This is a genomic window from Paenisporosarcina sp. (genome assembly GCF_057785155.1).
In genome coordinates, this window is record NZ_JBYNRN010000012.1 from 288,357 (window position 1) to 346,027 (window position 57,671).

Annotated in this window: 60 protein-coding genes (2 of these 60 cut by a window edge); 49 read left to right on the forward strand and 11 right to left on the reverse strand. The window is 36.5% G+C overall.

Annotation, left to right across the window (positions count from 1 at the left end):
- From AC3EA5_RS04665 to AC3EA5_RS04680, 4 genes are all read left to right on the forward strand, one after another.
- A protein-coding gene (locus AC3EA5_RS04665) for a class I SAM-dependent DNA methyltransferase (protein ID WP_488607272.1) crosses the window boundary here: on the forward strand, positions 1–353 show its end. 385 nt of this gene lie to the left of the window's left edge; 353 of the gene's 738 nt are visible here — the last part of the coding sequence; its start codon lies off the left edge, out of view; the stop codon is at positions 351–353.
- Between the two features lie 242 nt (positions 354–595).
- Positions 596–1,087, forward strand: a complete 492-nt coding sequence (locus tag AC3EA5_RS04670; protein ID WP_488607273.1) for a helix-hairpin-helix domain-containing protein — start codon at positions 596–598, stop codon at positions 1,085–1,087.
- Positions 1,088–1,158: 71 nt separating this feature from the next.
- On the forward strand, positions 1,159–1,722 hold the full coding sequence (locus AC3EA5_RS04675) for a ComE operon protein 2 (protein ID WP_488607274.1): 564 nt from the start codon (positions 1,159–1,161) through the stop codon (positions 1,720–1,722).
- Positions 1,723–1,745: 23 nt separating this feature from the next.
- Complete coding sequence (locus tag AC3EA5_RS04680) at positions 1,746–4,013, forward strand: DNA internalization-related competence protein ComEC/Rec2 (RefSeq protein ID WP_488607275.1); 2,268 nt, start codon at positions 1,746–1,748, stop codon at positions 4,011–4,013.
- 86 nt (positions 4,014–4,099) lie between these two features.
- On the opposite strand, the gene AC3EA5_RS04685 is transcribed toward AC3EA5_RS04680, so the two are convergent.
- Entirely contained in the window at positions 4,100–4,234 is a 135-nt protein-coding gene (locus AC3EA5_RS04685; protein WP_394187682.1) for a YqzM family protein, read from the reverse strand.
- 166 nt (positions 4,235–4,400) lie between these two features.
- Here AC3EA5_RS04685 and holA point away from each other — a divergent pair, with 166 nt between their 5' ends.
- The gene (gene holA / locus AC3EA5_RS04690) at positions 4,401–5,411 is read left to right on the forward strand and encodes a DNA polymerase III subunit delta (protein WP_488607276.1); all 1,011 of its coding nucleotides are present in this window, start codon (positions 4,401–4,403) and stop codon (positions 5,409–5,411) included.
- Positions 5,412–5,488: 77 nt separating this feature from the next.
- Here holA and rpsT read toward each other — a convergent pair whose 3' ends face one another.
- The gene (gene rpsT, locus AC3EA5_RS04695) at positions 5,489–5,737 is read right to left on the reverse strand and encodes a 30S ribosomal protein S20 (protein WP_488607277.1); all 249 of its coding nucleotides are present in this window, start codon (positions 5,735–5,737) and stop codon (positions 5,489–5,491) included.
- Positions 5,738–6,004: 267 nt separating this feature from the next.
- Between rpsT and gpr the strand changes: the two genes are divergently transcribed.
- The 24 genes from gpr (at position 6,005) to recO (ending at position 29,854) form a co-directional block, all read left to right on the forward strand.
- A complete protein-coding gene (gpr, locus tag AC3EA5_RS04700) occupies positions 6,005–7,054 on the forward strand; it encodes a GPR endopeptidase (protein WP_488607278.1) in 1,050 nt (349 codons plus the stop codon).
- A 33-nt stretch (positions 7,055–7,087) separates the two neighbouring features.
- Complete coding sequence (gene spoIIP, locus AC3EA5_RS04705; protein ID WP_488607279.1) at positions 7,088–7,903, forward strand: stage II sporulation protein P; 816 nt, start codon at positions 7,088–7,090, stop codon at positions 7,901–7,903.
- Positions 7,904–7,965: 62 nt separating this feature from the next.
- On the forward strand, positions 7,966–9,789 hold the full coding sequence (gene lepA / locus AC3EA5_RS04710; RefSeq protein ID WP_394187687.1) for a translation elongation factor 4: 1,824 nt from the start codon (positions 7,966–7,968) through the stop codon (positions 9,787–9,789).
- A gap of 253 nt (positions 9,790–10,042) precedes the next feature.
- Entirely contained in the window at positions 10,043–11,182 is a 1,140-nt protein-coding gene (gene hemW, locus AC3EA5_RS04715; RefSeq protein WP_488607280.1) for a radical SAM family heme chaperone HemW, read from the forward strand.
- A 93-nt stretch (positions 11,183–11,275) separates the two neighbouring features.
- Positions 11,276–12,310 (forward strand): heat-inducible transcriptional repressor HrcA, encoded by a 1,035-nt coding sequence (gene hrcA, locus AC3EA5_RS04720; RefSeq protein ID WP_488607281.1) that lies wholly within the window; start codon positions 11,276–11,278, stop codon positions 12,308–12,310.
- A gap of 17 nt (positions 12,311–12,327) precedes the next feature.
- Complete coding sequence (gene grpE, locus AC3EA5_RS04725) at positions 12,328–12,894, forward strand: nucleotide exchange factor GrpE (protein WP_488607282.1); 567 nt, start codon at positions 12,328–12,330, stop codon at positions 12,892–12,894.
- A 36-nt stretch (positions 12,895–12,930) separates the two neighbouring features.
- On the forward strand, positions 12,931–14,772 hold the full coding sequence (gene dnaK / locus AC3EA5_RS04730; RefSeq protein ID WP_394187691.1) for a molecular chaperone DnaK: 1,842 nt from the start codon (positions 12,931–12,933) through the stop codon (positions 14,770–14,772).
- 180 nt (positions 14,773–14,952) lie between these two features.
- Positions 14,953–16,062 (forward strand): molecular chaperone DnaJ, encoded by a 1,110-nt coding sequence (gene dnaJ, locus AC3EA5_RS04735; RefSeq protein WP_488607283.1) that lies wholly within the window; start codon positions 14,953–14,955, stop codon positions 16,060–16,062.
- 13 nt (positions 16,063–16,075) lie between these two features.
- A complete protein-coding gene (gene prmA, locus AC3EA5_RS04740) occupies positions 16,076–17,023 on the forward strand; it encodes a 50S ribosomal protein L11 methyltransferase (protein WP_394187693.1) in 948 nt (315 codons plus the stop codon).
- Positions 17,024–17,029: 6 nt separating this feature from the next.
- Positions 17,030–17,767 carry a 16S rRNA (uracil(1498)-N(3))-methyltransferase gene (locus AC3EA5_RS04745; RefSeq protein ID WP_488607284.1) on the forward strand — a complete coding sequence of 246 codons (738 nt, stop codon included), beginning with the start codon at positions 17,030–17,032 and terminating at the stop codon, positions 17,765–17,767.
- Between the two features lie 323 nt (positions 17,768–18,090).
- Positions 18,091–18,762, forward strand: coding sequence for a deoxyribose-phosphate aldolase (deoC, locus tag AC3EA5_RS04750; RefSeq protein ID WP_488607285.1), 672 nt, complete (start codon positions 18,091–18,093; stop codon positions 18,760–18,762).
- Positions 18,763–18,864: 102 nt separating this feature from the next.
- Positions 18,865–19,038 carry a 30S ribosomal protein S21 gene (gene rpsU, locus AC3EA5_RS04755; protein ID WP_016426884.1) on the forward strand — a complete coding sequence of 58 codons (174 nt, stop codon included), beginning with the start codon at positions 18,865–18,867 and terminating at the stop codon, positions 19,036–19,038.
- 316 nt (positions 19,039–19,354) lie between these two features.
- Complete coding sequence (locus tag AC3EA5_RS04760) at positions 19,355–20,683, forward strand: NfeD family protein (protein WP_488607286.1); 1,329 nt, start codon at positions 19,355–19,357, stop codon at positions 20,681–20,683.
- The gene (gene floA, locus AC3EA5_RS04765; protein ID WP_488607287.1) at positions 20,680–21,690 is read left to right on the forward strand and encodes a flotillin-like protein FloA; all 1,011 of its coding nucleotides are present in this window, start codon (positions 20,680–20,682) and stop codon (positions 21,688–21,690) included. The genes AC3EA5_RS04760 and floA overlap by 4 nt, the downstream gene beginning before the upstream one ends.
- Positions 21,691–21,725: 35 nt before the next feature.
- Positions 21,726–22,172 carry a hypothetical protein gene (locus tag AC3EA5_RS04770; RefSeq protein ID WP_488607288.1) on the forward strand — a complete coding sequence of 149 codons (447 nt, stop codon included), beginning with the start codon at positions 21,726–21,728 and terminating at the stop codon, positions 22,170–22,172.
- 50 nt (positions 22,173–22,222) lie between these two features.
- A complete protein-coding gene (locus tag AC3EA5_RS04775) occupies positions 22,223–22,468 on the forward strand; it encodes a hypothetical protein (protein WP_488607289.1) in 246 nt (81 codons plus the stop codon).
- Positions 22,461–23,588: a sporulation protein YqfD gene (locus AC3EA5_RS04780; RefSeq protein ID WP_488607290.1), complete on the forward strand. Its 1,128-nt coding sequence runs from the start codon at positions 22,461–22,463 to the stop codon at positions 23,586–23,588. Before AC3EA5_RS04775 ends, AC3EA5_RS04780 begins: the two co-directional genes overlap by 8 nt.
- A gap of 2 nt (positions 23,589–23,590) precedes the next feature.
- Positions 23,591–24,553, forward strand: a complete 963-nt coding sequence (locus AC3EA5_RS04785; RefSeq protein WP_394187701.1) for a PhoH family protein — start codon at positions 23,591–23,593, stop codon at positions 24,551–24,553.
- 209 nt (positions 24,554–24,762) lie between these two features.
- Positions 24,763–26,868 carry an HD family phosphohydrolase gene (locus tag AC3EA5_RS04790; protein ID WP_488607291.1) on the forward strand — a complete coding sequence of 702 codons (2,106 nt, stop codon included), beginning with the start codon at positions 24,763–24,765 and terminating at the stop codon, positions 26,866–26,868.
- 11 nt (positions 26,869–26,879) lie between these two features.
- On the forward strand, positions 26,880–27,368 hold the full coding sequence (gene ybeY / locus AC3EA5_RS04795) for an rRNA maturation RNase YbeY (RefSeq protein WP_488607292.1): 489 nt from the start codon (positions 26,880–26,882) through the stop codon (positions 27,366–27,368).
- Positions 27,355–27,720: a diacylglycerol kinase family protein gene (locus AC3EA5_RS04800; protein WP_488607293.1), complete on the forward strand. Its 366-nt coding sequence runs from the start codon at positions 27,355–27,357 to the stop codon at positions 27,718–27,720. Before ybeY ends, AC3EA5_RS04800 begins: the two co-directional genes overlap by 14 nt.
- 12 nt (positions 27,721–27,732) lie before the next feature.
- A complete protein-coding gene (locus AC3EA5_RS04805) occupies positions 27,733–28,143 on the forward strand; it encodes a cytidine deaminase (protein ID WP_488607294.1) in 411 nt (136 codons plus the stop codon).
- The gene (era, locus tag AC3EA5_RS04810; protein WP_488607295.1) at positions 28,127–29,041 is read left to right on the forward strand and encodes a GTPase Era; all 915 of its coding nucleotides are present in this window, start codon (positions 28,127–28,129) and stop codon (positions 29,039–29,041) included. The genes AC3EA5_RS04805 and era overlap by 17 nt, the downstream gene beginning before the upstream one ends.
- Before the next feature lie 18 nt (positions 29,042–29,059).
- Positions 29,060–29,854 (forward strand): DNA repair protein RecO, encoded by a 795-nt coding sequence (gene recO, locus AC3EA5_RS04815; protein WP_488607296.1) that lies wholly within the window; start codon positions 29,060–29,062, stop codon positions 29,852–29,854.
- Positions 29,855–29,877: 23 nt separating this feature from the next.
- Here the strand turns inward: recO and AC3EA5_RS04820 are convergent, their stop codons facing one another.
- Complete coding sequence (locus AC3EA5_RS04820; protein ID WP_394187708.1) at positions 29,878–31,260, reverse strand: glycine--tRNA ligase; 1,383 nt, start codon at positions 31,258–31,260, stop codon at positions 29,878–29,880.
- Positions 31,261–31,598: 338 nt separating this feature from the next.
- On the opposite strand from AC3EA5_RS04820, the gene ccpN reads away from it, so the two are divergent.
- The 9 genes from ccpN to AC3EA5_RS04865 all read left to right on the forward strand — a co-directional run bounded on the left by ccpN (position 31,599) and on the right by AC3EA5_RS04865 (position 40,681).
- Positions 31,599–32,237 (forward strand): transcriptional regulator CcpN, encoded by a 639-nt coding sequence (gene ccpN, locus AC3EA5_RS04825; protein WP_394187709.1) that lies wholly within the window; start codon positions 31,599–31,601, stop codon positions 32,235–32,237.
- Positions 32,238–32,250: 13 nt separating this feature from the next.
- Positions 32,251–33,054 (forward strand): pyruvate, water dikinase regulatory protein, encoded by an 804-nt coding sequence (locus AC3EA5_RS04830; protein ID WP_488607297.1) that lies wholly within the window; start codon positions 32,251–32,253, stop codon positions 33,052–33,054.
- Positions 33,055–33,268: 214 nt separating this feature from the next.
- On the forward strand, positions 33,269–35,080 hold the full coding sequence (gene dnaG / locus AC3EA5_RS04835) for a DNA primase (protein ID WP_488607298.1): 1,812 nt from the start codon (positions 33,269–33,271) through the stop codon (positions 35,078–35,080).
- Positions 35,081–35,109: 29 nt separating this feature from the next.
- On the forward strand, positions 35,110–36,240 hold the full coding sequence (rpoD, locus tag AC3EA5_RS04840; RefSeq protein ID WP_394187712.1) for an RNA polymerase sigma factor RpoD: 1,131 nt from the start codon (positions 35,110–35,112) through the stop codon (positions 36,238–36,240).
- A gap of 153 nt (positions 36,241–36,393) precedes the next feature.
- A complete protein-coding gene (locus AC3EA5_RS04845; RefSeq protein WP_488607299.1) occupies positions 36,394–36,888 on the forward strand; it encodes a hypothetical protein in 495 nt (164 codons plus the stop codon).
- Between the two features lie 106 nt (positions 36,889–36,994).
- The gene (locus AC3EA5_RS04850; RefSeq protein WP_394187713.1) at positions 36,995–38,134 is read left to right on the forward strand and encodes an acyl-CoA dehydrogenase family protein; all 1,140 of its coding nucleotides are present in this window, start codon (positions 36,995–36,997) and stop codon (positions 38,132–38,134) included.
- A 142-nt stretch (positions 38,135–38,276) separates the two neighbouring features.
- Positions 38,277–38,645 (forward strand): cytochrome c550, encoded by a 369-nt coding sequence (gene cccA, locus AC3EA5_RS04855; protein ID WP_488607300.1) that lies wholly within the window; start codon positions 38,277–38,279, stop codon positions 38,643–38,645.
- A gap of 222 nt (positions 38,646–38,867) precedes the next feature.
- On the forward strand, positions 38,868–39,566 hold the full coding sequence (locus AC3EA5_RS04860; RefSeq protein ID WP_488607301.1) for a tRNA (adenine(22)-N(1))-methyltransferase: 699 nt from the start codon (positions 38,868–38,870) through the stop codon (positions 39,564–39,566).
- Positions 39,563–40,681, forward strand: coding sequence for a Nif3-like dinuclear metal center hexameric protein (locus tag AC3EA5_RS04865; protein WP_488607302.1), 1,119 nt, complete (start codon positions 39,563–39,565; stop codon positions 40,679–40,681). Before AC3EA5_RS04860 ends, AC3EA5_RS04865 begins: the two co-directional genes overlap by 4 nt.
- Before the next feature lie 683 nt (positions 40,682–41,364).
- On the opposite strand, the gene AC3EA5_RS04870 is transcribed toward AC3EA5_RS04865, so the two are convergent.
- Positions 41,365–42,342 (reverse strand): 4-hydroxy-3-methylbut-2-enyl diphosphate reductase, encoded by a 978-nt coding sequence (locus tag AC3EA5_RS04870; RefSeq protein ID WP_488607303.1) that lies wholly within the window; start codon positions 42,340–42,342, stop codon positions 41,365–41,367.
- A gap of 67 nt (positions 42,343–42,409) precedes the next feature.
- Positions 42,410–42,829, reverse strand: a complete 420-nt coding sequence (gene vrrA, locus AC3EA5_RS04875) for a VrrA/YqfQ family protein (protein WP_488607304.1) — start codon at positions 42,827–42,829, stop codon at positions 42,410–42,412.
- 119 nt (positions 42,830–42,948) lie between these two features.
- Between vrrA and AC3EA5_RS04880 the strand changes: the two genes are divergently transcribed.
- Together AC3EA5_RS04880 and AC3EA5_RS04885 are read left to right on the forward strand one after the other, a co-directional pair.
- Complete coding sequence (locus AC3EA5_RS04880) at positions 42,949–44,253, forward strand: DEAD/DEAH box helicase (protein ID WP_394187719.1); 1,305 nt, start codon at positions 42,949–42,951, stop codon at positions 44,251–44,253.
- Between the two features lie 14 nt (positions 44,254–44,267).
- Positions 44,268–45,155 carry a deoxyribonuclease IV gene (locus AC3EA5_RS04885; protein WP_488607305.1) on the forward strand — a complete coding sequence of 296 codons (888 nt, stop codon included), beginning with the start codon at positions 44,268–44,270 and terminating at the stop codon, positions 45,153–45,155.
- 65 nt (positions 45,156–45,220) lie between these two features.
- Here the strand turns inward: AC3EA5_RS04885 and AC3EA5_RS04890 are convergent, their stop codons facing one another.
- Complete coding sequence (locus AC3EA5_RS04890; protein WP_488607306.1) at positions 45,221–45,460, reverse strand: hypothetical protein; 240 nt, start codon at positions 45,458–45,460, stop codon at positions 45,221–45,223.
- Between the two features lie 103 nt (positions 45,461–45,563).
- Between AC3EA5_RS04890 and AC3EA5_RS04895 the strand changes: the two genes are divergently transcribed.
- Genes AC3EA5_RS04895 through AC3EA5_RS04905 form a run of 3 tightly spaced genes read left to right on the forward strand, consistent with a single transcriptional unit; the run spans position 45,564 to position 47,612 of the window.
- Positions 45,564–46,343, forward strand: coding sequence for a metal ABC transporter ATP-binding protein (locus AC3EA5_RS04895; RefSeq protein WP_394187722.1), 780 nt, complete (start codon positions 45,564–45,566; stop codon positions 46,341–46,343).
- Complete coding sequence (locus tag AC3EA5_RS04900) at positions 46,336–47,202, forward strand: metal ABC transporter permease (protein WP_488607307.1); 867 nt, start codon at positions 46,336–46,338, stop codon at positions 47,200–47,202. The genes AC3EA5_RS04895 and AC3EA5_RS04900 overlap by 8 nt, the downstream gene beginning before the upstream one ends.
- Positions 47,199–47,612, forward strand: a complete 414-nt coding sequence (locus AC3EA5_RS04905) for a Fur family transcriptional regulator (RefSeq protein ID WP_488607308.1) — start codon at positions 47,199–47,201, stop codon at positions 47,610–47,612. The genes AC3EA5_RS04900 and AC3EA5_RS04905 overlap by 4 nt, the downstream gene beginning before the upstream one ends.
- 407 nt (positions 47,613–48,019) lie before the next feature.
- Here the strand turns inward: AC3EA5_RS04905 and AC3EA5_RS04910 are convergent, their stop codons facing one another.
- The 5 genes from AC3EA5_RS04910 to AC3EA5_RS04930 form a co-directional block, all read right to left on the reverse strand.
- On the reverse strand, positions 48,020–48,223 hold the full coding sequence (locus AC3EA5_RS04910; protein ID WP_488607309.1) for a hypothetical protein: 204 nt from the start codon (positions 48,221–48,223) through the stop codon (positions 48,020–48,022).
- A gap of 57 nt (positions 48,224–48,280) precedes the next feature.
- Positions 48,281–48,859 carry a hypothetical protein gene (locus AC3EA5_RS04915; protein ID WP_488607310.1) on the reverse strand — a complete coding sequence of 193 codons (579 nt, stop codon included), beginning with the start codon at positions 48,857–48,859 and terminating at the stop codon, positions 48,281–48,283.
- A gap of 14 nt (positions 48,860–48,873) precedes the next feature.
- Positions 48,874–49,980 carry a flavodoxin-dependent (E)-4-hydroxy-3-methylbut-2-enyl-diphosphate synthase gene (gene ispG, locus AC3EA5_RS04920; protein WP_488607311.1) on the reverse strand — a complete coding sequence of 369 codons (1,107 nt, stop codon included), beginning with the start codon at positions 49,978–49,980 and terminating at the stop codon, positions 48,874–48,876.
- Positions 49,981–50,067: 87 nt separating this feature from the next.
- Complete coding sequence (locus AC3EA5_RS04925; protein ID WP_488607312.1) at positions 50,068–50,406, reverse strand: hypothetical protein; 339 nt, start codon at positions 50,404–50,406, stop codon at positions 50,068–50,070.
- A 50-nt stretch (positions 50,407–50,456) separates the two neighbouring features.
- Entirely contained in the window at positions 50,457–50,960 is a 504-nt protein-coding gene (locus tag AC3EA5_RS04930; RefSeq protein WP_488607313.1) for a DUF1189 family protein, read from the reverse strand.
- A 191-nt stretch (positions 50,961–51,151) separates the two neighbouring features.
- Between AC3EA5_RS04930 and AC3EA5_RS04935 the strand changes: the two genes are divergently transcribed.
- The 6 genes from AC3EA5_RS04935 to pstC all read left to right on the forward strand — a co-directional run.
- Positions 51,152–52,783 carry a Na/Pi cotransporter family protein gene (locus AC3EA5_RS04935; RefSeq protein WP_488607314.1) on the forward strand — a complete coding sequence of 544 codons (1,632 nt, stop codon included), beginning with the start codon at positions 51,152–51,154 and terminating at the stop codon, positions 52,781–52,783.
- 104 nt (positions 52,784–52,887) lie between these two features.
- Positions 52,888–53,367 carry a DUF456 domain-containing protein gene (locus tag AC3EA5_RS04940; protein WP_488607315.1) on the forward strand — a complete coding sequence of 160 codons (480 nt, stop codon included), beginning with the start codon at positions 52,888–52,890 and terminating at the stop codon, positions 53,365–53,367.
- Between the two features lie 121 nt (positions 53,368–53,488).
- On the forward strand, positions 53,489–54,097 hold the full coding sequence (locus AC3EA5_RS04945; protein ID WP_488607316.1) for a superoxide dismutase: 609 nt from the start codon (positions 53,489–53,491) through the stop codon (positions 54,095–54,097).
- Positions 54,098–54,211: 114 nt separating this feature from the next.
- Complete coding sequence (locus AC3EA5_RS04950; protein WP_488607317.1) at positions 54,212–56,425, forward strand: peptidoglycan D,D-transpeptidase FtsI family protein; 2,214 nt, start codon at positions 54,212–54,214, stop codon at positions 56,423–56,425.
- 146 nt (positions 56,426–56,571) lie between these two features.
- Positions 56,572–57,519 (forward strand): PstS family phosphate ABC transporter substrate-binding protein, encoded by a 948-nt coding sequence (locus AC3EA5_RS04955; protein WP_488607318.1) that lies wholly within the window; start codon positions 56,572–56,574, stop codon positions 57,517–57,519.
- 76 nt (positions 57,520–57,595) lie between these two features.
- Positions 57,596–57,671 carry the start of a phosphate ABC transporter permease subunit PstC gene (gene pstC / locus AC3EA5_RS04960; RefSeq protein WP_488607319.1) on the forward strand. Its footprint extends 872 nt past the window's final position, so 76 of the gene's 948 nt are visible here — the first part of the coding sequence; it begins with the start codon at positions 57,596–57,598; its stop codon lies off the right edge, out of view.

Consider the following 57,671-nt stretch of genomic DNA (forward strand, 5'->3'; position numbering starts at 1 on the left):
GTTTAAAAAAAGGAGGACATTTATTCTTTGATGTCCATTCTTTATTTAAAATGGATGAACTGTTTTTAGATGGTCCTTTTACTTATGAAAATGAAAATCAAGCGTATATTTGGCATACAGAAGCGGGTGAATACCCTCATTCGGTTCATCATGATTTAACATTTTTCGTGAAAACAGAAAGTGGTTTGTATGAAAGATTCGAAGAGCACCATGTCCAGCGTACATACTCCGTACAGCAATATGTTACTTGGTTAAAAGAACAAGGTTTTACTTCTATTCATATAGGAGCCGATTGGTCAAATCAATCACCAACAGAAACAAGCGAAAGAATTTTCTTTCACGCAATTAAATAAATCTTTCCCAATTCAAGCAATTCGTATATAGTGAGATTAGCTCTATATGAATTGCTGAATGAAGGAAAGGACATCCCATTCTGATCCCTTCATGGATTTTAAAACACAAGAACAAAGGATTATTTCTGTTAATCAGTGTAATCTTTTGGATACTTATTGCTAGTCCCTTTTCTAAAAATCCGGAATCCCCCTTATCCGGTCAGGTTGAACCCATTCAACCATTAACACAATCCCAAACCCTAATGAAACAAACTGATGAAAATGTAGTATCACAGGATTCGTCTCTTCAATTAACTTCTACTGTTGTAGTAGATGTAAAAGGTCAAGTTGCCTTGCCTGGAGTTTATACGTTATCAGCGAATAAGCGAGTTCTAGATGCAATTACATTAGCAGGTGGCTTATTGCCTACTGCAGATGAGCGTATGCTCAATTTAGCTGCCAAACTAGTAGATGAAATGGTCATTTATGTACCTACTGAAGGTGAACAAACACCTTTTACAGTACCGATTGCACAAGTTCCAGGTGCTACTTCTGATTCAGATTTAATTAACATTAATACTTCTGATGAAAATGAGCTCATGACATTATCAGGTATTGGCCCATCTAAAGCAAAAGCTATTATTATCTATCGACAAGAAAATGGATTGTTTCAATCCATTGAACAGTTAAAAGAAGTATCTGGAATTGGTGATCAAACATTTGAGACCATAAAAGATTTTATTTCGATAAACTAATTTCAGAAGTGATTGACCTTTGAAACGTCTTCAAATTAAACTAGAGTTAGAAGTATTCAGGAGGCGTTCATATGGAGCGAATAACTTGGGATCAATTTTTCATGGCACAAAGCCACTTATTAGCACTAAGAAGTACATGTACAAGATTAGCGGTTGGCGCAACCATCGTTCGAGATAACCGAATAATGGCAGCAGGATACAATGGTTCTATTTCTGGTGGAGATCATTGTATTGATCAAGGATGCTATGTGATTGATCACCACTGTGTACGTACAATACATGCAGAAATGAATGCTTTGTTACAATGCTCGAAATATGGTATTTCGACAAATGGGGCAGATATGTATGTCACACACTTCCCGTGTTTACCTTGTACAAAATCGATCATTCAATCTGGTATTCGCCGATTATATTATGCAAATGACTATAAAAATCATCACTATGCGATTAAGTTATTAGAACAAGCTAATATTGAAGTTGTCCATGTACCTTTTGACGATCGTAAAATCGATTTTTTAAGTGATCAAAAAGTGTCTTTATATATGGAACTTCTTGAAAAATTGCGTGTATCTGGTGCAAGTCCAGAAGAATTGGCTCCTTTTGAATTGAAGGTGAAAGAATTATTTGGCATGTAGTTTTCAAAAAAAATATCATATATTTGGCTTTTGGAGCCTTTATATCGACTTCTGCAATCGTTATTTCAACCAACCTATTAGCCCTTCATCTGATGCTAATAAGTTGGTTTATTTTTAAGAAAAGGTCATATATTTTTCTTAGTTTGTATGTATTACTTAGTGTCTCATTCTACTTTAATGCGTTAAATAAAACGGACATAACGAAAAGCGAATCTTTAACGGAATCTAACTTTACTTGGACAAGCACCTACTCCATCAATGGCAGAAACTTGAAAGGGTATGCGAAGACAGATGCAGGAGAGAAATGGTATATTTCATATCGGTTCAGCTCAGAAGCAGAAAAGATTAGTTTTAGTAAACAATCTCTCGTAGGATCAACATTTCGTTTTATCGGAAAGGAAATAGATGTTCCAAATCCACCGCACGAATATGCATTTAGTATGGAAACCTATTTAAAGAGTCACGGCGCTATAGGAATGTTTGAGGTAACCCAATGGTCCAACTACTCGAAACCTAAAGGAGTATTGGGGTTAATCACTTCTCGACGATTTCAAGCAGAACAATTTATAGATAAATCGTTTCCAAGGAGCCTAGCGCCAGAAGCGAAAGCACTTTTAATTGGATTAAGAGATGATGTCACGCGTGAAGAGGAGAGAGCTTATCAAAAACTAGGGATAACACACTTGTTTGCCATTTCAGGTTTACATATCGTGTTTTTATCGTTTGTTTTTTACGAATTGCTCATTCGTCTACATTTACGTAAGCAAAGTGTTTTACTTATATTAATCATCGGCTTACCTATCTATGGAATTATAGCGGGTGGGGCACCGTCGGTTTGGCGAGCAGTCTCTGTATCGGAACTCGTATTACTATTAACTTTTGCTAAGAAGAAAATTTCTGCAGATGATGCGCTTGGATTAAGCTTGTTGGGATTTTTATTTTTTCAACCTGGCGTATTGCTACAAGTTGGGTTTCAATTGTCATATGCAGCAGCGATGGCATTAGTTTTTTCGTCAAAAATCTTAGCTCGACCGTATTCAATCTTACAGAAATCTTTTTTAATAACTTTTCTATGTCAAATTGGAGTGTTTCCAATCCTTCTTTACCATTTCTATGAAGTTTCCATTTCCTCTTTCATCATGAATCTACTATTTGTCCCTCTCTTTTCATTTATTATTTTGCCAATCAATGTTCTGCTCATACTTCTCACTGCAATTGTTCCTTCAATCGCAAATATTCTCTTTTTTGTATATGAACCTTTAAGGATGACCATTTCAAAAATCATTCTGTTTTGTAGTGACATACCTTATCAACTATGGAACCCTGGAAAACCTTCAATACTTCTCTTAACTGTAGCTTTAGTAGGAGTGTTTAGGTCATTTATACTATTGGAACAAAACAGGCATTTAGTTAAGTTGTTTGTATCTCTTGGTATTCCAATTTTGTTAATTGAAGTGAGTCCTATGTTCAACTCGAGTATGGAAATCAGTTTTTTAGATGTCGGACAAGGCGATTCGACGGTCATACAAATGCCTCATGAAAGAGGAGTCATCTTAATTGATTCAGGTGGTTTATTAAGGTTTGAACAAGAAAGTTGGATGAATACCACTTCTCCATTTGAGATTGGACGAAATATCGTTGTCCCGTTTTTAAAAGGGAAAGGGATATCTAAAATAGATACTTTCGTATGGACGCATGCTGATAGTGATCATATTGAAGGTGCTGAGGAAATTATAGAGGAAATGCGCATTAAGGAGATTCATGTTACACCAGGTGTATCGAAAGAAGCAGCGTTAAGTGATGCATTAAATGCTGCTAAACAGAACAAAATTCTTATCAAAGAACAAATAGCGGGACGGAAATGGACTCTTGGAGGTACGAACTTAAACTATTTATCACCACACGATACACAATATGAAGGAAATAATGATTCGCTAGTGTTATTTCTTGAACATAAAGGATTTCGTGCATTATTTACTGGTGATTTAGAAAAAGAAGGGGAAGAAGAAGTATTAAAGTATTACGAAATAGGATTGGAAAATATTCATTTGTTAAAAGCGGGGCACCATGGCAGTAAAACGTCAAGTTCCCAAAATTTCATCGAAGTTTTAAGTCCCAAACTTACTGTATTTTCAGCGGGGAAAAATAATCGATATGGACATCCACATAAAGAGGTGCAACTGCGTTTTAATGAGTTATCCTTAACAACTTTATCAACTGCAGAAAATGGAACGATTAGCGTTTATATTGAGGATGGAAAGATGAGGTCGGAAACAACTGTGCTTAAGTAAAAGTAGAAAAAGAGATCTGTCTATACGACAAATCTCTTTTCAACACATATTCTTATCACTAAAAATCACTGTGCTTAGATAATCACTTATTTTGTAATGAAGTCAATTACAGTCGCAATGGTGAAAATCGTTGCAAAGAAAACAAATGATACAACAAATCCAACACCTGAATCCGTTACATCATTACGTCGGGTTTGGACATTCTTTTCAAATTCGTTCATTGCTACCCCTCCTAATTCAAATTAATTATAAGCGATTCTCGATAAAAAATCTATAAACAAGCAGATTTTTTCCGCGTTTTCAACTTTATGACACATTTTGTTCAAAGACAGCAGAGGAAAGATTTCATGTATAATAACATAAGAAGCGATAAATGGGAGGTTCTTTATGTTTTCAGCTGTCTGGAAGAAGATATCACAAGGTAATTATAGTTCCGTTTATGTTTTAGTAGGATTAGAACATTACTTCTTTGATGAAACGATTCGTCGGATGAAACAATCGTTAAATCAAAAAGAAGAAACAGATGTAATCGTGTTCGATCTTGATGAAGTACCTGTTCAATACGTAATAGAAGAAGCTGACACACTTCCATTTTTTTCTGAACGAAAATTAATCATTGCAAAAAATGCTTCTTTTTTAAAAGCGACAGAAAAAGGGAAAGAAAAAATAGAGCATGATTTGAAAGCTTTAGAAAAATGGATGAATCATCAATCAGAAACGGCTATCGTCATTTTTATAGCACCATATGAAAAGATGGATGAACGTAAGAAAATATCTAAATTGATGAAAGAAAAAGCTGTTTTTTTAGAAGCAAAGTCTCTTGAAGGAAATGATTTAAGAGTATGGATTCAATCTACCGTTCAACATGAAGGGAAAACAATAGGGGAAGAAGCGATTCAATTATTAATTGAAGTGATTGGACATGATTTAGTGCAACTTCAATCCGAAATAAAGAAAATGACCATTTATTTAGGAGAAGAAACCGAAATCTCGACTTCAATAATTGAAATATTGTTGTCGAAAACACTGGAACAGGATGCCTTTCAACTATTAAATGCTTATTTGCGTGGTGACACAAGTACTGCTCTAAGCGTATACCATGACTTACTAAGACAAAAAGAGGAACCGATTAAACTAACAGGTTTATTAGCTTCCCAAATACGACTTATGTCGAATGTAACGTATTTAAGAAAAAAAGGGTACCACGCACAAGCCATTGCCAAGCAGCTGAAAGTTAACCCGTACCGGGTAAAGTTGATTGTCGAAAGTAGAAACCCCATTGATGAAAGACGCCTACTCCATGTCATGTATCGATTGGCTGATGCGGATTTGAAACTAAAAACGAGTAGTGGTAACCGTGATCGGATTTTAGAGTATTTATTAATGAGTAAAATTTAACCTTTTCTTTATAATTTAATTCACCTATGAACGAAAAAAAGACCGGATTCGAAAATCGAATCTGGTCTTTTGTATGATTACGCTTTTTTCATTAACTGAGCTTTTTTACGAGCTGCTGTGTTTTTATGAAGTAATCCTTTAGAAGCTGCTTTATCAACTTGCTTGATAGCAGATAATATAAGGTCTTTTGCGTTTTCTTCGTTATTAAGAGAAGCCGTTTCAGCTTTCTTAACTGCTGTACGCATTGTCGATTTGTTGTGAGCGTTTTGTACGTTTGCAGAAGCATTCGTTTTCACACGTTTAATCGCAGATTTAATGTTTGGCATATCTTTCACCTCCTAAAAAGTCATTCTGTTCAAAACACATGCTTGATAACTTACTTAACATGCAATTGTTTTAAAAAGAATTCGAGATACAGAGTTTCTCGTGTATCAGCTTTTGCGCTAATATTAGGCGCTGTTTGCTTTACGTATTAGATTTTAATTCTCAATACAACAAGCATTATTTTAGCAAACCAAAACTTAAATTGCAATAGATTCACGCAAAGAATATTTACTTGACACCTTGGGCAAACTTTTTTTGAGGTGATAATTATGAATCCACAAAGTTTATTAAGAACAGATTTGATTGATGAAGCCACAGAAGTTGTTCAACATCGAACGAAAAAAGAGAAAGACACTTTATATGAAACCCCTGGAATCGAGATGAATGAAGAACGAAAAGGCAGAGTTCATATCACGGAAGTTAAAACTGATCCAGAAGGAGCTGCCAGTATTGGAAAGAAAGCTGGAACGTATATTACTTTGTCTGTTCCAACACTTTCAGCAGAAGATGCGGAAGGCTTTAAAGAACTAGAACAACAATTTGTTGCATCTTTGCAAGATATCCATGAGGAATTAAATCTCACGGCTGATTCGAAAATACTCATCATTGGTCTTGGTAATCGAACAATTACACCTGATGCAATCGGTCCTTTCGCCATTGATCGCTTCCATGAGGACATGTTTACTTTGCCTTTTGAGCATGGACAGGTCGTAGTATATGCTCCGGGGGTTACAGGACAAACCGGGCTGGAGACGAGCGAATTTGTTAGAGCGATGGCTGAACATGTAAAACCGAATTTAATCATCGTAATTGACGCATTAGCCGCAAGAAATCAAGACCGTTTGTGTAAAACAATTCAATTAACAAATACGGGTATTCACCCCGGTTCAGGTGTAGGGAATGCTCGAAGTGAAATTTCGTTTGAATCACTGGGTATTCCTGTTACTGCAATAGGCGTACCGATGGTAGTGGACGCACCAGTCCTAGTAGTCGACGCGATTGAAACCGTATTTAAAGTAATTTCTAGTCAAATCGGAGCTGCAAACAACCCTTCATCAGCACTTTCAATTGGCTCTTGGTTAAGAAGTACGGATGTCCCAATTGATGTTGAAGCAATCAAGCCAATATTTGGCGAATGGAGTGGATGGTCTTCAGAAGAGATTCGAGCATTATTACAAGAAGTATTACCTCCACAGCATCAACAACTATTTGTGACTCCTAAAGAGTCCGACTCGTGGGTAGTTAAACATGCAGAACTTATTCAAGTTAGTGTATCAAAATGGCTTCAAGGGAAAGTTTTTAGTTCTATCACTCCTTAATCCTACGTAATCTGTAGGAAGGAGGGGTGATTAATGCGAAAAACAGTTCAAAAAGCTATAAGTTTTTATCTTTTTTTATTTTTACTGCCCATAATATTTGTTAAAATCCCAATTCTCGCATTTGAACCTATAGTAAATGAACAAGTAGAAACGCGGCCAGTTGCTTATGCAGCAAATGTAACAAAAGAAGTTCCACTTAATGAAGAGAATTCTCCATTAAAAGCTTTATTAGTTTTTACACATTCACACGAAGCTTTTCATCCCATCATTAAGAAAGAAATTGGTGTGATAGCCAACTATCATTCATCAAGTAATATCACCAATATTAGTGATTTAGTGACGAAGCACTTCTTATTAAATAATGTAGAAGTGGATGTTTTACCATTTGACAATATGACGGAAATGAAAAAAACGAATCATCAATTTCACGAAGCGTATTCTGCTATACGTCCAGTTTTACAAAAACAATTAGGGACTAAATCATATGATCTTGTTCTTGACGTACATCGAGATTCTGCCAAACATCAAGTAACTACGATTACATCAAATAATGAAAGCTATGCTCGTATTGCTTTGGTTGTCGGAACAGAGCATCCGAGCTATAAAATGAATGAATCCTATGCACAACTAATATCACAAGAGATGAATCGTCTTATTCCGAATATTTCAAGAGGCGTCATAACGAAATCAAAGGATAGTGGGAATGGTATTTATAATCAAGATCTTTCCCCACATTCTATTTTGATTGAACTAGGTGGTATTGAAAATACGGAAGAAGAGATTAACAGAACGATTGCAGTCATTGCAAAAGCGATTTCTATCGCGTTTGAAAATACGAAAGCAACCTAACATTGAAGAAATGTGTGTTCACTGCTATAATTTGAAATAGTTTAATTAGGAGTGGACATCACATGAATCGAGAAGAACGTAATAAACGTCAACAGAACATTAGAAACTTTTCAATTATTGCCCATATCGATCACGGTAAATCTACATTGGCCGATCGAATTTTAGAGCAAACAAAAGCATTGACTTCAAGAGAAATGAAAGCACAACTTCTCGATTCAATGGATTTAGAACGTGAACGTGGAATCACAATTAAATTGAATGCGGTTCAATTAACTTATCGTGCAAAAGATGGCGAAGATTATACTTTTCATTTAATTGATACACCAGGACATGTCGATTTCACATATGAAGTGTCGAGAAGTTTAGCAGCATGTGAAGGTGCCATTTTAGTTGTAGATGCTGCGCAAGGGATCGAAGCACAAACTCTAGCGAATGTTTATTTAGCATTGGATAACGAGTTAGAAATCTTGCCTGTTATCAACAAAATTGATTTACCTGCAGCTGATCCAGAGCGAGTGCGCGGGGAAATCGAAGAAGTTATTGGTTTGGACGCGTCTGAAGCAGTTCTAGCTTCTGCTAAAGCAGGAATCGGTATCGAAGAAATTTTAGAGCAAATTGTTGAGAAAGTCCCTGCTCCAATTGGAGACCCAGAGGCTCCATTAAAAGCTTTAATTTTCGACTCTTTATATGATCCATACCGTGGAGTTATTGCATATGTCCGCGTAATGGAAGGTACTGTTCGTCCGGGAGATAAAATCCGAATGATGGCTACTGGGAAAGAATTCGATGTTATTGAAGCGGGTGTATTCACGCCAAAAGCCACTCTACGTGAGGAATTAACTGTAGGGGATGTAGGATTTATAACGGCGGCTATTAAAAATGTGGGAGACACTCGAGTAGGGGATACAATTACAAGTGTTAGCAACCCTGCTTCAGAGTCTTTACCAGGTTACAGAAGATTAAACCCTATGGTTTATTGTGGATTGTATCCAATTGATACATCTAAATATAATGATTTACGTGATGCATTAGAGAAGCTTGAACTTAATGATGCCGCTCTTCAATTTGAGCCTGAATCATCACAAGCATTAGGATTTGGTTATCGCTGTGGATTCTTAGGTCTTCTTCATATGGAGATTATTCAAGAACGCTTGGAACGAGAATTTAATATCGACCTGATCACAACAGCACCAAGTGTTATTTACGACGTGCATATGACAGATGGACAAATTAAAAAAGTTGATAATCCTTCCATGATGCCTGATCCTCAAAAAATCGACCGCATTGAAGAGCCTTATGTAAAAGCAACCATTATGGTGCCAAATGATTTTGTTGGTGTTGTCATGGAGCTTTGCCAAAAGAAACGCGGGAATTTCATGACCATGGATTACATTGATAAAACTCGTGTAAGTATTATTTATGAAGTGCCACTTTCTGAAGTGGTTTACGATTTCTTCGACCAATTAAAGTCTGGTACAAAAGGATATGCTTCTTTCGACTATGAGTTAATTGGTTACAAACCATCTAAGCTTGTGAAAATGGATATTCTCCTGAATGCTGAACAAGTTGATGCATTAAGCTTTATTGTTCATAATGATTTTGCTTATGAGCGTGGAAAGATTATTGTTGAGAAATTAAAGAAATTAATTCCTCGACAACAATTCGAAGTACCAATCCAAGCAGCGATTGGTCAAAAGATTGTCGCTCGATCAACAATTAGTGCGATACGTAAAAATGTATTAGCTAAATGTTATGGTGGAGATATATCACGTAAACGTAAATTATTGGACAAGCAAAAAGAAGGTAAAAAACGTATGAAACAAGTCGGGTCAGTCGAAGTTCCTCAAGAAGCTTTTATGGCTGTATTGAAAATGGACGAAGATTGATTTCATATTAGAAAAACAAAGCTTGCACCAAAAATGGTGCAAGCTATGATTTTGTTATACTGTTTTCCAAAACTTTTACTTTATTATTTAGATCAAAGAAAAAGAGGCTGCTATTTAGCCTCTTTTTTGTGTAAGAAAGCTCAATTTAAAGAACGATGATGAAAAACTCGGACAAACTCTCTTTTGCGTACAATGTCCCAGTACTTAATTGAAATTGATAAATAAAACAATCAAAAAGAAAGGAGTGGATTTTGTGATTAAAGGTATTTATATACATATTCCTTTTTGCCATCAAATCTGTCACTACTGTGATTTTAATAAAGTCTTTTTTAGAAACCAACCAGTTGATGCTTATATTGAAGCATTAGGTCTAGAAATGAAAATGTTTGTTGAAAAATACCAACAATTATTACATGTAAAAACGATATTTCTCGGTGGGGGAACCCCAACTGCATTAAGTCCCGCACAATTACAGAGACTTTTTGATTTAATTCAACAATATATTCCACTCGACCATCTTCAAGAATTCACTTCAGAAGCTAACCCAGACGAACTGACATTCGAGAAATTAGTTGTTATGAAAAGGAACGGTATCAATCGATTAAGTATAGGTGTTCAAAGCTTTGACTCTGACATTTTGCAACGCTTAGGAAGAACCCATACGACTGACCATGTTTATAAGACACTTGAAATGGCGAAAGATATCGGATTTGAGAACATTAGTATTGATTTAATGTATGGTTTGCCTGGGCAAACGATGGATCAATGGAAAGATACACTACAAAAAGCTTTGGATTTGAATTTACCACACTACTCTGCGTACTCGCTTATCGTTGAACCGAAAACAGTTTTTTATAATTTAATGACAAAAGGTAAGTTGATGTTACCAGGTGAAGACTTAGAAGCTGATATGTATGACTGGTTAATGAATCAGATGGCATCTAAAGGAATTCATCAATATGAAATCAGTAATTTTGCTAAGCCAGGTTATCACTCTCAACATAATAATTTGTATTGGGAAAATGTGAACTATGCGGGATTTGGAGCTGGAGCACATGGGTATGTAGAAACAATCAGATATGCAAATATCGGTCCTATTAGAAAATATATAGATACAGTTAGTGAAGGTTCATTCCCAATTCAGTCTTCTCATGAAGTAACACCAACTGAACGAATGGAAGAAGAAATGTTTTTAGGGTTGAGAAAAGTAGACGGAATCAATCGGTTCCATTTCAATGAAAAGTTTGGGGTAACACTTGACGAAGTGTATGGCGAAGTCATCTCTAAACATATTTCTAATGGCACAATGATAAGTACAGAAGAGTCTGTCACTATTTCAAAACAAGGTCGATTTATTGGAAATGAAATTTTTCAAACTTTTTTAGAAAAATAACGTGTCGTATTCGTTGACTTTCCTCTTTGAATTTGATAATTTATGTATGAGTATTAGCACTCTCAAGAGATGAGTGCTAACAGAGGTGATATTATGTTAACGAACCGACAATTGCTTATACTTCAAGTAACAGTTGATGACTTTATTCACACAGCTCAGCCAGTGGGGTCACGACAACTTTCTAAAAAAGAGGAAGTACCGTATAGTCCTGCAACAATCCGAAATGAAATGGCTGACCTTGAAGAGTTAGGTTATTTGGAAAAAACGCATACTTCGTCAGGTCGAATTCCTTCAGAAAAAGGGTATCGATTCTATGTTGATCATTTACTAACGCCTCAACTTGCATCATCCGATGATATGTTGCAAATACAATCTGTATTTAAAGAACGAATGGTTGAAACGGAACAAGTTATTCAAAAAACGGCTATGATCTTATCCGAATTAACAAGTTACACATCGATATTGCTAGGACCTGATGTTCGTAAGCATCGCGTGAAGCGATTTTCGATTGTGCCTTTAACAAATGATTCGGCGGTTGCCATAATCATTACAGATTCAGGCCACGTAGAAAATCGACTTTTCCAATTGCCAAAAGGTTTAACAGCGTCAGATATCGAAAAAATGGTGAACATTTTAAATGAACAACTTATTGGTGTTCATTTACATGAATTACATCATGCGCTTGAAAAAGAAACATCCGCACTGTTAAAACAACATATCGGTCGATATGGCGAGCTTATGTCTTCATTTGGAGCTGCAATTTTGAGTCCTCAAGAAGAAAAAGTGTTTTACGGCGGCAAATCCAAACTGCTCCATCATCCTGAGTTTAGTGATTTACAAAAGGCTCGTGGCCTTATTACGATGATGGACCAAGTAAATCAAATTTCAACTTTGTTTTCACCGAATCAAGCGGGTATTCATATTCGTATTGGTTCTGAAAATAACCTTTTGGAAATGGAAGACTGTAGTGTCATTACAGCATCCTATACCATTGGAGAAGAACAAATGGGTTCCATTGCAATAATTGGACCAACTAGAATGGACTATCGACGGGTTGTTACTCTGTTAGATGTTATGAGTAGCGATTTGTCTCGTGAACTTACTCGAATACTGAGAGGTTCAGGATAATGAAGGAGGAACAAAACTTGTCACAATCAGAAGAAAAAGAAGTAGTGAACAACTTAGAAGAAGAGTCTGTTGAAGACAAAGAAGTTGTTAATCAAGATGAAACTCAATCAAATGACGAAATGACAAACGAAGCACCTTCTGAATTAGAATTGCTTCAAAAGCAGTTAGATGAAGAAACTAACCGACATTTACGTCTACGTGCAGACTATGAGAACTTTAAACGTCGTGCACAGCTAGATCGTGAATCTGCGGAGAAGTATAAATCGCAAGGAATTCTTTCTAACTTATTGCCCGTTTTAGATAATTTCGAACGTGCTATGCAAGTAGAGACTGTATCAGAAGAATCACAGTCACTGCGTAAAGGGTTAGAAATGGTTTATAAAACACTTGTGGAAGCCACTGAGCGAGAAGGTTTGCAAGTGATTGATGCTGAAGGTGTATCTTTTGATCCTAATTTGCATCAAGCAGTGATGACGGAGACGGATGATTCTAAAGAATCTGGTGTCGTGTTACAAGAGCTACAAAAAGGGTACAAGTACAAAGATCGTGTGCTTCGACCTTCCATGGTTAAAGTAAACGAATAAAATTAATATTTTCATATATCTAGGAGGAAATTATAAATGAGTAAAATAATTGGTATTGATTTAGGAACAACAAATTCATGTGTAGCAGTATTAGAAGGCGGAGAGCCAAAAGTTATTCCAAATCCAGAAGGCAATCGTACAACTCCATCAGTTGTAGCTTTCAAAAACGGAGAGCGTCAAGTTGGAGAAGTAGCAAAACGTCAATCAATAACAAACCCGAACACAATTCAATCTGTTAAGCGTCATATGGGTACTGATTTTAAAGTGAAAGCTGAAGATAAAGAATATACACCTCAAGAAGTATCAGCAATGATTCTTCAATATATTAAAGGTTATGCTGAAGATTATTTAGGTGAAAAAGTAACAAAAGCAGTAATCACAGTTCCTGCTTACTTTAATGATGCTGAGCGTCAAGCAACTAAAGATGCGGGTAAAATCGCAGGTTTAGAAGTAGAACGTATTATCAATGAACCAACAGCTGCAGCATTAGCATACGGTTTAGACAAAATGGATCAAGACCAAACAATTTTAGTATATGACCTTGGTGGCGGTACATTTGACGTTTCAATCTTAGAACTTGGCGATGGCGTATTTGAAGTTAAGTCTACTGCTGGAGATAACCGCCTAGGTGGAGATGACTTTGATCAATTATTAATGGATTACTTTGTTACTGAATTCAAAAAAGACAACGGAATCGACTTGTCTAAAGATAAAATGGCTATGCAACGTTTGAAAGATGCAGCTGAAAAAGCGAAAAAAGATTTATCAGGTGTTACTTCAACACAAGTATCTTTACCATTCATCACAGCTGGAGAAGCTGGTCCTTTACATTTAGAAATCACATTAAGCCGTACAAAATTTGATGAATTAACTGCTTCTCTTGTAGAGCGTACAATGGTTCCTACTCGTCAAGCATTAAAAGATGCAGATCTTTCTCCATCTCAAATCGATAAAGTTATTTTGGTTGGTGGTTCTACTCGTATTCCAGCAGTACAAGAAGCTATCAAAAAAGAAACTGGCAAAGAACCACATCGTGGTGTTAATCCAGATGAAGTAGTAGCAATGGGAGCAGCAGTTCAAGGTGGGGTATTAACTGGTGATGTTAAAGATGTAGTCCTTCTTGACGTAACACCACTTTCACTTGGAATTGAAACGATGGGTAGCGTATTTACGAAGTTAATTGAACGTAATACGACGATTCCTACATCGAAATCTCAAACATTCTCTACAGCAGCAGATAACCAACCAGCAGTTGATATTCACGTACTTCAAGGTGAACGTCCGATGGCAACAGATAATAAAACATTGGGTCGTTTCCAATTAGCGGATATTCCACCAGCACCACGTGGTGTTCCACAAATTGAAGTAACATTTGATATTGATAAAAATGGTATCGTTACAGTTAAAGCAAAAGACTTGGGTACGCAAAAAGAACAAAATATTACGATTCAATCTAACACTGCATTAACTGATGAGGAAATCGAACGCATGGTTAAAGAAGCAGAAGCAAACGCTGAAGCTGATAAAGTGCGTAAAGAAGAAGCTGAATTGAAAAATGAAGCGGATCAAATGGTATTCATGACAGAAAAAACGTTAAAAGATCTTGAAGGAAAAGTATCTGAAGAAGAAGTTAAACAAGCTGAAGAAGCAAAAGAAGAGTTGAAAACAGCTCTTGAAGCAGGGAATTTAGAAGATGTACGCACGAAAAAAGATAAATTGAACGAAATTGTTCAAGCTCTTACAATGAAAATGTACGAACAAGCAGCAGCAGATGCTCAAGCAGCTGAAGGTGCTGAAGGTTCAACAGCAGACGATGGTGTTGTAGACGCTGAGTTTGAAGAAGTAAATGAAGAAGACAAAGAAAACAAAGACAAGTAAGACAACCGAAAAGTCAAAGTCTGGAACTCCAGCTTTGGCTTTTTCAATGTCTTTGGCATTGAAGTAGTCTACATGCTACAATTAACCTTATCCCGCAATTATAAGGGTGTTTTTTCGTGGAGAAAATTACATCTTGATTGCAATATGAACGATTAATTTTAGGCTAACGGAGAGTGGAAAATGAATAAACGAGATTACTATGAAGTCCTTGGTTTAACAAAAGGTGCTTCTAAAGAAGAAATTAAAAAAGCTTATCGAAAATTATCAAAACAATATCATCCCGATATTAATAAAGATGACAATGCCGTGGATAAATTCAAGGAAATTTCGGAAGCCTATGAAGTATTGAGTGATGATCAGAAAAAAGCGCAATATGATCAATTCGGACATGCAAATCCAAACCAAGGTTTTGGTGGAGGAGCAGATGGATTTGGATTTGAAGATATTTTCAGTTCATTCTTTGGCGGCGGTTCTCGACGTAGAGATCCAAATGCACCACGAAAAGGTGAAGATCTTCAATACTCCATGACGATTGACTTTGAAGAAGCTGTTTTTGGTAAAGAAACAGAAATTGAGATTCCTAAAGATGAAACTTGTGACACATGTCATGGTAATGGAGCAAAACCGGGTACGACACCTGAAACTTGTTCACATTGTCAAGGAACTGGCCAATTAAACGTAACTCAAGATACGCCATTCGGTCGCATGGTGAATCGAAGAGCTTGTCATCACTGCCAAGGAACTGGGAAATTGATTAAAGACAAGTGTTCAACCTGTCATGGTCAAGGAACAGTTACGAAGCGTAAAAAAATTAAAGTATCAATTCCAGCAGGTGTAGATGATGGACAGCAATTGCGTGTAACCGGTCAAGGTGAACCTGGTAAGAACGGTGGTCCAGCTGGTGATTTATATATTGTGTTCAGAGTTCGTGCACATGAACGTTTTGAGAGAGAGGGAGACGATATTTATTTCGAACTTCGATTAACATTCCCTCAAGCATCTCTCGGTGACGAAATCGAGGTACCGACTGTTCATGGGAAAGTGAAATTAAAAATCCCTGCAGGCACACAGTCTGGAACTAAATTCCGATTAAAAGGAAAAGGTGTTAAGAATGTACATGGGTATGGCATGGGTGATCAGCACGTCATTGTAAAGGTCATGACACCTTCAAAATTAACAGAAAAGCAAAAACAATTATTACGTGATTTTGCTGAAATTAGTGGGGATATTCCTGAAGAACAAAGTAGTTCATTATTCGACAAAATTAAACGTACAATAAAAGGCGATTAAGGAGTTGACGCAGGTGAAATGGTCGGAGCTTTCGATTCATACAACAAACGAAGCTGTTGAAGCGATATCAAATATTCTTCATGAAGCAGGCGCAAGTGGAGTGGTAATTGAGGATTCAGAAGAATTAAGTCGTGATCGTGAAGATATTTTTGGTGAAATATATGAGCTTAATCCGAATGACTTCCCTAAAGAAGGAGTTATTGTAAAAGCTTACTTACCTTTAAACAGCTTTTTAGGTGAAACTGTTGAAGAAATAAAGCTCGCGATTGATAACCTTGTTAACTTTGATATCAATTTAGGTCATAATGTCGTGACTATAAGTGAAGTCAATGAAGAAGACTGGGCGACAGCATGGAAAAAATATTATCACCCAGTCAAAATTTCAGAACGCTTTACCATCGTTCCTACTTGGGAAACATATGAACCTGTATCGACGGATGAATTGATCATTGAACTTGATCCAGGTATGGCTTTTGGAACCGGTACACATCCTACAACCGTTATGTGTCTACAAGCTTTGGAGAAAACGGTTAAACCAGGAGACACCGTTATTGATATCGGTACGGGTTCAGGTGTATTGGCAATTGGTTCTGCCTTACTTGAAGCAAAGCATGTTCATGCCCTTGACTTAGATGAAGTGGCTGTAAGATCTGCAAAAATTAACGTGAAATTAAATAAAGTCCAAGGTACAACGGAAGTTGTTCATGGAAACTTATTAGATACCGTTAAGGAACCAGCAGATGTCGTCGTTGCTAATATCTTGGCAGAAATAATTATGTCATTTACTCATGATGCATTTAAGGTGGTAAAAGACGGCGGAATGTATATTACATCCGGAATTATCGGAGCTAAGAAAGAGGATGTAAAACAGTCACTTATTGAAGCTGGATTCATTATTGATGAAGTAATGATGATGGAAGACTGGGTAACAATACTTTCGAAGAAACCGGCAAAGGAATAAAAGAGGATGCAACGGTATTTTAGTTCACTTCCATTTATTAATAACCGATTACTTATTTCAGGTGATGATGCTAAACATATTCAAAAAGTTATGCGGATGCAAGAAGGTAATTCAATCATCATCGTTACGGAAGAGGTTGCATATAAGGCTGTCATTATCGGCTTTGAAGGACAAGATGTTCGAGTTGAAATGATTGAAGGTCCTTTAAAGAGTAATGAGTTACCGAAAAAAATCACGATTTGTTGTGGTTTACCAAAAGGTGAAAAACTCGATTTAATTACACAAAAAGGCACAGAACTTGGTATGGATGAGTTAGTTCTTTTTGATGCAGAACGATCAATTGTAAAATGGGATTCTTCAAAAGGTCTGAAAAAGCAGCAGAGATTGCAAAAGATCGCGAAAGAAGCTGCAGAGCAATCACACCGAAATAAAATCCCTCAAATTAGTGAAATGTTATCATTTAAGCAACTACTCAGTATGTCGTCAAAATACGATTGTCTTTATGTAGCTGATGAAGAAGAGGCAAAACTGACCGATAGAAAAAGACTGGTTGATCAGTTAAAAGAAGCGTTGAATTTTGATTCAATACTTGTCGTCTTCGGTCCAGAGGGTGGCTTGTCTAGAAAAGAAATTTCTGAATTACATGAGAAGGGGTTCCATTCCATTTCTCTTGGTCCTCGGATTTTAAGAGCTGAAACGGCTCCTTTATATGTTCTTTCAGCAATTTCGTATGAATTGGAATAGCAAAGGTTTTCATTAATTTTTACTATATGATTTAAATACCTTTCTACGATAGGGAAAGATATGCATGTAGACGAATATAAAGTGTTGATTTTCATTGCGACGGAAGCTTTCCGGGGGGCATGGCTTTAGCCGCTTCCCTCGCGAGCTCGGTCCAGGGTCTAAAGCTCCTGCTTTTCCCCTCGGAGTCGCCGTCTCCAATCCAATCAACGGTAATCCTTGTAAAAAATACATGTATGTTCCTAATCGAATTAACACTTTTACTTTTATTACAACTGCATGTTAAAATGAAGAGGTACGGACAACTTCCGAAAGGGTGAAACTAATTGACTAAAAATATCGCGTCAATGATCGATCATACATTATTAAAACAAGATGCTACAAAACAACAAATAGAAAAACTATGTGCAGAAGCGAAAGAATATGTATTTGCTTCAGTATGTGTTAATCCAACATGGGTAAAGATTTCTGCTGAACTATTAACTGGAACTCCAGTAAAAGTATGTACAGTTATTGGTTTCCCACTAGGTGCATCAACTCCTGAAACAAAAGCGTTTGAAACAAAGGATGCTATTCAAAATGGTGCTGGAGAAATAGATATGGTCCTAAATGTAGGAGCATTAAAATCTGAAGATCTTGCACTAGTAAAGCGTGATATTGAAGCTGTTGTAGAAGCGGCAAAAGGTAAAGCAATTGTAAAAGTAATTTTAGAAACTTGCTTACTAACAAAAGAAGAAATAAAAGTAGCGAGTCAACTTTCTAAAGATGCTGGTGCGGATTTCGTTAAGACGTCTACTGGTTTTTCTACAGGTGGGGCAACAGTAGAAGACGTGACATTAATGCGTGAAGTTGTTGGACCTGACCTTGGCGTTAAAGCTTCTGGAGCAGTTAGAAGCCTTGAAGACGTTGAAAAAATGATTGAAGCAGGAGCTACTCGTATTGGAGCTAGTTCAGGTGTACAGATCATGCAAGGTTTAACTTCAAATTCTGACTATTAATTAGATATACCGTATTGACCTAATTAAGAGTTTACGATATAATTCTAGAGTACATGACACTAGGTCGTGTATTGATGTGTGTTCGGAGGGAGGGAAAGAGAGATGTCAAAAACTGTCGTTCGCAAAAACGAATCGCTTGAAGATGCTCTTCGTCGCTTCAAACGTACTGTTTCTAAAAGTGGTACAATTCAAGAGGTAAGAAAACGCGAGTTTTATGAAAAACCAAGTGTAAAACGTAAAAAGAAATCAGAAGCTGCGCGTAAACGTAAATTCTAATTTTCGACTTACCAATATTTTGCTCATGATTTTGAAGAAACAAACGTAAAGCGTAACAGAAATCAGAAGCTGCGCGTAAACGTAAGTGGACAAATTCCCATATTCCCTGCGTTCTTAACACGTACTACTTGATGACTAAGAAAGCCTATATGTAAGCCAGAAAATCTTTTTGATTTTCTGGCTTATTTTATTGGGATAAAAAATGTGTAAGGTTGATTTTAATCTATAAATTTATTGTGAAATAAATGAATCTTTTTATCTATTCATCCGTACATACTAATGGACGACGTTTTGTCATAAAATAAGGGGGATCATTATGAAGAGGACTCGAGGTATAAGTGGAATATTACTGCTCGTTATGTCTTTTTTATTGTTGTTACCAAGTTTGCCCGTAAATGCGGCCGAAGTTTATCGCATACCCATACAAAACGAAGTTGAAAAAGGGTTATATGCTTTTCTTGAACGAGCTTTTGACGAAGCAGAAGAAGCTGGAGCGGAACTGGTTATATTAGATATTGATACACCAGGAGGCTTTGTAGATTCTGCAGCAGATATTGCAAAGTTAATGGATGAAACTTCGTTACGTACAATAGCATATATCCATGATGATGCGTTGTCTGCTGGTGCATTTATCGCGTTGCATGCGGACGAGATCTATATGTCTCCAAATGGTCGAATAGGAGCTGCTGCAGTAATCGATGGAGCAGGAAATGCTGCTGAAGTCAAAGCGAAAAGTGCTTGGTCGACCTCGATGATAACAGCTGCTGAATCATCTAAAAGGGACCCTCAATATGCACTCGCTATGGCGGATGACTCTGTAGATATGCCGGAATATCGGGCACCTAAGGGAGAGCTTTTAACTCTTTCAGCTAAAGAAGCATTGACGGTGGGATACTCTGAAGGAACTGTTAACTCATTCGACGAGTTATTAGAGAAGCTCAGCTTATCAGATTCAACAATTGTCTCAGTTAATGAAACATTTGCTGAAAAAGTGGCGAGGTTTATAACAAACCCTATTATTGTGCCAATTCTATTATCAATTGCTAGTCTAGGGTTGATTGTTGAATTGTATTCCCCAGGTTTTGGAGTAGCAGGATTCATGGGTCTGAGCGCAATAGGTTTATTCTTCTTTGGACATATGGTTGCAGGTTTAGCTGGGTATGAATCATTAGTGCTATTTATAGTTGGTGTTGGATTTGTTATTGCAGAGTTCTTCTTACCAGGTGCCATTGCTGGTATAATAGGACTAGCACTAATTATTGGTGGTATAATTCTTGCGGGAGGAAATGTGATTCACATGGGTATTTCTGTGTTGATTGCATTATTGGTCGCAATAGTGGGAATGGTGATTATCATGAAATTCTTTGGAAAGAATTTAAAACTTTTCAACAAGATTATTCTTACAGACGCAACCGACACGGAACACGGTTACGTTTCGAATGTAAACCGTGTAGAATTACTCGGAAAGTTTGCAGAAAGCATGACACCTCTGCGTCCTTCTGGAACCATTATGCTTGACGGTGAAAGAATAGATGCTGTAACTGAGGGTGGCTATGTTGATCGTGGAAAAATGGTGAAAATCATTAAAGTCGAAGGATCTCGTACAGTGGTTAGAGAAATGAAAGAAGGGGAGGAATTAGTATGATAGAAGGCATTACAACAGGCACAATCGGTATTATTTTATTGGTTGTTGCTGCATTTATATTACTAGCAATATTCTTTACATTTGTACCAGTTGCATTATGGATTTCAGCATTAGCTGCAGGAGTTCGCATCAGTATCTTTACATTAGTAGGTATGAGGTTGCGTCGAGTAATTCCATCTCGTATTGTGAACCCATTAATTAAAGCACATAAAGCGGGTTTAACGGTTACAAATAATCAACTGGAAAGTCATTACTTAGCTGGTGGTAACGTTGATCGTGTTGTGAATGCGTTGATTGCAGCTCATCGCGCAAACATTGAATTACCTTTTGAACGTGCAGCGGCTATTGATTTAGCAGGTCGTGACGTTTTAGAAGCCGTTCAAATGTCTGTAAATCCAAAAGTTATTGAAACGCCATTTATTGCTGGTGTAGCAATGGATGGTATTGAAGTGAAGGCGAAAGCACGAATTACAGTGCGTGCAAATATAGACCGTTTAGTTGGTGGTGCAGGTGAAGAAACAATCGTTGCTCGTGTGGGTGAAGGTATTGTATCTACGATTGGTTCGAGTACTAATCACAAGAAAGTCCTTGAAAATCCTGACATGATTTCACAAACTGTTTTATCAAAAGGCCTTGATTCGGGTACGGCTTTTGAAATCTTATCGATTGATATTGCGGATGTAGATATCGGCAAAAATATCGGTGCTGAACTTCAAACTGAGCAAGCAGAAGCTGATAAGAAAATAGCGCAAGCAAAAGCAGAAGAACGTCGTGCAATGGCTGTTGCAACTGAGCAAGAGATGATTGCAAAAGTACAAGAGATGCGTGCGAAAGTTGTTGGAGCTGAAGCTGAAATACCTTTAGCGATGGCAGAAGCTTTGCGCGAAGGTAATATTGGCGTAATGGATTATATGAATTATAAAAATGTTCAAGCTGATACAAGCATGAGAGATTCAATTAGTAAAATTGGCAAAGATAAAACGCAGAATGATATCACTCAAGACTAGTAGTGATTATTAACCCTTGAAGGAGGGATGAGACATTGGAAGGAATCATTTTTGCAATCATTATGCTGGTAATCGGTATGATTACTAAAGGTAAAAACACTGAGGATACAGATGGCAAAACTAAACCCTTTATGTCAAAACCCCTGGATCAGAAGTCTGCGAGAAGAATAGAAGATTATGCAAAAGAAGTGTTTCAAGAAGTACAGAAGCAAAGGTCGCCAAATCGAGAGAGTTCTCGTCAAAGTCTACCAATGTCACCGCCGGTTGAACGAACTCAACCAGCAATGTCTGAAATCAATCCAACTAAAGTGGTCGAAGACACTTCTAGAAAATCAACTGGAAGATTATCTGTACATCAAAAAACTAAAACAGTGCGTAATCAGAAAATAGCAGCACCATCTTTGTTACCTAAAACAGGTCATGAAGTGATTCAGGCCATTGTGTTTTCAGAAATATTAGCTCCACCAAAATCTAAACGTTAACTCATGACCTTCTTCTTTTCAGCATAAGCTGAAGATAAGGAGGTCTTTTTTTGATTAATCAACACTTAGAGCTGATTCCAATTATACAAATGGAAAATTTTCAACATTTATCTTTTAAGGGACCTTTCGAATTACTCCAGTTAAGCGATGATTCAGGTCATTTTCATGGTGAAGGATTTGATATATTCCTCAAAGCTGGAGAAATCCGAGTCCTTTCAATGAATCGAAGCGAACTAAGGATTGAAGTTAGCAACATTCAACATGTAGAAATTAGAAAGAGCAAAGATAATGGGTAAAAAAATTTCACAGAAACGGTTAATTGTTTGTCGTGTGAAAAAAGGACCTCGTGTTTTTACATTTTTACAAGCACTAAGAGAACAGCAAGTTGACATAATTAAATTATCATCTAACGAAGAAGAACTGAAATTCTCCTTTCATGAAATTCACTTAAAAAAAATAAAAAACATTAGAAAAAAATATGGTATTAAGTTGAACATGTCTCGTCCTGATGCCATTCATATTATTCAATTTCAAACCTATATATGGCTAGGAATAATGCTGTTTATTCTAGTTCCATACTTGTTTTCTCATGTAGTTTGGGAAGTAGGAATTGAAGATGTTTCAGAAGAACGAAAAGCAAAAATCCAATCCGAGCTACTAAAATTAAATGTAAAAGAAAAGACTCTTAAAAATGACATTCCAAGTGATGGAGAAATAAGACAATCTTTACTAGCGAACAATAAAGATTTATCTTGGATTCACATTAATCGCAAAGGCAGTTCAATCCATTTTGAGGTAGTTCCTGCTCCTGTGAATGAAATTAAATATGCGCCAAAAAAGACGCCTTCTGATTTGATTGCAACGCGCAAAGGGGTCATTACTTATTACGATTTGCAATCAGGTGAGAGAGTGGTTCAAATTCATGAAACAGTCCAAAAAGGAGATTTACTGGCTTCAGGAATCATTAAACAAGGAAACATAGAAAAAGTAGTAGGTGCTGAAGGTAGAGTATTTGCTGATTACTGGATGGAAGTCTCGTTTGAATTACCAAAAACAATCAAATATAAAGAATTAAAAGGAAAAGAAGTAACATTTTTAAACGTGAAACACGCTTGGAAAGTTTATAATGAAAAACGTTCTATACCTTCGTTTGTTCAATTTTTAAGAAATGTTTTTAAAGTGAATACGCATTTGATATATGAAAATAAAACCCAAATCGTAGATGAGGAGTGGATTCAAAATTCATTTTTACCATTGCTTCAAATAAAATCTAATGCTTCATTATCATCAAATGGTCAGATTAAACAGGAAAAGATTTTACACATTGCCTGGTCAAATGATAAAGTAAAAGGGAAAGTACTGTATTACATAAATGATAATATTGCACAAAAACGACCGATCCACCAAGGAGACTGAGCATGCAGGAAGATCAACTGACAGAATTACACGTTCAAGACCCTAATGAGGCAATTCAGTTATTGGGGATATCTGATGGAAATATGAAAGTAATTGAACAGGAACTTGATATTCAAATAATTACTCGCGGCGAATCCATACGAATTACGGGTGATCCATCAAAACAAAAAATCGGTAAACAACTGATCGAACAATTACTTTTGGTGATACGTAAAGGTATAAATATAAATCAACGTGATGTGAGTACTGCAATTGAAATGAGTACGAATGGAACGCTAGAATATTTTTCAGAACTTTACGATGAAGAAATTGCGCGCAATGTAAAAGGGAAATCAATAAGAGCAAAAACAATTGGACAACGAGAATATGTTCAAGCTATTCGTCATAAGGACTTAACATTCTGTATTGGTCCAGCAGGAACTGGTAAAACCTATTTAGCTGTTGTACTCGCCACTCAAGCCCTAAAAAATGGTCATGTTAAACGAATTATTTTAACTCGTCCAGCAGTTGAAGCAGGCGAAAGCCTTGGTTTTCTTCCTGGAGATTTAAAAGAAAAGGTAGATCCTTATCTTCGCCCATTATATGATGCTTTGCATGAAATTTTAGGAACTGAACAAACAACTCGATTTATTGAAAGAGGGACCATTGAAATTGCTCCTCTTGCATATATGAGGGGTAGAACTTTAGATGATGCCTTTGTCATTTTGGATGAAGCTCAAAATACAACAAAAGCTCAAATGAAAATGTTTTTAACACGCCTCGGTTTTGGATCTAAAATGGTTATTACTGGGGATAAAACACAAATCGACTTACCTCGTGGAGCCGAGTCTGGTTTAATTGTAGCTGAAAAAATACTTGGTCACGTAAAAGGAATCCACTTCCAAATGCTCGAACAGGGAGATGTAGTCCGTCATCCATTAGTGGCAAAAATAATACAAGCATACGAAGAACAGCCGTCTGAATAAGGACCGCTGTTTTTCTTTGTTTTAACTAATTAGTATTTATTGGTAAAATAATGATATCAATTAAAAAGTTACGTGAATCTAATCCCTTATGTTCTTCGTATAAGGATGAATGAATGCTATTAAATGCATCAATGAAAAATTTAGATTTATAAAGTGTGATAAGTTTGAATATTCTTGGTAAACTAGTAGCTAGAGATTGAGGTGACTTAATGCAAACCTGGAATAAAAAAATACAAGGAAAGATTGGGTATCGAACTTTTACATTCTCTGCCCTTATTCTTACAGGTATTATTGTCTATTTACTAATGTTGACAGGTGTCAGTCCAGAAAAATATGACATTACTTTATTACAACCTTCAAATGAAACGATTCGATCGGTGAAAACTGTAGAAGATCCAATTAAAACGGAAGAAGAACGTAACCGAATTGCCTCAGAAGTAGAAAATGTATATCAGTTTTCTGAACAAAGTGGTGAAAAAAGTGCAGCTCTTGTTACGTCAATTTTTGATTTAATTCAAGATGTCAAAACTTCAGATGCATATGATTCTGAATTAATGGAAGAAAACATTTCACAAGTCCGAGAGAACTTAAGTGTGCTAGGAACAGAAGGGGAGGGTCTCCGTTTCTCAGATGAAGCAATAAGCTCTCTATTATTAATGGAAAACAATGACTTGATGGAATTACGAAATTCAGTAACTTCTTCCGTATCGTTGATCATGAGTGAGCCGATAAGAGTAGAAGAAGTGGCAACGGCTAAAAATGACATTGAACGACGGTTAAGAGGAGATTTATCGATTCCCGAGAATGTTTTGCCTACCGTCGTATTTATTGGTAGATTTAGCATTGTTGAAAACGAAGTTCTTAATAAAGAATTAACTGAAGAAAGAGTTGAACAGGTAAAGGCGAGTGTGGAACCGACGAAAATTTTGCAAGGACAAGTTATCGTTCGTGAAGGACAAATTGTTGATCGAGAAATATATCGTCAGTTAAAACTTGTCGGCATGTTGGATAATCAGTCTTCGTTAAAACCTGCAATTGGGTTATTTTTATTTATAGCATTATGCATGTGGTTATTTTATGTCCAATTAAAAAAATGGAATGCTGATAAAGATGAAAAACAACGCGTCCTAATTGTGTCTATGCTGATTTTTATCCTATCTGTGACAGGTATGAAATTAATAAGTCTCGTGTCAGAGAATTTTGATCTTACGATTGCCTTTTTATTTCCCACCGCTCTAGCTCCTATGTTAGTTCGATCATTAATAAACGAACGATTTGGTGTATTAATGGCATTTTTAACAGCTGCAGTGGCAGGTATTATCTTCCAAGAAGGCTACTCTTCTGTGCTACAAATGGAAATCGCTTTGTATATTTTGTTTGGTGGATTAGCTGGACTTTATGTCATTCAAGGAATAGATAAGCGGTCTCATTTGCTTCAAACGAGTATGGCCGTTGCTGTTGTGAATTTAGTGTTCATGGCATTTTATCTACTAATGAATCAAACGGTGTATGGGTTGTCTGAGTTATTATTTTATGGAATCGCAGCATTTACGTCTGGTTTGTTGTCAGGTGCTTTGACGATTGGGCTATTACCTTTTTTTGAGTCTGCTTTCGGACTAATATCAGCCATGAAATTAATTGAATTATCCAATCCAAATCATCCGTTATTAAAGAAAATATTAACGGAAACACCAGGGACTTATCATCACAGTGTCATGGTAGCTAACTTAGCTGATGCAGCATGCGAATCGATCGGTGCAGATGGATTATTAGCTCGCGTAGGCTGTTATTATCATGATATTGGCAAAACGAAACGCCCTGGATTCTTTATAGAGAATCAGATGAGTCACGCAAATCCGCATGATTCTCTTCCCCCTGAAACGAGTAGAGATATTATCCTTGCTCATGGTACAGACGGTGCGAATATGCTTCAAAAACACAAGATGCCAAAAGAAATTGTTGATATTGCCGAACAACATCATGGTACAAGTCTGTTAAAATATTTTTACATCAAAGCGAAAGAAGAAGGCCATGACATTAATGAAGCAGACTATCGATATGCTGGTCCGAAGCCTCAAAAAAAGGAAACGGCAATCATTTCGATTGCTGATAGTGTCGAAGCAGCTGTTCGTTCGATGAAAGAACCTACTCAAGAAAAGATACAAGGAATTGTGCATGCCATTATTAAAGATAAATTACACGATGGTCAATTCGATGAATGTGATTTAACGATCAAAGAATTAAAAACGGTTGAACGAGTTCTTTGTGAGACGTTAAACGGAATTTTCCATTCTCGTATTGAATACCCACAATAAGGAGGCAACTTATGCATTTAGAATTAGATTTACTTGACGAAACTGAATCATTATCAAAAGAAACGTTAGAACTAATTGAACGCATGCTTAATCATGCTGCTGTTTCAGAAGGAATAGAAGAAGGCAGTGAGCTTTCTGTAAGTTTCATTACCAATAACAAAATCCAAGAGATTAACCGTGATTACCGTGGAAAAGATATACCTACGGATGTCATTTCCTTCGCAATGGAAGAACTCGGAGAGGGAGAAATGGAGATTCAGGCAGTTGGTGCACCAAGATTACTCGGTGATATTTTAATATCAGTAGAACGGGCAAAAGAGCAAGCCTCAGATTATGGGCATAGTTATGAAAGGGAAATTGGTTTTTTAGCAGTTCATGGTTTCCTTCATTTGCTCGGATATGATCATATGGAACCAGAAGAAGAAAAGGAAATGAACGAGAAACAAGAAGAGATCTTGCTGTCTTTTGGATTGAGTCGTGATTTGGATGAAAAGCAATAATTTCTTCGACTCATTTGGCTTTGCATTTCAAGGATTTAAACAAGTTATTAAATATGAACGAAATTTTCGTTTTCATTTATTAGCAACTGTAGTCGTGATATTTGCAGGCATATTGAGCAAAATAACTTTAGTTGAGTGGACGATCATTGTGCTTTGCATCGCTGGAATGTTAAGCCTTGAATTAGTAAATTCTGCATTAGAACGTGTCGTAGACTTAGCTTCACCTGAGGTTCATATTTTAGCTAAGCATGCAAAAGATATGAGCGCTGCTGCTGTTCTTGTATTTGCCTGTGCAAGTGCTATAATCGGAATACTCATCTTTTTACCAAAGTGGATGGAAATATTTAATTGAGGTGTTTGAACGATGGATAAAATGCAAGTAATGGAAGAATCAAAAATCGCACGCGAAAACGCGTATGTCCCATATTCGAAATTTAAAGTTGGTGCAGCAGTATTAACGAAAGACGGGAAAATTTATCATGGGTGTAATATTGAAAATGCAGCTTATAGCATGACGAACTGTGCAGAACGTACAGCTATGTTTAAAGCTGTTTCAGAAGGAGTTCGTGATTTTGCCTCAATAGCAGTTGTTGCAGACACAGACGGGCCTGTGTCGCCTTGTGGAGCATGCAGACAAGTCATTGCGGAGTTCTGTGAACCTAATATGCCTGTTTACTTAATCAATTTAAAAGGCGATGTTCAAGAAACAACGGTAGCAGAATTGTTACCTGGAGCATTTTCTCCGGAGGATTTAGCTTATGCAGGAAGCAAATAAAGGGTACAAATCCGGCTTTATCTCAATCATTGGACGTCCGAACGCAGGGAAGTCGACTTTTTTAAATCGTGTAATCGGTCAAAAAATCGCCATTATGAGTGATAAGCCCCAAACAACTAGAAATAAAGTTCAAGGTGTTTTAACAACTGATAAAGAACAAATGATCTTTATCGATACACCTGGAATAAATGAACCTCGACACAAATTAGGGGACTTCATGCTGAAAGTTGCCAAAAATACACTTCGTGGAGTGGATGCAATTCTTTTAATGGTGGATGCAACGGATCGTATTGGTAAACAAGATCGTTATATTTTAGAAATGCTAAAAGATAACGAAACGCCTGTATTTTTAGTTATGAATAAAATTGACTTAATTCACCCAGACAAATTGCTAAGCGTGATTGAATCTTTTAGAAAAGAATACGATTTTGCAGACGTATTACCAATTTCAGCTTTAGAAGGAATAAATATCGAAAAACTTCTTGGTGTTTTAAGCAACCACTTACCAGAAGGTCCTCAATATTACCCGGCTGATCAAGTAACAGATCATCCTGAACGTTTTATTATTTCAGAGTTAATTCGTGAAAAAGTTTTGCATTTAACACATGAAGAAATACCTCATTCTATTGCGGTAGTGATTGAAAAAATTGCTAAAGATCCTGAAAAAGATATGATTCGCGTAAACGCAACAATAATGGTTGAACGCGATTCACAAAAAGGGATTGTCATTGGTAAAAAAGGAGCCTTGCTAAAAGAAGTTGGTGTTCGTGCACGTAAAGACATTGAAATGCTTCTTGGATCTAAGGTGTTTTTAGAAATTTGGGTAAAAGTACAAAGGGATTGGCGCAACAAATCTACTCATTTACGTGACTTTGGTTTCCGCGACGACGAGTATTAAAGAAAGGCGTGTTGTTCAGTGCTAAATCGAGTAGAAGGCATTGTCTTAAAAACACGTGATTATGGAGAAACAAATAAAATTATTACACTTTTATCAAGTGAAACGGGTAAAATTACTGCGATGGCAAGAGGTGCTAAAAAACCTGCAAGTCGGTTAGCTTCCGTTACACAACCTTTTACTCATGGGTCTTTTTTGATACAGCAGGGGAATGGGATGGGGACTATCCAGCAGGGAGAGCAAGTCGAATCGTATCGGCATATTCGAGAAAATATCGAAGCGACAGCTTATGCCAGCTTTATTGTGGAACTAATTGATCGAGCAGTAGAGGACCGAACTCCACAGGCAGCTATTTTTAATTTATTGAAAAATTCTTTACATGCTATTTCCGAAGAATATGACCCGGAGGCAATTGCGTTGTTTGTCGAGTGGAAAATGTTACCCGTAACGGGTATATATCCAACCTTACACGAATGCGCAAACTGTAAAGCGACTGATGGAGAATTTGCATTTTCATTTCAACAAATTGGTTTCCTTTGCCATCGTTGTTTTGAAATTGACCCGTATATAATTCGTTTGACACCATCACAAGTTAAGTTAATTCGAACATTTTACACGGTTCCAATCGATCAAGTAGGTAAGCTTACGCTAAAAAAGGAAACCAAAATGTTTATCAAAAAAATAGTTCGGACCATTTATGATGAACAAACAGGAATACGCTTAAAATCACGTTCCTTTTTAGATCAACTTGAACGAACTCCGCTTCTATTTTCTAAAAAAGAAACGCCAGATCAGTCTCCTAAATCGGAAGACTGACCTGGCGTTTTTTGTTGTGAAGATTAAAATTCTAAATGTTTCTCAATGTAAGCTTTTACCTCTGTAATTGCCATACGAGTTTGTTCCATAGAATCACGATGACGAACTGTTACTTGGCCATCTTCAACCGAATCGAAATCGTACGTAATACAGAAAGGTGTCCCAATTTCATCTTGACGACGGTAGCGTTTACCGATGGATTGAGATTCATCGTAATCAACCATGAAGGATTTACTCAAATCAGCAAAAACTTCGCCAGCACCTTCAGCTAATTTTTTCGATAGAGGTAAAATAGCTGCTTTCACTGGGGCAATTGCAGGGTGGAAACGTAAAACCGTACGCTTGTCATCTCCTTCTAATTGCTCTTCAGCATAAGCATCACATAAGAATGCTAGTGTCACGCGGTCCGCACCTAATGACGGTTCGATACAATAAGGGACATAGCGTTCATTCGTTATAGGGTCGATGTAATTAAAGTCTTCTCCAGAGTGTTCCATATGACGTTTTAAATCAAAATCAGTACGGTCTGCAATGCCCCAAAGCTCACCCCAACCGAATGGGAATTTATATTCAACATCAGTAGTTGCTGACGCATAATGAGATAATTCATCTTCATCATGATCACGTAATCTCATATTGTCTTCGTTCATGCCTAAGTTTAACAACCAGTTCTTACAATATTCTCTCCAGTAAGAGAACCATTCTAAATCCTCACCCGGTTTACAGAAAAATTCAAGCTCCATTTGTTCAAATTCTCTCGTACGGAATGTGAAGTTACCAGGAGTAATCTCGTTACGGAAACTTTTACCGATTTGAGCAATACCAAAAGGCATTTTTTTACGCATAGAACGCTGTACATTTTTAAAGTTCACGAAGATTCCTTGGGCTGTTTCAGGGCGAAGGTAAATATCATTTGATGATGATTCGGTAACACCTTGAGAAGTTTTGAACATTAAATTAAATTGACGAATACCTGTGAAGTCTTGAGCGTCACATTCTGAACATTTAATATCGTGTTCTTTAATAAGTTCTTCCATTTTCTCGAATGATAACCCATCGACGATCATCTCAATGCCTTTTTTATCTAAGGCATCTTCAATGATTTTGTCTGCGCGATGACGGGCTTTACATTTTTTACAATCAATCATCGGGTCGTTAAAGTTTCCAACATGACCTGAAGCAGTCCACACTTTTGGGTTCATTAAAATGGCTGCGTCAAGACCTACGTTATAAGGAGACTCTTGAACAAATTTACGCCACCATGCTTTTTTAATATTATTTTTTAATTCGATACCAAGAGGACCATAATCCCACGTATTTGCTAAACCACCATAAATATCAGAGCCAGGAAATACAAATCCTCTATGTTTAGCTAAACTAACTACTTGTTCCATTGAAATTGACATTAAAATCCCTCCAAAAAATAAAATAAGCACCCATCCACCGGACATTGTTACATGTCCGGGGACGAGTGCATAATACCCGCGGTTCCACCCCAGTTGATTGCAAAAAGCAATCCACTTTCATAAATCATGACTCCGAGACGCCTTTTCAAGTTCGTTTGCAGACTTTCACCGACACTGCTCGCTATGTATAGAACCTTACTTATTTTCTCATCTTCGTCTTATTTAATTGCTTCTATTGTATCATAATAAAATCATTTTCGCTACATGAGCTAGGCACTAGATAACCGTACTTAATTAGTATATAATATTGAACATTGAGTATAACACTTTTTGAGGCGGTGAGTCCGATCGAACTCAATAAACGTCAGGAAGATATTTTACAAATCGTTAAAGGCAATGGTCCCATTACAGGTGAACAAATTGCAGAGCGATTACATTTAACAAGGTCTACATTAAGACCAGATTTAGCCATACTAACAATGGCTGGTTTTTTAGATGCAAGACCACGCGTAGGTTATTTCTATTCTGGTAAAAAGACAGGTCAAGCTGTCAAAGATAGTATGATGAATATGAAGGTTCGCGACTTTCAATCGATTCCGGTTGTAGTGGCTGAAGATATGACTGTGTACGATGCGATCTGTCAAATGTTTTTGGAAGATGTCGGCACATTATTTGTTGTAGATAAGAATGCTTACTTAACGGGAGTGCTTTCTCGAAAAGACTTGCTTCGAACAAGCTTAGGTCAGCAAGATTTAAACAAAATTCCTGTTCATATTATTATGACGAGAATGCCTAATATTACATTTTGCTTTAAACACGATTCCTTAATTCATGCAGCAAAAATGTTAATTGATAAACAAATTGATGCTTTACCAATCGTTCATGAACATTCAGATGGGTATGAGGTAATTGGTAGATTAACTAAAACGAATATAACAGGTGCTTTTCTGTCGCTTGCAGAAAATCATGATATTTGAGGTGATGAATAAAATGAAGAGACTCAATATATTTATTGTTTCTGACTCAGTTGGGGAAACTGGAGAATTAGTTGCAAAAGCAGCCGTTAGCCAATTCCGACCTGGGCTACAAGATACTTCTTTAAAGCGTTTTTCTCATATTGAAACTTTTGATCACTTGAAAGAAATAATGAATTTAGCAAAAGAACAAAACGCAATGATTTTATATACGCTCGTAAGAAAACAAATGCGTTCTTATTTATTGAATGAATCAGCTAAAATCGGGATTCGTTCGATTGATTTAATGGGTCCATTACTCGATACACTTGAAGATGATTTGTCTGAGACTCCTTTTGAGGAACCAGGCTTAGTACGAAAATTAGATGATGATTATTTCAAAAAAATAGAAGCGATTGAATTTGCGGTTAAATATGATGATGGCAGAGATCCTAGAGGACTTCTAAAAGCAGATATTGTTTTGGTCGGTGTATCACGTACTTCTAAAACACCTTTGTCTCAATATTTAGCTCATAAAAGATACCGTGTAGCTAACGTGCCGTTAGTGCCTGAAGTGGAACCTCCAGAGGAACTTTTCTTAGTTGACCCAGCTAAATGTTTTGGTTTAGTCATCTCGCCAGATAAATTAAATTCAATTAGAAAAGAACGTTTAATCGCACTAGGGTTAAATGATGATGCTAATTACGCTAAACTTGATCGAATAAAACAAGAAATAGTCCACTTTGATAAAGTTGTCTCAAAAATTGGCTGTCATGTTATTGATGTAACTAATCGAGCAGTTGAAGAAACGGCTAATCTTATTCTCAGCAAGATTCAGTAAGTTTAAACCATCCCGGTTAGGGAGGGTTTTTTCTTTTGATTTCAAATAAATAGATAGATTTTTCATAAAAAACGTTTTATAATAAAAAATTGTGGTAAAAATGTTTAAGAACGAGGTTTTTTAAAGAGAAATTCTATTTTTTTGTCGAATCTTGCAGGATTTTCATCGGTTATCTCGAATTCAATACTTAGACTACAAAGATGGTGATGAAAATATGCAACGAATTCCTGAAGAAATGATCGAACAAATCCGTTCGGCTAACGATGTAGTCGATGTTATAAGTGAATATGTACAGTTAACCAAACGCGGTCGAAACTGGTTTGGTTTATGTCCTTTTCATGGGGAGCAAACACCTTCCTTTTCTGTAACACAAGATAAGCAAATTTTTCATTGTTTTGGTTGTGGTGCTGGAGGCAATGCGATTACTTTTGTTATGGATATTGAACAAATTCCGTTTCAAGAAGCAGTTAGCAAATTAGGTGCCAGAGTCGGAATAGAATTAGAAGTTGAACCATCTACAATTCCTGTGGAACCTGTTTCAAAAGAAGAAAGTCATATGAAAGAAGCCCATACATTTGCAATGGACTATTATCATCATCTTCTTTTAAATACAGAAGAAGGCGAACAAGCTCTTCATTATTTAGAAGAAAGAGGATTTTCGAAAGCTCTTATTGAACAGTATGGTATAGGGTGGGCTTTACCAGGATGGGATTCCTTAACGACTTTATTAGCTCGTAAGGGTTTTGATCTTGCAGAGATGGAGAAATGTGGCCTTATTATTCGAAAAGAAAATAAGGATGAATATTTCGACAGGTTCAGGGAACGAATTATGTTCCCTATAAAAAATGAATTTGGACACGTAATAGGCTTTTCAGGAAGAGTTTTAAAGAATGATTCTCAAGACGCAAAGTACATGAATAGTCCAGAATCTCCTATTTTCCAAAAAAGCAAAATTTTGTACAACTTAGATGTAGCCAGACCAATCATTCGAAAAAAACGCAAAGTCATTGTGATGGAAGGTTTTATGGATGTTATGGCTGCAGCAAAAGCGGGTATAACTAATACGGTAGGTACTATGGGTACTTCTTTGACGCAACAACATGTTAGTAAGTTGAAACGACTAACAGATTCCGTCACCATTTGTTATGATGGAGACTCTGCAGGCTGGGAAGCTGCTAAACGTGCTTCCGAATTGTTAATGAGTGAGAATGTCAAAACTGAAATTGCTTTGTTACCGGATCAATTAGATCCGGATGATTATGTGAAAACATATGGCCCAGAAGCTTTTCAGACTCAAATTATAGACCGTCCTCATGCTTACTTAGCATTCATGATGATGGCAGCTCGCAAAAATAAAAACTTCCAATATGAAAATGATACACTTCAATATGTTCAAGAAGTGTTAGAACATTTAATAGTGAAGTCTTCACCACTTGAGAGAGATTTATATATAAGACAACTCTCTAAAGAAACCAACATTTCTGAAGATGCTATTTATCAGCAATTTAGAAAAATCGAAGGCAAATCTCTGAGACAGCAATCCAAACCATCTTCTAAAAAGATGGAAGAGATGACACCTGTTAAAAACAAAAAGTTACAAGCAATTGATCGAGCAGAGAAATTATTACTTTCTCATATGCTACATCAAGCAGAAATCGTTGATCAAATACACCAAGATCACGGATTACATGTTTTTATACATGATCCTTATGAAGCAATATTTGTACGTCTCATTGGTTTTTATGATGAATTTGCTCAGGCAGATACACATCGATTTCTTGAAACCTTAAATGACAATGAGTTACGTAAATTAGTGATGGAAGCAACGTTGACAGAACGAGATCCTGAGCATGCTCGGGAAGAGGTTTCTGACTGTCTTCGTCAAATAAATAAGCATCGTATAGAGCTTCAAATACAATTGAAAATGCACGAATCAAAAGAAGCTGAAAAACTTCAAGATATGAAACGCGCACTAGAGATTGCCAGAGAAATTATCGATTTGAAAAAATCGTTATCAACATTGTAAATTGATGTGGTTTAAAAGGAGGAAGACTTATGGCGGACAAGTCTGAACGTACAAAAGAGGTCGAGACAGAGGTTACATTAGAGGAAGCAAAGAAATCTCTTGTTGAAACAGGTAAAAAAAATGGCGAATTAACTTTTGCTGACATAGCTGAGAAATTATCCGTATTTGAGTTAGAATCCGATCAAATCGAAGAATTTATTGAACAGCTTGAAACGAAAGGTATTGAACTTGGTCGTAAAGATGGCGACGAAGAAGATTTAGAAAAATTAATGAAAAAAAGCTCGGAAACTGAAACATTTGATTTAAATGATTTAAGTGTGCCACCAGGTGTTAAGATTAATGACCCTGTTCGCATGTATTTAAAAGAAATCGGTCGTGTGGATTTATTATCAGCCGACGAAGAAATTGAATTGGCAAAACGCATCGAAAATGGAGATGAAGAAGCTAAGAAACGTTTAGCTGAAGCCAATTTACGATTAGTTGTAAGTATCGCAAAACGTTATGTTGGTCGCGGTATGCTTTTCTTGGATTTAATTCAAGAAGGGAATATGGGTTTAATTAAAGCTGTTGAGAAATTTGATTTTAGAAAAGGCTTTAAATTTAGTACCTATGCAACTTGGTGGATTCGACAAGCTATCACTCGTGCGATTGCTGACCAGGCACGTACGATTCGTATTCCAGTTCACATGGTAGAAACCATTAATAAACTTATTCGTGTTCAAAGACAATTACTTCAAGATTTAGGACGCGAGCCTTCTCCGGAAGAAATTGGGGAAGAAATGGAATTACCAGCAGAGAAAGTTCGTGAAATTCTTAAAATTGCTCAAGAACCAGTTTCGCTTGAGACTCCTATTGGTGAGGAAGATGACTCACACTTAGGCGACTTTATTGAAGACTCGGATGCTCAATCACCTTCAGATCATGCTGCATATGAACTCCTTAAGGAGCAGTTAGAAGACGTTTTAGATACGTTAACTGATCGTGAAGAGAATGTTCTACGTTTGCGTTTTGGTCTTGACGATGGAAGAACTCGAACGCTTGAAGAGGTTGGAAAAGTATTTGGCGTAACGAGAGAACGTATTCGACAAATCGAAGCAAAAGCTTTACGTAAACTCCGTCATCCTTCTAGAAGTAAGCGATTAAAAGACTTTTTAGAATAAAAACTTGAGACATCCTGTAAAAGGATGTCTTTTCTTTATGTCATGAAATGGTATAATCGTAAGTAAAAAGCTCTCAATTAGAGGGGTGTCAATCTGAGTACACATAGAAAAGAAATCATATTAAATGAAATACAGTTTTGGAAACATAATTCCTTGCTTCCAGCACATTATTGTGACTTTTTAACAGCACTTTATGCACAAGGTGAAACAGATCTAGAGCTTGAAAATAAACAATCAAAGTCCTTACTAGCAAAAGAAAAAAAGGGGAAAATAATTCAACTTCTTTTCATCTTAGGGTTACCCATAATCACTTTAGTCATGTTATTTGTCATGGACACTTATGTTTGGATTCCATTTATAATCGCCAGTATTCTTGCCATTATTCTATTAATTAGTGCGGTAAAACTATCTAGGAAGAAAAAATTTTTAATCCCTTTTCTCTATATTAGTAATGCTCTCATCATTTTAGGGCTGTCATTTAAAATTTGGCTAAGCTATTTTTCTGAAAATCCTTTTATTCTACTAGGATTAGTAGCGTCTAATTGTTTAATGTGGCTAGTTTCAGGACTTTTATTGAAATTACCTTATTTCACATTATCCGGCGCAGTCGGCTTTATATTAGTCATTCTGTTTCTATTTTTCTCTTGAAAAATCGGTCGTCCAATAGGATTGACCGATTTTTATTTTGTATGTTTGAATATTTCAGATATAATGAATAATGTAAACGTTTTAAAAATTAAAGGGGTTGAAATAAGTGAATTTTGATTTATCGCAAGAACATCAAATGATTCGCAAATCCATGCGTGAATTTGCGGATAAAGTCGTTGCACCAGGAGCGATAGAGCGTGACCGTACGAAAGAATTTCCTAAAGAAATATTTAAACAATTAGCCGACATGGGGATGATGGGCTTACCTTTTAGTGAAGAGTACGGTGGTGCTGGAGCTGATACAGTTAGTTTCGCAATCGTAACGGAAGAATTAAGTCGTGCGTGTGCTTCAACAGGGATTACATATTCTGCTCACATTTCGTTAGGTGGAGCTCCACTAAACTTATTTGGTACAGACGAGCAAAAACATAAATACTTAACACCAATTAGTACGGGTGAATCATTTGGAGCATTTGGATTAACTGAACCAAATGCAGGTTCAGATGCTGGTGGCACTCAAACACGTGCAATTGAAGATGGCGACGATTTCATCATTAACGGCAGCAAAGTATATATTACGAATGCTAGTTACGCAAAACATTTAGCTATTACTGCAATTACAGATATTAAAGATGGCAAAAAAGAAATCAGTGCAATTATTGTTCCGACTGATGCAGAAGGTTTTAAAGTAATTGATAACTATGAAAAAATGGGCTTACATGCATCAAATACTACAGAATTAGTGTTAGAGAATGTAAGAGTTCCAAAAGCTAATCTTTTAGGTAAGCGTGGGGAAGGCTTCCGCCAGTTTCTTGTCACTTTAGATGGTGGGCGTATTGGTATTGGGGCAATGGCAGTTGGTATTGCACAAGCAGCCTTTGACAAGGCATTAAAATATTCAAAAGAGCGCAAGCAATTCGGTAAGTCCCTTTCAGAGTTTCAAATTACTCAATTTAAATTAGCTGATATGGCTATGAAGATTGAATTAGCTCGTACGATGGTTCATAAAGCTGCTTGGTTAAAAGACCAAGGACGTCCATTTACGAAAGAAGCATCAATGTGTAAGCTATATGCATCAGAAATTGCTATGCAAATCGCAGATCAAGCAGTTCAAATTCATGGTGGGTATGGTTACATGAAAGAATATGAAGTAGAACGCTATATGCGCGATGCGAAATTACTTGAAATTGGTGAAGGAACTTCAGAAGTTCAACGTATGGTTATTGCACGAGAAATTGGTTGCTAATATTCGGGAATTTGTCGAAATTGGCACAATCATTAAAAACAACTGTGTAAACACTTTTCGTTTTTAGAGGAATGCAGTACAATAACTATGTTGACTGATTCTATTTTAGAAAAAGAATGAGCGAAAAGAGGGAGGTTTCACAATGCAAAAAAATCCAATAGTTCCTTTCATTTTAATTTTTGCTTTCGGGATTGGACTAATTTTCTTCCTATCAATTATGGGTGTAGAGAAAAAAGCTGAAATTGCTGAAGGTCATGAAGAAGGCGGAGCTAAAACAGAAGAAACTGAAGGTGATGCTTCAGAATTTGACCCTGAAGTTGCTCAAGGTAAATGTATCGGTTGTCACGGCGGCGATTTAAGTGGTGGCGTTGGACCTGCTTTAGTTGGTACTTCATTATCAAAAGAAGAATTAACTGAAATCATTACAAATGGTAAAGGTTCAGGTATGCCTGGTGGTCTATTACCAGGACAAGAAGAGCAAATGGCTGAATACATTTTAACATTGAAATAAGAAATCTCCCCTTATCCTTTTAAAGGACAAGGGGTTTTTTCATGTTTGTGGTACAATTTCATATAGGAAATCTGTCTAAAAAAGTGCTATTAATAGGTTGGCATTTGTCTAAAGTCTACCTTCTCCAATACATATTAAAAAGAACAGCATTTCATAGAACTTATTAAAATAAAAACCTATACCAGTTTTCAAAGTCTAAGTAAAAGAAAGGGGAGAATTTCGTTGAACGCACAACGACTCTCAGAACGTTTATCAAGAGTTGCGTATTATGTTCCAAAAGCATCTATTGTAGCTGATATTGGAAGTGATCACGCATACTTACCTTGTTATTTAATTCATAATAATCTCGCTTCAAAAGCGATTGCTGGTGAAGTGGCAAAAGGGCCATATGATTCTGCCTTAGCTCATGTAAGGGAAGAGCAATTAGAAGAGTCTATTTCAGTTAGGTTTGCCAATGGACTGAAAGCGATCGAAATTGAAGATACGGTTGATACAGTTACGATTGCCGGGATGGGTGGACCTTTAATCGCAACCATCTTAAATAATGATTTGAATCGATTAGCTACAGTTAAACGTCTTATTTTACAACCAAATATCCATGCGAAAGCGATCCGAGATTGGGCGATCACAAATGAATGGAAGCTTATTGCTGAAGATATTTTAAGAGAAGATAATAAAATTTACGAAATATTAGTCCTTGAAAAAGGTAAAATGTCTTTAACACCAAGTCAACTTCTTTTAGGACCATTCTTAATGGAATCAAAAAAAGAGGTATTTCTTTCTAAATGGCAAAAAGAATCACAAGAATGGACAAGAATTCTAGAAGCCATTCAAGATGCTGAGGTATCTCAAGAAGTGAAAATGAAAAAAGAAGAACTGGAAATGAAATTACAAATTGTAAAGGAGGCTATATCAATTTGAAAAAAGTAAATGGTCATGAATTGATTCAACTATTTGAGTCATGGTCACCGAAAGCTTTTGCACTTGATGAAGATCCTGTTGGTTTACAAATTGGTCAGTTGAATAGGTCCGTCAATCAAGTTCTTGTCACATTAGATGTCACTCCTGAAGTTGTACAAGAAGCAATCGATAAAAAATGTGAACTAATTATTGCACATCATCCTCCGATTTTTAGACCATTAAAAAACCTTCGCACAGACACTTTTACAGGGAAGATTGCTGAGCTTTGTTTAAAGCATGATATAACGGTATATGCAGCCCATACGAATTTGGATGTTGCTCAAGGTGGGGTAAATGATTTATTAGCTGAAGCATTGCAACTACAAAACATTCAAATTCTTGAAGAGACATATTCTGAAAAACTTATGAAATTAGCTGTATTCGTGCCAGAAAGTCATGCAGAGATGTTAAGAGAGGCATTAGCATCAGCCGGAGCAGGTCAAATAGGGAATTATGATAGTTGTAGTTTTTCAACAAGTGGAGAAGGTAGATTTCAACCATTAAACGGAGCGAATCCGACGATTGGTCAAAGGGATCGTTTAGAAACGGTAAATGAAGTAAAAATAGAAGTGGTTTTTCCCTCTTCAAGAGAGTCTAAAATTGTTAAAGCCATGAAAGAAAATCATCCATATGAAGAGGTAGCATACGATATTTGGCTCCTTGAGACTAAGACCAATCTTCAAGGAATCGGACGTATTGGTATACTGTCAGAAAAAATGGAGTTGGCGTCTTTTGCAAAGCTTGTCAAAGAAAGATTTTCCGTGCCCTTTGTTCGAATGGTGGGGGATTCAAAAACGTTTGTTCATAAAGTGGCTGTTCTTGGCGGAGATGGGAATAGTTATATTCATAAAGCAAAAAGAGCTGGTGCAGACGTCTTTGTTACAGGAGATATGTACTTCCATATTGCCCAAGATGCACTAGCCGCAGGTTTATCCATTGTTGATCCTGGACATCATGTTGAATCAATTATGAAAAAAGGTGTGTCTGAAAAAATGAATGAACTATGCATAAGTAAAAATTTTGAATGCACATTTATTCCTTCAACTATTTCCACGGAACCTTTTCAAATTATATAAAAAGAGGGTATCCAAAAAGTTGGATACCCATTTTGATTGAAGAATAATAAAAATGATGATTTCCATTGCAGCGGACGCTTTTCGCGGGCAAGACTTCAGCCGCTTCCCTCGCGACGCTCAGTCCAGGGTCTTCAGTTCTTGCTAATTCCGATGGAGTCGCCGCTTCCATTTCAATCAAACAGAAATTTTGTGAATATGAAGATAATAAATTTTTATTCTTATCGGTATATACACATTCGATTTTACGACTCTGTAATTCGAAATCGGAAAATATTCAATGTATGATAATGAACTTCTAAGGAAGAAAACAACTGTGTCAAGTACTTTTAAATTTGGGTAAGCGGTCATGCCTAATAATAACTGCTACTTTAAGCATGATTCTGCAAACTATTTTAGCAGGGTTGTGGTTGGCAATTTCTGAAGACTCTAGCGGAAAAACGAAACACGCTAGACCCCACAGGCAACGAATTGTGCACAATTCGTTTGCGACGAGTAACCGCAGGAGCATAGGGTTTTTTTTAACAGCCGAGGATGCTGGCGTTTCGTCCGCGGAAAACGAAAGAAATAGCCAACCACCTTCATTTTCAATTCAGTGCAATATGCAAAAGTCTAATTTTTGTCCTTCTATACTTTTGTCTACAGTCTTAGAGGCTATCCAAACTAATTGGATAGCCTCTAGTTTGTTATGAAATAGGATATGGTTCGATTCGGTCTACTGGTTTAGGTGTTTTTATTTTAGGTAAAATTTTATCAATACTTACTGTTCGAGCTAGACTATGTGTTTCAGGGTTAAGTGGATCATACTTTTCTAAAAATTGAACCACTTCTTTAACAATTGGAGTTGGTGTTGAGGCACCAGCCGTTACCGCAATATTATCAATACCTTCAAGCCATTCAAGTTTAAGTTCTGAAAGGTCTGAAATTCGATAAGAAGGGGTGTTGGCAATTTCTTCAGACACTTGTGTTAAGCGATTTGAATTATTACTCAAGGGATCTCCTACCACGATAAGAAGTTGAGCAGCTCCAGCTTGTTCAGCTACTGCTTCTTGTCGTACTTGAGTTGCTAAACAAATTTCTTTATGAACTTCGATATGTGGGAACTTGGCTTTTAATTTTTCCATTAAAGCTGCAACGTCCCACTGGCTCATTGTCGTTTGATTGGTTACGATTAATTTGTCAGCAACAATATTTAATTGTTCAACATCTTCAATCGTTTGAACTAAATGGACAGCGTTTGGTGCAACACCAACCGCACCTTCAGGTTCAGGGTGTCCTTTTTTCCCGATGTAGATTACATGAAAACCTTCATTGGTTTTTTCTCGAATTAAATCATGCGTTACAGTTACGTCGGGACAAGTTGCATCGATTGATACTAACCCTTTTTGTTTGGCTAATTCACGAACTTCAGGTGAAACTCCGTGAGCTGTAAAGATGACAGTTCCACCATCAACTTTCTCTAATATTTCTTTTCTATTATCACCATCTAAAGTGATAATACCATCTCTTTCAAAGGCATCTGTTACATGTTTATTGTGAACAATCATTCCTAATATATAAATAGGTCGTGGTAGTGATTGATCCATCGCAGCATTACGAGCGATTACCATGGCATCTACCACTCCGTAACAGTATCCACGGGGTGAAATTTTGAGTACTTGCATAGTGATTGAGCACTCCTCTCAAGAGTAATACTTCTATTATAACGGAGAGAAGAGTTTAATTCAAAACTCATACAGGTGGTTGGAAAATACGTGGTTGAGATGCACCGTTTGCTAGTGTGCTAGCGGCATTAGCAACACTTCTAGCTGCTGAAGCGTTTGACGCTACATCGGGCATGTTTTGAAAGCCTCTATAGATTTTCCAAAGAGCGGGAAGGTTTTGAACCATAGGTGCTACTTGCTTGACCATGGGAGTTAATTGTTGGGCTGTTGACATGAACCTTTCAGCGGTTTGTAAGTATTGTTCCATTCGTGAAGGTAATCCGCCACCGGGAATTTGAGTTTGTGGTGAATTTGAAAATCTATTATTTCCAAAGCCACCAGGCCTAATGGGAGGACCTCCTGAGAATCGATTTTGGGGAAAAGAAAATGGATTTTGAGGTTGTTGATATTGTCCTTGAGAAAATGGGTAAAATGATTCGTAACGCATAATATCCTCCTTTCTAAATTAACTGTTATTTGACGTAACGTCTTGAAACAACTATCATTGTCAAATGGTCTTCACAACAAAAAACGTGGTAATATAAAGGTATGTTAGGAGGGACTCAAATGTCCAAATACGCAGATTATGATTTTCAACCCTTTTTGCAAAAAGCAATTAGCAAATTAGGTTTTACTGAACCAACACCTATTCAAAGAGAAATGATTCCCGTGATTTTAAAAGGGAAAAGCGCAATTGGTCAAGCACATACGGGTACAGGGAAAACACACAGTTTTTTAATTCCAATTGTGCAACGAATTATTAGTGAGAAAGCAGAGTTGCAAGCAATTATTACTTCTCCAACTCGAGAACTGGCTTCACAAATTTTTGAAGAATTGAATCGCCTTACAGAAGGTACTGAAATTCAATCGAAACTATTTATCGGTGGAACTGATAAACAACGTTCGATTGATAAATTAAAAACACAACCTCATATTGTTGTGGGTACTCCAGGACGTATTCGTGACCTTGTAAAAGAGAATGCTTTACTCGTTCACACTGCTCCTATATTAGTAGTAGATGAAGCCGATCTAGCTTTTGATTTAGGTTTTATTGAAGAAATTGATGCTTTTGCTGGGAAGATGCCAGATTCATTAGAAATGTATGTCTTCTCTGCAACGATTCCAGAAAGATTACAACCTTTCTTGAAAAAATATATGGAATCACCAGTCCATATAAAAATCGGTTTAAAAAAACCAGCTGCTGAAGGCATTGACTTCACACTTGTTCCGGTTAGAAGTAAATCGAAAAAGAAACGTTTATTAGAAGTTATGGAAGGAATAAATCCTTACCTAGCTATTATTTTTACAAATACTAGATCGAATGCAGACTCTGTTGCTAACTATTTAGCTGAAGCAGGGTATCGTGTTGGACGTATCCATGGAGATTTATCTCCTCGCGAACGTACTCGTATGATGAAGCAAGTGCGCGACTTAGAATACCAATACATTGTAGCAACTGATTTAGCTGCACGTGGGATTGATATTCAAGGTGTGAGTCATGTTATTAACTTTGAACTTCCTGAGGATTTAGAGTTCTTCATCCACCGTGTTGGCCGTACTGCGCGCGCTGGTCTTGAGGGAACAGCTATTACATTATATGAACCAACAGATGAAGATGCGATTGTTCGCATTGAAAAAATGGGAATTCCTTTTGTTCATAAAGATGTAAAAGATGGCGAATGGTCTGAACTTAAAGAACGTCACACACGTAAAAATCGTAAAACTGAAAAAGTGGCCGATGAAATAGATGCAAAGGCAAAATCTATGGTTCGCAAACCTAAAAAGGTTAAGCCAGGATATAAACGCAATATGAGATGGGAAATGGACAAAGTGAAAAAGAGAGAACGACGCATTAAAAACCGTAAAAAGTAAAGGGGTTTTTTGTTTTGTTACTAGGTTCACACGTTTCAATGAGTGGAAAGAATATGCTTTTAGCTGCTAGCGAAGAAGCAAAGTCATATGGAGCAACAACCTTCATGATCTATACAGGTGCTCCTCAAAATACAAGAAGAAAACCAATTGAAGAACTGAATATTGCCGCAGGACAAGCTCACATGCAAGAAAACGGCATGTCAAATATTGTTGTTCATGCTCCCTATATCATTAACATTGGTAATTCTCTTAAACCAGAGACTTTCGCTCTAGGCGTCGAGTTTCTTCAAAAAGAGATAGAACGTACAGCCGCAATTGGGGCAACACAAATTGTATTGCACCCAGGTGCACATGTCGGGGCGGGTACAGAAGAGGGAATCGCTAAAATTGTTGAAGGATTGAATGAAGTCCTTTCTCAAGATTATCCGGTGCAAATTGCATTAGAAACAATGGCGGGAAAAGGCACTGAATGCGGAAGGTCATTTGAGGAATTGGCTCAAATTTTTGACGGAGTCAAAAATAACGAGCGTTTATCCGTTTGTTTTGATACTTGTCATACACATGATGCTGGATACGACATTGTAAATGATTTTGACGGTGTACTTGCTTCATTCGATCAGTTAATTGGTATTGACCGATTAAAAGTTTTACATATCAATGATAGTAAAAACGTACGTGGAGCGGGTAAAGATCGTCACGAGAATATTGGATTTGGTGAAATTGGATTTGATGCTTTATCCTATATTGTTCATCATCCAAGTCTTACGCAAGTTCCAAAAATTCTTGAGACACCTTTTGTAGGGCTCGATGCTAAGAATAAAACAGCTCCATATTTATATGAAATTGAGATGTTAAAAACTAAAACATTTACACCTGACCGAATAGATGCATTAAGAGTATAAAGATTAAAGAGATTCAAGCAGAGTTTTGCTTGAATCTCTTTTTTGCATTCATTGATACACGTTTTTTAGACATTATAAAAGTTGAATAATGTTTTTGCTTTTGTTTTGCCAATCACTTTAGCAATTTCTTTTTTAAAAGATGAAGGAATCCCAGTAAATGCCCAATGAATGGATACCTTCTCTAAAAGAGGTCTAAGTCCTTTTATTTCATTTTTAGATAGAGAAACGGGGAGGACCTTTGACATTTCTGCAAGCTCAGCATCACTTTTACTTTTCAAGTTTTGTATAAATTCAAGTAAATCCATTCCATCTTCCTTTCAAGATATTAGAGTTTACAATCAATCAAATGTCCGCTATACTAATCATTTGTAAATCGTAATGATTTTGAATTAGAAAGAGGCGATCGATTTGTCAACGCCATATGACATTGAATTACAGCAGGTATCATTTCAATATGATCAAACAGCTGTTTTAAAAAATATATCTTTGCAAGTGAAACAAGGAGACTTCTTAGCAATTTTAGGACCTAATGGTTCTGGTAAATCGACTTTATTGAAAATCATTTTAGGATTGCTTAAACCATCAACTGGTACTGTTCATTTATTTGGCAAAGAAGCAAAAGAATTTAAACAACGTGAGTGGATTGGCTATGTTTCTCAAAAATCCAATTCTTTTAACACTGGATTTCCTGCAACAGTATTTGAAGTAGTGGCAAGCGGGTTAGCTAAAAAGACTGGATTGTTTAAGAAACTACCAAATAGCAAAGATCATCTTGTTCAAGAAGCTCTATCTTCCGTTGGCATGGAAAAGTTTGCTTCCAAATCCATAGGAGAATTATCTGGGGGACAGCAACAACGAGTTTTTATTGCTAGGGCACTTGTTAGCGATCCGAAATGTCTTGTGCTAGATGAACCCACTGTTGGAATCGACCATAAACATGTGCAATCGTTTTATGATATGCTTTCGCGGTTAAACAGTGAACGAAATATTACCCTGATTTTAGTCACACATGATGTGGATACCGTTTCAAATCGAATAAGCCATGTTGCCTGTCTAAATCAAACCATTCATTTTCACGGATTCAAACAAGAATTTGAGGAAATGAGTGATGAAGACCGAGAGGCTTGGTATGGTCATTCTGTTCGGAAAATTCATCATGTGAAAGGTGAGGCGTGCAATCATGATTGAAGCTTTATGGAATTATGAATTTTTACAAAACGCATTTGCTTCTGGCTTAATAATTGGTCTTATTGCTCCGTTATTAGGCGTATTTATAGTTGTTCGAAGATTATCGTTAATTGCCGATGCTCTAAGCCATGTTACATTGGCTGGTATTGCTGGGAGTTTATATTTAAGCCAATCGGTTCCTTTGTTTGCGATGTTAAATCCACTATATTTAGGAATATTGTCTGCTGTTAGTGGTTCTGTTTTAATTGAGAGACTTCGCAGATTGTATAAACATTATGAAGAGTTAGCCATTCCAATTATTATGTCAGCGGGAATAGGAATCAGTGCTATTTTCATTTCTCTTGCGAATGGCTTTAGTGCAGACCTTTTTGGCTATTTGTTTGGCTCAGTGTCTGCTGTAAGTCGACAAGATTTATGGATTGTTGTCATTATTGCGCTAATTGTCATCTTATTTTTGCGTTTCTTCTATAAAGAGCTATTTGTTCTTTCGTTTGATGAAGAATACGCACGTGCTTCTGGCCTACCTGCGAAATGGATTCACATCTTATTTATGATTGTTACCGCATTGGTTATAGCAGCAAGCATGAGAATTGTAGGGATATTACTTGTTTCTTCCTTAATGACGTTACCAGTCGCTGCGAGTATGCGTTTAGCTAAGGGTTTTAAACAAGCCATTTTATTGGCCGTGATATTCGGTGAAACGGCTGTCATTATTGGGTTGGTTACTGCTTTCTATTTAAATATTGCACCGGGTGGGACAATTGTTGTCACTTCTATATGTATTCTTTTAATCGTTTTAATTGGTAAAAAGATTTGGCTCAAAGTTGTCACGAAGGACGAAGGAGTTGTTACTTCATGAATTTAACGAAAGCTTGGGGAGTTTTAAAAAATGAAGGTTTTAAAAAAACAGATAAAAGAGAACAAATTCTTGAGTTATTTGAAGAAAATGATCGCTATTTAACGGCTAAAGATTTATTGAACGTGATGAAAAAAGATTATCCGGGGATGAGTTTTGATACCATCTATCGAAATTTGAGTACATTTGTTGAACTCGGTATATTAGAAGAAACTGAGTTATCTGGGGAAAGACACTTTCGTATGCAGTGTGAAACAGACCATCATCATCACCATTTCATCTGTATGTCTTGTGGGAAAATAAAAGAGATTCATATTTGTCCCATGGATGCTGTTCAAGAAAAACTTCCAGCGTATCAAATTGATAATCATAAGTTAGAGATTTACGGTAAATGCCCTGAATGTATAGGTTAATATAGGCCGTTTGTTGCTTTTATTTTCAACTCCATCATCTATTGATAATAAAAAAGAATCGGAACCCTTAACGGAACGATATGACAAATGAATTCTTACTAAGTGAACAATCTTTTAATTTAATTACTAATTTCTTCAGTAAACATTACTCTGTTCACTTTTTAACAGTAACGTTGTCGGCTATTTCTGAAGACTCCTGTGGAAAAACGAAAGACGTTAGACCCCACAGGCACATCTGTCAGAGACAGATGTGCCGAGGAGGCTAGCGTTTCGTCCGCGGAAAGCGAAAGAAATAGCCGACAACATTCTTTATCATTCCATCTTAAGAATAAGAACTCAATTTCACTATTCTTTGGTCTACAAACAAAAGAGACCCTTCACATTTTTGTGAAGGGTCTCTTTTTAACTTATTTTTGTTTTGGTTTTGGATCAATTTGATCTTCTTTATTGCTTAACAAAAAATATGAAATAATTCCAGATATTAAAGTTCCACCGATGGTGATGAGAATTCTTGATTCAAGTGGGACTGCACTATGGTCTTTCCCTAGAATCCATGTAGCTAAAATCGCAACAATAATCATGATAGGAATTACTACTTTGAAGCGTTTCATTTAATCACAACCTTTTCTTTACTTTATGTAGCATGTAAAAAGCGCGAGGAAGGGTCCTCACGCTTTATTTTTAATGAAATGATGTTGTATCCATGTATCGGCTTCTAACCAATTATCCACCCTTACAACGCCATTTGGAACAGGCTCTTGATTGTAAGGAGTATTAAAAAGAATAACTGGAATATTAAGCTCTTCTGCGAGTCCAACTGCATTATCATGCTTATCTTCAAAAAATACATCAATATTGTAATTTTTTGCTGTTTGTATTTTATCGTGAGAACCAATTAATTCTATGTGATCGTATTCTAGGTTTTGGTTTAAAAACCACTCAAAAGTTACATCCTTCACATTTTGGCCACGAGCTGAAATGAAATATAATTCAAAGTCCTTTTTCCACTTTGTCAAAATTGAATGAGCGTCAATTTGAATAGGGGAAGTGGCATAAATTTCAGGTTCGGCTTTTCGAAACCATTGATAAAATTCATCAGGTGTAATAGGAAATGCCTTGGTTAAATCATATTCCTTAATATCATCTAAAACTAAATTACAGGAAAATTGCTTATTGATATGTGGTAATAAAGAAGTAGGGCATGTGACGGTACCATCAATATCGATACCGAATCGAATATTAGACATATGCAATGACTCCTTTATACGTTTTGTTTTTCTAATTCTTGCTTATCGAAATATTCTTGTGCAATTTTATCGATTTCAATTTTCAATTCTTCCACCATTGTTGCTTCAGGCACTTTTCGAACAGTTTTCCCTTTCATGAACAGCAAGCCTTCACCACGTGCTCCAGCAATCCCAATGTCTGCTTCACGAGCTTCACCTGGTCCGTTAACAGCACATCCAAGTACAGCTACTTTAATAGGTGCTTTAATTGTAGAAATATATTCTTCAACTTCATTGGCAATTGTAATTAAATCGATTTCAATTCGTCCGCAAGTTGGACATGAAATTAACGTTGCAGCGTTTGAAGAAAGACCAAATACTTTCAGTAATTCTCTCGCCACTTTAATCTCTTCAACTGGATCTGCACTTAGTGAAACTCGAAGAGTATTCCCAATTCCGTGGCTTAAAAGTGCACCCAATCCAGCGGCACTCTTAATAGAACCATTTACTAAAGTCCCTGATTCAGTTATCCCCAAATGTAATGGATAATCGAATGCTTGTGATGCTTTAATATAAGCTTCAATAGCTAAACTTACATCTGAGGCTTTTAATGAAACGATAATGTCATGGAAATCTAGGTCTTCGAGTATTTTAATATGGTGTAGTGCGCTTTCGACCATTCCATCCGCTGTAGGATACCCGTATTTTTCGATGATTTTACGTTCAAGTGATCCAGCATTAACACCTATTCGAATCGGAATGTTTTTAGCTTTTGCCGCATTGACAACCGCTTCAACTTTTTCACGACGCCCAATGTTCCCTGGGTTAATTCGAATTTTGTCAGCTCCGTTCTCGATTGCTTTTAAAGCTAATTTATAATCGAAATGGATATCTACAACTAGAGGTATATTAATCCGTTTTTTAATTTCTGCGATTGCATCAGCTGCACGTTCGTCAGGACATGCTACACGTACAATTTGACAACCAGCTTCCTCTAAACGCAATATTTCTGCAACAGTTGCTTCGACATCATGTGTTTTTGTAGTGGCCATACTTTGAATAAATAATTCATCACTGCCACCAATAATTAAATCCCCAACACGAACGGGACGAGTTTTAGAACGGTGTATTAGTTCACTCATTAGATTCTCTCCTTTTCAGGCATTACGCCTTCACTACTCTACATTTTAGCAGTCTTGAAAAGGAAATGACAAGGAAGAAACGTTACTTCACTTTTCAGAACATGCGGATGACTCTTTTTTGAAGATTGGAATTTGCACTGTTTCAAAAGATTGTAAAGATTGATTTCGATAATGTGGATTTTCTTGATAAAAAGCTTCTAATCGCTCAGGGAAACTAACCCAAGTCTCAGAAGGATATACGGCGAATAAAGAAAAGATGGTATCATTTTCTACTGTTTGAACAGGAAAGACATCATAATAGACGCTATCAGTACATATAGGTTCCTCTTGTGTAAATGCCGCAAGTGAAATTGTACCATCGAGTAGATCAACTTTTATTATATAGGAAACAAGTAATATTAAAGTAGCTAGTCCAATAATGCGCATAAGAAAATCCCCCTTTATCAACTTATATGTTGAATCAAGAGAGATTATGATTATTTGGCGGGATAATAGGTTAATGCAAGAAATAAGTAGATGAAGCTAAGAGAATGTGTCACCAGGAAAATAATTGTATCTCCTATTCCCAAGAACAATAAGATAAAGGAAAGAATAGTAGGAACTGTGTAGGCAAATGCTGCTGTGCGCCACACATGGCGATAATCCCCGCGACGATTTAACAATTTTAATAAATAGAAACCAACTAGAGCTAATATACTAATGCGGCTAAATACAAACAATGTTGACATCACAAATTGTAAAACAAAAGCAAAAGGATAGAGGATCCATGCCATTCCTTCTATATATTCAATCAATCCAACGATAGAAGATGATTGATTATTTATACCGAAAACAAATTGAATGAAAGAAAAAATCGTGATGAGAGTTATAAATATAAAGATATATTGAATAACTTTTCCTATAGAAAGCAGCCTGAAAGCAGCCGTTTTTTTAGGCTCATAAAGCGAAGCAAAAAATAATTTTGTAAAAGACAAGCACATCACTCCTTATTAGACTAATCATACTACTATTAAATAAGTAAATTAAATAGAATTGTGAAAACTATAAGACCAAATTTGCACTGATTGTTAAGTTATTGTAAATTTTATGTGAAGGTCCTTTACAATGTGGTGTCGAATTCTTCATAATGGGGAATGTTGAAAATTGTCGAATTAGGAGCTGAAGTTGAATAATGGAATTAAATTGGCAGGAAATGCTGTTTCAATTCATTGGAGGTCTAGGGATCTTCTTGTTCTCTATTAAATACATGGGCGATGGTCTGCAAAAAGCAGCAGGTGATCGATTACGTGAAATTTTAGATCGATTTACGACAAATCCTTTTATGGGTGTATTAGTCGGTATAATCGTAACTATTTTGATTCAATCGAGTTCAGGTACCACAGTTATTACTGTTGGTTTAGTAAGTGCTGGTTTTATGACTTTACGCCAAGCAATTGGTGTAATCATGGGAGCCAATATTGGGACAACCGTAACAGCCTTTATCATTGGATTTGATGTTGGTGAAGCAGCATTACCAATCATGGCTTTAGGTGCATTCCTGATATTCTTCTTTAAGAAAAATCAAATTCAAAACCTAGGAGAAGTTATTTTTGGTTTTGGTGGTTTATTCTTAGGGATGGAATTAATGAGTGGGGGAATGAAACCCCTAAGAGAATTACCAGCATTTATTGACTTAACAATTAGTATGAGTGAACATCCTATATTAGGTGTAGTAGTCGGAACAGTGTTTACTGTAATTGTGCAAAGCTCTAGTGCAACAGTAGGTATTTTACAAGGTCTGTACTCAGAAGGTATCTTAAATTTAGATGCTTCTCTTCCTGTATTATTTGGTGACAATATCGGTACGACCATTACAGCAATTTTAGCTTCAATTGGTGCCTCAATTGCTGCTCGTCGCGCTGCGGCAACACATGTATTATTCAATGTGGTAGGATCTATACTATTCCTTGTTCTATTAACTCCTTTTACCATTTACATTGAATGGTTAACTGGTGTGTTAGGTTTAGAGGAAAAAATGCAAATTGCTTTTGCACATGGTACTTTCAATGTAGCTAATACCATTATTCAGTTCCCATTAATTGGAGCTTGGGCATACCTTGTTACGAAGTTTATCCCAGGTGAAGAAGTAACAATTGAATATAAACCAAAACATTTAGATCCACACTTTATTGAAACGGCACCATCTATTGCCATAGGGCAAGCGAAAGAAGAAATTCTTCGTATGGGTCACTTTAGTGTGCAAGGATTAAAAGAATCATTTGAATATCTGAAAACAAACAATAAAAAACATGCTGAAACGGGTTACCAACTCGAAGATGCGATAAATAATTTAGATCATAAAATTACAGATTATCTCGTTAAAATTTCAGCTGAATCAATTTCAAATGCCGATTCAGGTCGTCATATCATGTTAATGGAAACTGTGCGTGATATTGAACGAGTTGGAGATCATTTTGAAAACATTTTAGAGTTAATCGACTATCAAATTGGTAATCGTGTTAAATTGACTGATCAAGCGATGGAAGATATCACTGAAATGTTTGTATTAACGATTCAAACGGTAGAAAAAGCACTTGAAGCTCTTGATATTGGAAGTTCTGAACTGGCACGTGAAGTGGCAGAACAAGAAGATTTAATCGACAAAATGGAACGTAAATTCCGCAAAAAGCATATTATGCGTTTAAATGAGGGCGTTTGTTCTCCTCAAGCTGGAATTGTTTTTGTTGACTTAGTAAGTAACTTAGAACGTATTGGCGATCACGCAGTTAATATTGCTGAAGCAGTTCTAGGAAAAAGAGCATAATCCAAATTTTCTCCTCTAGTGTCTTTACATCTCAGATGATGTAGGGCACGATATAGAGGAGATTTTTTATTTGCAATTAAATATTGTTGTTATGGGGGAAAAGGATGGAATATCTTGGTTGGGGACTTATTATTATATGTTTTATTATTGCATTCATCGGTTTAGTTTATCCGATTATACCAGCAGTCGTTTTCATTCTTGGTGGATTTTTATTGTATGGACTATTCTTTACATTCTTGGATTTACCTTGGTGGTTTTGGTTAATCGAAATTTTATTTGTGATTTTACTTTTTGGTGCAGATATGATGGCGAACGCGTTTGGTGTTAAAAAGTATGGAGGAAGTAAAGCGGGAATCTGGGGGAGTACCATTGGTTTACTAATTGGGCCCTTCATCATTCCATTTTTTGGGATTCTAATCGGACCTTTTGTTGGAGCTATAATCGCTGAATTATTGATTACTAGAACTTCTATTAAACAAGCACTTAAAACAGGTGTGGGATCAGTTGTCGGATTCTTAACATCTGTTCTTACAAAAGGGATTGTTCAGATTGTCATGATAGTTATTTTTCTTTGGGTTGTGTAATGATTCAGACAAAAGACTGAATTTGCATAATTGAGTCTTTAATATTTGAACGTATGACGTAAGTTTGATACGCTAGACATTGTAAAAACAATTCTTATAATCGCTTAGGAGGAAATAACAAATGGCTTATGAATTACCACAATTACCTTACGCGTATGACGCACTTGAACCTCATATTGATAAAGAAACAATGAACATTCACCACACAAAACATCACAATGCATATGTTACGAACTTAAACAATGCACTTGCAGGACATGATGACTTATTAAGTAAATCAGTTGAAGAGTTAATTGCTAATTTAGATGCAGTACCTGAAGCTGCTCGTACAGCAGTGCGTAACAATGGTGGAGGTCATGCTAACCACTCATTATTCTGGGAATTATTATCTGCTGATGGTGGCGGTTCGCCAACTGGTGCACTAGCTGAAGCAATCGATGCGAAATTTGGTAGCTTCGTTGCTTTCAAAGAAGAATTTACAAAAGCGGCTACAACTCGTTTTGGTTCTGGTTGGGCTTGGTTATCAGTGAGCAATGGTGAAATTGAAGTTTCATCTACGCCAAATCAAGATTCACCAATCATGGAAGGCAAAACACCTTTACTTGGTTTAGACGTATGGGAGCACGCTTACTACTTAAACTACCAAAATCGTCGCCCAGATTACATTGGCGCTTTTTGGAACGTTGTTAACTGGAACGAAGTTTCAAAACGTTACGAATCTGCTAAATAATTTTACTAAATATGAAACTAAGCACACCCTTAAATCGTCATTTAGGGGTGTGCTTTTTTATTTCAATTAATGGTATACTGTTAGACAGGATTTTAGTTAATAGGAGGATGAAAATTGCGTAAACCTAATAAAAAACGCTCCGCAAGTGTCAAAGCCAAACTTCGCGCAAATGTCGCATTTCGTATGAATATCCTCTTTTTTTCTATCTTTTTACTTTTTACAATACTCATTTTGAGATTGGGTTATTTACAGATAGTAGAAGGCGAAGAATATAAACGTGCATTAGAACGGACGGAAGAAGTACCTGTTAATTCAAGTGTTCCAAGAGGAAGAATTTATGATAGTGTTGGTCGAATTTTGGTCGATAATGAACCTAAAAATGCCATTACATATACGAAAATGCAAACAACAAAATCATCAGAAATGATGGAAATAGCCGAAAAATTAGCCGAGTTGATCGATAAATCGATAGATGATATTACCTTAAGGGATCAACAAGATTTTTGGATTATGAATAACACTGAAGATGCATATAAAAAAGTATCTAAAAAAGAACAAGACGCTATTAATAAAAATGTAGATTTAACAACTTCACAAAAGCAACAAAAAATTGATAAACTTGTTCGCGATCGAATAACTCCTGAAGAATTAAATTCATTTTCTGATGAAGAGCTTGAAGTATTAGCCATTTTTCGTGAAATGTCTTCTGGGTATGCCTTATCTCCTCAAATTATTAAAAGTGATACTGTAAGTCCAGAAGAATTTGCGAGAGTTTCAGAGAGATTAGGAGATTTAAAAGGTGTCAATACAACAACGGATTGGGTACGTGTTCCGAAATCCAATCTCGCAATTTTAGGTCGAACTACTTCACCAAAAGAAGGGATTCCTCGATCAAGTATAGATTATTTTATTGCGAGGGATTATACCAGAAATGATCGAGTTGGGAAAAGTTATATTGAGGAACAATATGAAGAAATCCTCCAAGGTCAAAAATCAGTCGTTAAAAACATCACAGATGGAAAAGGAAGTGTAACGTCCACTGAAACTGTTTTTAAAGGAGAACCTGGGAAAGATTTAGTTCTAACGATTGATAGTGAAATTCAAGCTAAAATTGAAGATTTAGTAGAAACAAAATTAATTGAAATGAAGCAAAAACAAGGTTCTAATTTATTGGATCGTGCATTTGTTGTGATGATGGATCCTTACTCTGGTGAAGTTTTATCGATGGTAGGAAAACAATTAAGCACGAATAAAGAAACTGGTAAACGAGAAATTTTAGATTATGCTTATGGAACATTCACATCAGCATATGAGATTGGTTCAACCATTAAGCCTGCCACATTGCTAACCGGATATGACCAAGGCGTTATAGATATGGGTGAAACCATTATCGATGAACCAATAAAAATTGGTAAACAAGGTAAACCCAAAAGTTCGATTTTTAATCGCTCTTCAAGGATTCCGATGACTGATTTGCAAGCGATTGAACAATCTTCCAACGTTTACATGTTTAAAGTTGGTTTCAGATTAGCGAATGCCGTTTATCAATATGAACAGAGTATGAGAGTAAATTACAATGATTTCGCAGCATTTAGTATTTTACGAAATTCATATGCTCAATTTGGTCTTGGTGTTCGAACTGGTATTGATCTACCTGGTGAAGTATCCGGGGTAACTGGAACAGGAAGACTGCCTGGTAATCTAATGGATTTAACCATTGGTCAGTACGATACGTATACACCACTTCAAATGGCACAATACGTTTCAACCATTGCTAATGGAGGCAATCGAGTAAAACCACATGTTGTTAAAGAAATAAGAGAACCTTCTCCAGATGGTGTAACGATGGGACCACTTGTAACAGAAATAGGTCCGACAGTATTGAACCGAATTCAGAATACACAAACTCAAATTGAACACATTAAAAAAGGGATGGCCCGCGTTTATTTTGGTGACAGCGGATCAGCAAGATCCTACTTTGGTGATTTACCATTTCAAGCAGCTGGAAAAACAGGAACTGCACAAGCCATACATTACAATCCTGAAACACGAAAGAGTACAAGTGCGATTAATTCAACACATATTGGATTTGCTCCATTTGATAATCCTGAAATTGCCTATGCGGTCATGATTCCTTATTCTCCTTATTTCAACGGTGTGTACGAAAGTACAGGTACGATACTGGCTCGAGAAGTAGTAGATGCCTATTTTGAAATTAAACAAAAAAATAGTGAGACGAATGAAGAAGTTTCAAAAACCATTCAAACGATTAAACCTGTATTTGTAAAAGAAGAGATAGAAGAAGAAACTGAAGAAACAATTGAATAGAATTTAGATATTAAGCCATGATAATAAAACTATCATGGCTTTTCTATTTACAATTTCTTTACATTAGCTATATATGTCCTCAACATAGGACCTATATAGTAGTGTTTGTAAGGCAAATACAACCATTCTTAGGGGGAACTCGTCACATGAAAAAATTTAAATTCGCTATGATGTCAACAATGATTGGATCAGCACTACTATTAGGTGCTTGTGGAAATGGTGACAGCAATAATAATGGTGATAGCAAAGATAATGCCGAAGAAAATTTAACTGGCTCGGTAATTGGTGACGGTTCATCAACAGTAGCGCCAATTACAGAAGCTTTAGTTGAAGAATATGCAGCAGTTCAACCAGATGTACAAGTAACTGCCGGTGTATCAGGAACTGGTGGCGGGTTTGAAAAGTTCATCGCTGGTGAAACTGATTTTTCAAATGCATCACGTCCAATTAAAGAAGAAGAAGCTGCAGAATTAGAAAAAGCAGGAATTGAATATACAGAGTTAGAAGTAGCTTATGATGGATTATCAATCGTGGTAAATAAAGAAAACGATTGGGCTAAGGATTTAACTGTAGAAGATTTGAAAAAATTATGGGTTGAAGATGGAACAACTAAAAAATGGTCAGATATTAATCCAGAATGGCCAGATGAAGAAGTTGTTTTTTACTCACCAGGAACAGATTCAGGAACATATGATTATTTCAATGAAATTATCCTAGAAGATGAAGATATTGTTAAATCAGCAACGCTTTCTGAAGATGATAATACTTTGGTACAAGGCGTGCAAGGAGATAAAAATGCAATTGGATTCTTCGGATATGCTTATTACTTATCAAATAAAGATTCAATGAACGTTGTAACAATTGATGGAGTAGAACCGACGAACGAAACAATCGAATCTGGTGAATACACACCACTATCACGTCCATTGTTCGTTTATGTGAAAAACGATTCTGTAAAAGAAAATGAAGCAGTTTATGACTTCATGAAATTCACACTTGAAAATGCTGGGGATATGGCTGAAGCAGTTGGCTATGTAAGATCACCAGAAGAAACTTATAAAGAAGATTTAGAAGCACTTGAAGGTTTAAAATAAGACATAATATGCGTGTAAGAGGCGAGTAGCAGCGGTGCTACTCTCTTCTCTTTTTGCGGTAAAGGGGGATTTCAAAATGGCCACATCAGGACAAACTGATAAATTATCAATTCAACAAATGATTGAAGAGCAAAGAGGCAAAAAGGCAAAAA

Bases quoted from the DNA above. Each gene is read 5' to 3' on its own strand.
- AC3EA5_RS04670 (WP_488607273.1), top strand. From the start codon at position 596: ATGAAACAAACTGATGAAAATGTAGTATCACAGGATTCGTCTCTTCAA.
- AC3EA5_RS04675 (WP_488607274.1), top strand. From the start codon at position 1,159: ATGGAGCGAATAACTTGGGATCAATTTTTCATGGCACAAAGCCACTTA.
- AC3EA5_RS04685 (WP_394187682.1), bottom strand. From the start codon at position 4,234: ATGAACGAATTTGAAAAGAATGTCCAAACCCGACGTAATGATGTAACG.
- holA (WP_488607276.1), top strand. From the start codon at position 4,401: ATGTTTTCAGCTGTCTGGAAGAAGATATCACAAGGTAATTATAGTTCC.
- rpsT (WP_488607277.1), bottom strand. From the start codon at position 5,737: ATGCCAAACATTAAATCTGCGATTAAACGTGTGAAAACGAATGCTTCT.
- gpr (WP_488607278.1), top strand. From the start codon at position 6,005: ATGAATCCACAAAGTTTATTAAGAACAGATTTGATTGATGAAGCCACA.
- spoIIP (WP_488607279.1), top strand. From the start codon at position 7,088: ATGCGAAAAACAGTTCAAAAAGCTATAAGTTTTTATCTTTTTTTATTT.
- lepA (WP_394187687.1), top strand. From the start codon at position 7,966: ATGAATCGAGAAGAACGTAATAAACGTCAACAGAACATTAGAAACTTT.
- hrcA (WP_488607281.1), top strand. From the start codon at position 11,276: ATGTTAACGAACCGACAATTGCTTATACTTCAAGTAACAGTTGATGAC.
- dnaK (WP_394187691.1), top strand. From the start codon at position 12,931: ATGAGTAAAATAATTGGTATTGATTTAGGAACAACAAATTCATGTGTA.
- dnaJ (WP_488607283.1), top strand. From the start codon at position 14,953: ATGAATAAACGAGATTACTATGAAGTCCTTGGTTTAACAAAAGGTGCT.
- AC3EA5_RS04745 (WP_488607284.1), top strand. From the start codon at position 17,030: ATGCAACGGTATTTTAGTTCACTTCCATTTATTAATAACCGATTACTT.
- rpsU (WP_016426884.1), top strand. From the start codon at position 18,865: ATGTCAAAAACTGTCGTTCGCAAAAACGAATCGCTTGAAGATGCTCTT.
- AC3EA5_RS04760 (WP_488607286.1), top strand. From the start codon at position 19,355: ATGAAGAGGACTCGAGGTATAAGTGGAATATTACTGCTCGTTATGTCT.
- floA (WP_488607287.1), top strand. From the start codon at position 20,680: ATGATAGAAGGCATTACAACAGGCACAATCGGTATTATTTTATTGGTT.
- AC3EA5_RS04780 (WP_488607290.1), top strand. From the start codon at position 22,461: ATGGGTAAAAAAATTTCACAGAAACGGTTAATTGTTTGTCGTGTGAAA.
- AC3EA5_RS04785 (WP_394187701.1), top strand. From the start codon at position 23,591: ATGCAGGAAGATCAACTGACAGAATTACACGTTCAAGACCCTAATGAG.
- AC3EA5_RS04790 (WP_488607291.1), top strand. From the start codon at position 24,763: ATGCAAACCTGGAATAAAAAAATACAAGGAAAGATTGGGTATCGAACT.
- ybeY (WP_488607292.1), top strand. From the start codon at position 26,880: ATGCATTTAGAATTAGATTTACTTGACGAAACTGAATCATTATCAAAA.
- AC3EA5_RS04800 (WP_488607293.1), top strand. From the start codon at position 27,355: ATGAAAAGCAATAATTTCTTCGACTCATTTGGCTTTGCATTTCAAGGA.
- AC3EA5_RS04805 (WP_488607294.1), top strand. From the start codon at position 27,733: ATGGATAAAATGCAAGTAATGGAAGAATCAAAAATCGCACGCGAAAAC.
- era (WP_488607295.1), top strand. From the start codon at position 28,127: ATGCAGGAAGCAAATAAAGGGTACAAATCCGGCTTTATCTCAATCATT.
- AC3EA5_RS04820 (WP_394187708.1), bottom strand. From the start codon at position 31,260: ATGTCAATTTCAATGGAACAAGTAGTTAGTTTAGCTAAACATAGAGGA.
- AC3EA5_RS04830 (WP_488607297.1), top strand. From the start codon at position 32,251: ATGAAGAGACTCAATATATTTATTGTTTCTGACTCAGTTGGGGAAACT.
- dnaG (WP_488607298.1), top strand. From the start codon at position 33,269: ATGCAACGAATTCCTGAAGAAATGATCGAACAAATCCGTTCGGCTAAC.
- rpoD (WP_394187712.1), top strand. From the start codon at position 35,110: ATGGCGGACAAGTCTGAACGTACAAAAGAGGTCGAGACAGAGGTTACA.
- cccA (WP_488607300.1), top strand. From the start codon at position 38,277: ATGCAAAAAAATCCAATAGTTCCTTTCATTTTAATTTTTGCTTTCGGG.
- AC3EA5_RS04870 (WP_488607303.1), bottom strand. From the start codon at position 42,342: ATGCAAGTACTCAAAATTTCACCCCGTGGATACTGTTACGGAGTGGTA.
- vrrA (WP_488607304.1), bottom strand. From the start codon at position 42,829: ATGCGTTACGAATCATTTTACCCATTTTCTCAAGGACAATATCAACAA.
- AC3EA5_RS04880 (WP_394187719.1), top strand. From the start codon at position 42,949: ATGTCCAAATACGCAGATTATGATTTTCAACCCTTTTTGCAAAAAGCA.
- AC3EA5_RS04890 (WP_488607306.1), bottom strand. From the start codon at position 45,460: ATGGATTTACTTGAATTTATACAAAACTTGAAAAGTAAAAGTGATGCT.
- AC3EA5_RS04900 (WP_488607307.1), top strand. From the start codon at position 46,336: ATGATTGAAGCTTTATGGAATTATGAATTTTTACAAAACGCATTTGCT.
- AC3EA5_RS04905 (WP_488607308.1), top strand. From the start codon at position 47,199: ATGAATTTAACGAAAGCTTGGGGAGTTTTAAAAAATGAAGGTTTTAAA.
- AC3EA5_RS04910 (WP_488607309.1), bottom strand. From the start codon at position 48,223: ATGAAACGCTTCAAAGTAGTAATTCCTATCATGATTATTGTTGCGATT.
- AC3EA5_RS04915 (WP_488607310.1), bottom strand. From the start codon at position 48,859: ATGTCTAATATTCGATTCGGTATCGATATTGATGGTACCGTCACATGC.
- ispG (WP_488607311.1), bottom strand. From the start codon at position 49,980: ATGAGTGAACTAATACACCGTTCTAAAACTCGTCCCGTTCGTGTTGGG.
- AC3EA5_RS04925 (WP_488607312.1), bottom strand. From the start codon at position 50,406: ATGCGCATTATTGGACTAGCTACTTTAATATTACTTGTTTCCTATATA.
- AC3EA5_RS04930 (WP_488607313.1), bottom strand. From the start codon at position 50,960: ATGTGCTTGTCTTTTACAAAATTATTTTTTGCTTCGCTTTATGAGCCT.
- AC3EA5_RS04935 (WP_488607314.1), top strand. From the start codon at position 51,152: ATGGAATTAAATTGGCAGGAAATGCTGTTTCAATTCATTGGAGGTCTA.
- AC3EA5_RS04940 (WP_488607315.1), top strand. From the start codon at position 52,888: ATGGAATATCTTGGTTGGGGACTTATTATTATATGTTTTATTATTGCA.
- AC3EA5_RS04945 (WP_488607316.1), top strand. From the start codon at position 53,489: ATGGCTTATGAATTACCACAATTACCTTACGCGTATGACGCACTTGAA.
- AC3EA5_RS04955 (WP_488607318.1), top strand. From the start codon at position 56,572: ATGAAAAAATTTAAATTCGCTATGATGTCAACAATGATTGGATCAGCA.